This window comes from Vallitalea maricola (assembly GCF_036985595.1).
Taxonomy (GTDB): domain Bacteria; phylum Bacillota; class Clostridia; order Lachnospirales; family Vallitaleaceae; genus Vallitalea; species Vallitalea maricola.
Genome location: NZ_BTPU01000086.1, coordinates 1 through 47,530, shown reverse-complemented (window position 1 = coordinate 47,530; position 47,530 = coordinate 1). Strand labels below are relative to the sequence as shown.

The following is a 47,530-nucleotide window of genomic DNA, read 5'->3' as shown; positions in this document are numbered from 1 at the left end:
CAAAAGCTTTTACTACCTGTACTCCTGATATATTTTCTTGTACCATCTCTGACATATGAGCAAAAGCTTCCTGTTTATCTTTGAATCTAGCTCTTATTGCTCTTCCAAAAAAAATACCTCCAATAGCTATTAGGGGCAAAGGTATTATAGCTACCAATGTCAAGTTAAGACTTATCTTAGTAATCATCTGATAGATTACTAATACACATAATGTGATAGCATCCAAAGACATTAAGACACCTGGACCTACCATCATTCTGATTGCATTCAAATCATTGGTAGCATGTGCCATTAGATCTCCTGTCTTATGTTCATTGAAAAACCTAAGTGACAGTTTTTCCAAATGACCAAAGAAATCATTTCTAAGACCATATTCAATCTTTCTTGATGTTCCAAAAATGAAGTATCTCCATATAAATCTAAAACAAGCTATCAAAATACCTATCAATAATAGGGTAAGAACTTGGTTCAATAAATTACTAAACTCATAATTACCACTTTGTAATCCATCAGTTATATTCCCCGTTATTACAGGTATCTGTAATTGGAACAAATCAACTGTTAGTAAGGAAAGGAATCCTACTAAAAAATGGAATTTATATATTTTAAAATATTTTATTAATATCGATTGTGACTTATTTTTCTTACGATTAGGTTTCATGAAATAATTCACATCCTTATAATTATTTATATAACCCGTTTTATACTGAATGCGTATACATCTTCACCGGTAGAACTAGTATCAAATATATTGTACTTTGCTTTACTGGTGCAACTTACATCCAATATTATTGGTTTGTTATTATTTTCTTCTTGGTTTATAGAATATGAACTATGTACACGTGGATAGATATTGAGAAGTATGTCTTTGCAACTTTCAACTAATAATCCTTCTCCGTCACTATCTGTAAGTGCAGCCCATCTTACATCTGATTTATTGCCACTTTTTATAGAATTATTCAGATTATAGTAATACAAACCTACTTTAGTTCCACTATTAATATCAGGGTATGTATCATTTGGTCCTTTACCCAGCCATGAAAAATCATTATACTCAGCTGGTATCTCCAACATCATTCCTACTTTTATGGATTTATTGCTGGAACGGATTTTATTAATTATGTTTATTCTACCATCGGGTTCTATTATATATGTAGTCTTGATATTCCCTTTTATCTGTGGACATTTTCTTATGATGTCAATTTCATAGCTTCCTTCTGTAGTGCTAGTGACTTTTACATCTTTCACTTTTGACATCTCTAATCTGTTAGACCCATTGTCAATATATACTTTTACTGGTGATAGGACATATTCTTGTCTATCAAATTCTATTGAACGGATGTTACCTTTCAATTTATCCACAATTATTTCAAAATTATCACCAATCACTTCTACTTTCAATTTTCTATCTCTTAATCTAGCTTTTTTTGATGATTTTATTTTTCTTTTTTTAGGTGCTTTGTATGGTATTCTGTATTGTGCCCATGCCACATTATACCCTTTTTCTGCCCACCATGATTCTGTTTTTGTAGACATATTGATATTGATGTGGTACCAAGCATTTTCAAGAATATCTTTCATATTATAATCAATATGTATATCTTTTCTCTTATTGATAGGTATTTCTATATCTGTCAATTCACCACTTTTTATTACTATACCATCCTCTAGAATCTCCCATGTAAAATCGTAATCTTTAAGGGAAGATGAATCGCCACAATTTTTGATGCTAAAAATTCCTTTGATGATATCTTTTGGATATATATTTATCATTTCGTATTTCTTTTTTAGTTCAGATGCGTATGGCGTTAGATGTCTATCATTATAGACTATACCTTTTTGGGTTATTTCTTCTGTTTCTTCGTCACTAATCATTATATAATCACATAAGAATCTTCCTGCAATGGGATGTTCTTTAGATGCTTCATCCATTTTTCCATCTTCTTTTATGAAGTTATAAGTGAAACTTACTGGATTATAATTATTAAGTCCTGTTGCATTTCCCTCATAGTATATTGGTCTAGTGTTGTCTAATAACATTATTTTCTTGTATAGATTAATTGGTACATTGACTCTGCTGTCTATATTCCATACAATTACACATGAATAATTAATATATTTGTATATTATATTCTTGGTTTCTTCTTCATCAAATAAGATTTCTTCTTCGTGTTCTTGTTCAGTCATAGGTTTATTAATTACATATAATCCATATTTATTGCACATATCATAGAAAACTTCAGCATTGTTATAATCATATGTAATTACCGTATTGATGTTATTGCTCTTCATTATACTTATATCTTGAATATATTTTCTCTGCATAGCTTCTATATTATCTTGCTCATAATTTTTATAGACAACTCCATTTAGAGTTACTTGCCTACCATTTATATGAATCATATCATTATTTATCTCAATGAATCGAAAACCATGTTCGAATTTTTTCTGGCATAACTCTTCATCTTTTTCATTTTTTACAACTATTTTGAAGCTATAGCATTTTGGTAAATCAGCTGTCCATGTCCTGATACTATCTATCTCATTTTCTAACGTTACTTTGGATGTATTTTTTGCGGTTAAAACGCATCTTATGTCAGCAACCAAATTTTCCTTTTCATTATCAGTCATCCATAACTCAATTTTTACAGGTTGTATTGTTGAACCCATATATGTAATGAAAACATCTGTATACATATAAATTTGGTCGTATGTTTCATTTAATGCTTTGGAATTAACATAGTACCTATCTATTTTTATTGCTTTATCCAATTCGTTCATATTATTTTCACCCCTTTTATTACAGAAACATAGATATAACCCCTTATAATTTTTATTACATAATAAGAAAGCGACTATACATAGCCACTGTTACCTTAACTTAAATATAACGTCACTTTCCCTTATTATTTTTTATTTAATATTTTCTCATATTCATCAACTTTATCTGCCAAGAATTCAGCAAGTCCTACGAATTCACAGCCTAAGCAATATTTATCTCCGGATTTATTACTTCTTATTATTTTGAGTACACAGTAAAAGTATCTTTTTTCATCAAATTCTATTTTTGCATTAAAATAATAGTTGAGAGGTAATTCATCCCTACATAATATGCCAATACCGTTTTTAGAAATATCTATAACCTCAATGGTCTTATTATCAAGTTTTATTATGTCATTATTCTGTTTAAAAAGAGAATTAATTTCAAGTTCTAATTTTATGGGTAAACGCTTATATTTTCTTCTTTCTTCCATAATAGATCTCTCCTTGTTCACATATAATCGATAACTTAACTTATATATTTTTCAATTTCTAATTATACCATAAAATAACATTAAAATAAAACAGGATAATCATTATTTTTTTATATTTTATAAGATTTGATTGACAAACAATAGTAGATATATTAATATAAAAATTGTATGCAAATTAATAAGTGAAATTTATAATAAATAATATTTCTTATTAACGCTCGTTCTATTTTTTTTAAATTATAAGGGAGGAATTATCCGTATGAACGAAAATGTAAAATTATTAGATCATCCATTGCTTCAACATAAACTTACATTATTACGTGATAAGAACACTGGATCTAAAGATTTTAGAGAACTTGTCAAAGAAATTGCTATGTTAATGGGTTATGAAGTTACACGTAATTTACCTTTAAAGGAAACTACTATTGAAACACCTATTTGCAAAACTACTTCAAATGTAATAAGTGGTAAAACTCTTGCTATTGTTCCTATTCTTAGAGCTGGTCTTGGTATGGTAGATGGTATGTTAAGTTTATTACCTACTGCAAAAGTGGGACATATTGGTTTATATAGAAATGAAGAAACTCTTCAACCTGTGGAATACTATTGTAAACTTCCAAAAGATATTGAACAAAGAACAGTAATTATTACAGAGCCAATGCTTGCTACTGGTGGTTCAATCGTTGCTGCTGTAAGCCTATTAAAATCTTATGGTGTTAAAAATATTAAAATCATGTGTCTTGTAACTTCTAAACCTGGAATTGAAGAAGTAATTGCTCATCATCCAGATGTTCAAATTTTTACTACTGCAATTGATGAAAAATTAAATGATATTGGATATATTACTCCTGGTTTAGGTGACGCAGGCGATAGAATATTCGGTACTAAATAATAATCACTAGAGCTGACTTTTATAAGCAGCTCTTTTTTTGCCCTTTTAGTTATTAAATATTTATTAATTAATTATTAACTCTATGCTTAATAAAATATGCTCTCAATACTTAAATCAAATGCTTTTTGAGGAAATTACTGGTAATTAAAGTAAACTATTGCATTTTTTCTTGATTAAGGTTATAATAATCGTGTAATAATTAGTTAACATTTTTGTAACATCTATTTTTTTAGAATATTTTTCCTTAGTATTTACAAATAATAACATTAGCATTAGGAGGTTTAATTATGAAAAGGCGAGGTATCAAGCAAGTTACTCTAGGTATATTAGGAGGATTAGTTTTAACACTTAACGTTAACGCTGCTACCATAGGTGCTGTTAATGTAAAGAATCTTAACGTTAGAAGTGGCCCTAGTACCACCAGTTCTATAGTTGATCATGTTCATTTGGGTGATAAACTAGAAATCATTTCTACAAATGATAACTGGTTTAAAATTGATCTTGATTTGTTAAGCAATGCATATGTACATAGCAATTACGTTAACATTGAGAATTCCAGCAATTCAAAAGTTGTAACAACTAAAGCTGAACTTAGAAATTCACCAAATCTATTAGGTAATGTGTTAGCAACTATTGATAAAGGACAACTAGTCAGCATAGAATACCAAACTGGAGATTGGCTCTATGTTAGTACTATGAATGGTAAAGGATATATGCATATAAATAGTTTATCTGAAACTAAATCTTCAGATTCAAAATCCTTATCCACATCACAAGATACTACAGAAAAGGAATCAAAAAAAGTTGCTACTGTAAACACAAATATACTTAATGTTAGACAACAACCATCTATTACATCTAAAAAGATAGGTAAAGTCTATCGTTATAATACTTTTGAAGTATTAAGCGAATTAGAAGAATGGGTTTCTATTAAAATACCAAACGGGTCTACTGGTTATATATATAAAGATTATGTAGTTATTTCTGATGAGAAGACCATTACAGATTCTTCAAGCTTAAGACAACAAGTAGTTAGTTATGCAAAACAATTTTTAGGCAACCCTTATGTATGGGGTGGCAATAGTTTAACAAAAGGTGTGGATTGTTCTGGTTTCACACAACAAGTAATGAAAAAATTTGGTATAAGTATAAGTAGAACTTCCAGATCACAAATTAATAACGGGTATAGAGTGTCAAAAAATGATTTATTACCTGGCGACCTTGTATTCTTTGGATATAGAAATAAGATATCCCATGTAGCTTTATATATTGGTAATAACCAGATTATCCATGCAAACAACAGAAAAACTGGAATTATCATTAATAATTTAAGTGATTCAAGACTTTTACCTTATATAGGTGCCACTAGAGTTATTAAATAGCTTAAAGCCTTGCTTTTTCATAAAAAATATTCTTTATTATGTAAGTGGTAAAATTGTACATAATAGTGTTGGGGGACTGTTTATGCAGTCCTTTAATGCTGTTTTTTTATAGACAACGGTAGTAATAGTAAAACCATATACAGTGATATCACTCTCGTTACGTTTGTTGCTTTTAGTTGGTTTAGAGGTATGGCAACAAGCCGTAAAAGGTCGTTATATCACTGTATATGGTTTGTTTATGCGATTGGCACTCTTAATTGAGTAAAAGAGTTATTTAGTTGTAAAGTACTCATTCTAGTATGTTAAATAGATTTCATTTTAGAAATTTTCTAGGATGTATCTTTCGGCGGCGTAAACGGATGTGGCTCCGTCGGCTGCGGCTGTGATAATTTGTCTTAGGGTTTTTTGTCTTATATCTCCGGCGGCGTATACACCTTTTACACTTGTTTGGCAAGAGTCATCGGTTAATACATAGCCTTTTTCGTCACATTTTACTTTATTTTGGATAAGTTGTGAGTTAGGTTCTGTACCGATTCCAATAAATAGGCCATCAATGTCTAGGATGGATTCTTCTTTTGTTTTATTATTGATGATTGAAATTTTTTCTACTTGGTCTTTGCCAATTACTTCTTGTAGTTCTGTGTTCCATAGTATTTTTATTTTATCTTCGTCATGTTTTAGTAAACTGTCTTGTAATATTTTTACTGCTCTTAGTTCATCTCTTCTGTGTATGAGGTATACTTTTTTACACATTCTAGCTAGAAAGATTGCGTCTTCTACAGCTACATCACCACCGCCTACTACAGCAACTTCCATGTTTCTGAAGAAAGCACCATCGCAAGTAGCGCAATAGGATACACCTCTTCCGGTAAGTTCTTTTTCACCTTTTACACCTAGTTTTTTCCATCTAGCACCAGTAGCCATGATTATAGCTTTTGATTGGTATTCGTTGTCAGTTGTCTTGACTACTTTTACTGTCTGTTCTAGTAAAAGGTCCACTACCTCTTCTGATTTTATTTCTATGCCTAATTTTTCAGCGTGTTCTCTCATTTTAGTACTTAGCTCGAATCCTGTAATATCTGGAATTCCTGGATAGTTATCAACTTCATAGGTGTTGATTACTTGACCACCTGGAACATCTTTTTCTAGTACCATAGTTTTTAACATTGCTCTTTGAGCATAGATGGCTGCAGCCATACCTGCAGGACCAGATCCTATTATTATCAAATCATATATTTCTGTCATTAAAATCACTCCTTAAGTAAATAAACTTTTTCAAACAATAGCGTCGCTTTTTTCTAACATACATCTTATGGATGCTGAATAATTGATGAGACTTTGTAAGTCTCTATCATTTTGAACATATTCTGCCATCTTAGGATGTAATCTAAGTACATCTAGGATATCTTTTTCAGCATTATCGATTAGCTCTAATTTCATATAACAACAAGCTCGATTATAATATAGGAAGACTGAATCTTCATTATTATTAATTCCATCAGTGAATACTATGATTGCTTCCCTGTATTCTTCTTCATCTCTATGCAGAACACCCAGATTCAAGTAGGAGTATGGGTAGTTCTTATTATATTTTATAGCTTGTTCGTAATATTTTTTAGCCTGATTAATTTTGTTTTGCTTGGACATGAGTACACCCATATTGAATAATACCATGTAATGCCTGTTATCAATATCCAGAGCTTTTGTCATTAATGTTAGGGCTTTGTCAATTTCATCTCTCTGCTCATATATAGAACCTAAGTTAATACATGCCCAGAAATCATATGGATTAATTTCTAGTACATTATTGTAATTCTCAATTGCTTTTTCTATTTTACCTAAATAATCGTAAGCATAAGCAAGAAAAAAATAGGCTTTTGTATAATATGGATCACATTCTATAGCTTTCTTATAATATGGTATCGCTTCTTCAAAGTTATCTTTATGGTCATGGAGGATTGCAATACCATAGTATGCTCTTGCTTCTGAATCATCATTGGCTAGAACTTCCTTGTATACTCTTAGTGCATTATCATAGTCATCTAACTCATCATATATGATAGCAATATCTAATAATAACTCGGTATCATTATTTTTACCATAATCATAAGCTTTATTAAAATAATATAATGCTTTTAATAAATTATCTTCTTCATAATATTTTTTCCCTAAAATGATAAAATTGTCTATATGATATTTTTTCATAATTTCTCTCTTTCGTATCATGTTTATGTAAAGTATTTTAGGATATGGATAGCTTTACCTATACATTATGAATAAATTGCAACAAATTCTTCAAACGAGTCAAAATCCTTACCATAGTCATATTGTTTACAACTAATATTCTCACCAAGTATACTTATAATATCATTTACAGGTTCTTTATCAAAACTAATAACAAAAATATTCATGTTATCTACAGGATATACTTTTTCAAACTGTTTTCGTAATTTATCAGTGTTTATTCTCGTAAATGTAAAATTTACACCAACTTTTATATGTATAATCTTTAATTCTAAATAGAACTCTTCTGCTTCAATCACATCTTGTTTCAAATCATTTAAAAATACTACTTGATAGTCAGGTCTATACTGATCTATTATCTTACTAAGCGATATAAACTGATACATGATAGGTGCAATATGATTAGCAATAGATTCTAAAGTAATAATATTCTCTTCGTCTCCTAAAATCTTATCCTTAATAGCTAGTATACCAATAACACCCAAAAGTTTCAACTCATTCTCATCGACAAATATTGGCACGAATAAGGCTCCACTATATGTATTATTAAAACATTCAACTATTTTAGGATCAAAAGTATTTTCTACATCAGCTTCACTATTCAATATTATCTTTTCCCCTAATTTCAGAGGTAGCAGCTCGTCTTGTAAGGGTATATGTGTTAAATTACTATCTATATTTATTGATCTAGTTATATTAATTTCATCTTTATCATTATCATATAATCCTATGAAGCCGCTTGTGACTCCAAAAAAAACACTGAGAGTACTTAAAGTTAAATCAATAAGCTGCTCCATATTACTAGCGATATTAATATTTTTCATTAACTCATTCAATTTAACCAATCTAGCCAATTTATTGTTGATGATTTCCTTCTGCATATTGGTCTTCTGGAAATTCTTAGCGTTATTGATTGCTATATATGTAGATGAAGCCAAGCTTTCAATTAATTCAAATACACTGTGTTCATATTTGTTACCATTCACTTTTGGTCCTAACGTAACAAATCCAACTAATTTATTCTTTTTCAAGAGCGATACCACATAGCTGATTTTAACATCTTTCAATAACTCTCGTGAATTTTCAAACAAATCATAGAACTGTTTCTCCTGTGATTTATTACTCATATCCGTTAAAATCCTGATCTTAGTATCATTTATTGATTTAGTAGGATATAGATTGATGAACATAACTGAACTCGAGTTATATACATCTTTCAAGCTCATTAATTTGTAACTACTACTAATAGAATCATATAAGAAAAAAGTAGTGAAACTACTTTGGGTAAGTTCTGCAAAAGCACTTATGGATAATCTGTATAAAGCACCTAAATCCAAGCTACTTAATAAAGCCTTTGATGAATGATTAATGGCAAATAGGCTGAATAACTTTTCATTCAGCTGTTTACTGACATTCTCTAATTCTTTGAAATATTTATAATTAGACAATGATGTTGAAAACAGGTTCATTAGAGCATTAGCAATGATCTCATCATCCTCTGTAAATTCTTCATTATTTCTATTAACAAATATAAATCCATATAATTCACAATCCATAATTAGCGGCATAATAAAATTGCATTCAAAATCACTAAATATGTCTTTTGAAAAATATGTCTTCAGATTATTTTCTCTTAATAATCCGCTGTTATATTTAATTATTTCATCAAAAGATTCATTATATTCAATAGTATATTCATCATTATTATATCCATTAACCTGCATCAACTTGTATTCATGGTTTTTTCTGATAAATACAGCTATTTGATCAGGTAATAATAATTCATTAGTAAATTCAAAAATATATTTTTCTATGTGGTCTAAATTAAACTTCTGAGAAAAAAATTCAATAGCATGTATTAAACCGGTATATCTATATACCTTTTTACTTATATCTTCATTTTTCCTATGGTGCTCAAGTATATTATACAGCATTTGTTCGTAAGCCATATTTGGGTACCTTCTTCCTGATCAATATAAAGGCACGTCTAATTTATGCCTTGATAAGTTCTTTATTTAATACATAGAATGATGTTGGTGTATTCAAAAATTTGTTACAGTGAGTATTACATGATTTTATGCTTATTGATACATTAGGATATAGGCAATTAGTTACTTTTACTTCTCCTTCGCCTTTTGCATGCAAGTAAGAAACATATTTTTTCTGCTTGTTATATAATTTTTTTAGACTATCCCTATAATACTCAAATTCATCATTCAATTTATCAAAATCAGCTTTTTGAGAATCGCTGAGATTGGCTGCTGAATAGATTGACAGTTTTTGTTTCAATAGTGCAATCTTTTCTTTCACTTTTTTGATTGTCAAGATAATTGTGTCGTATTCTTCCTTTATCTTATTTCTCTCAAATCCTGTTACAGTTATTTTGGTATAAGATTCAGTTCGATTGCCTATTTCCCCAGCTTGAACTTTTACACTAGCCTCAATGTTTCCACCTATGATTCTGCTTTTATAGGATTCAAGTTTAACTTCTTTGGCTTTTATATTACAGTTAATTGCATAGGAACCAATATTAACAGTTCCATCACATATTATAGTACATTCTGATGCAAATTTGGTATACAAATCTCCATTACATATGATCTTAGCTTTATTCTTTCCTGCAATTCCACCTCTTATATAGATACTGCCATCTCTACTTTCTATAGTATCCACGCTACCTACACCCATATCTCCCATTACTTGGATGTCATGGTCTGCTTTAACGATAAAATTATCCTCTATGGAATTTTTAATATCAACAAATCCATCAAAATCAATATTACCTGTTTTGAATGAAACATTACCATCTATTTCTAAGCAATTACATACACCTATGATGTTATTTTGATATATGACCGCACCTGTCCTTTTCGCATATAGAATGGTTTTATCTTCTTTGGCATCGTATCTCTCTGTTACTGTTTTCTTATCATATTCTAGGTTAACTTGTCTGCCTGGTTGAGCAGGTATTATTTCGCCCCATACTGTTTTACCTGGTACCCCTTCTTTGGGTTCTATTCTTTCACCAAGCCAAGTACCTTTTTCTACCTTATTTATCAGGTTAAGTTCATAGTGATTAACATTCTCATTTTCAATCATTTGTGGTTTTACTTCTTCAATTTTATATAGTTTGATTTCTGCATCTTTTCCTCTAGTAGGAAGCACTCCCTCAGCTATCTGGATTTTCTTTAGGGGCTGAATAATATTAACTATATCATGTACATCAATACCATACACTATATTGGAATGCTGTATAGCTTGCATGACTATCTCAACTAATTCAGATTTATCCCTGCTATCAAATTCTTCACATGTCATATTAATTGTTACATAACCTTTTAATCTATCTTTACTTACTGATAGCTCTACTAATGGTTTCTTTATGCCGATTTTTATTATTTTACCAGATGCTAATGTAATTGCAGAAGTAAGAGCAGAAAAGCAGGTAAGATTAATACGAGGATATTGTAACATGATATTATTAAAATCATTTAAATTATATCCCTTTTCGAAAACTCTCACATAATATTGTTCCTCTTCTTCAATTAACTCCAAGTATTCGTTAGAATATATCACATTACTGAACAAATTAACCCACCCCATTATTTACTATTTTTAACCATATTATATAACTTTTTCTACATTAAAATCAATATTTGTACAAAATTAAATTAAAAAACTCCTTATGATATATCGGCAACTACTTATTAATACTTAACAGTAAATCTTTAATATTTTTTTAAGATTCTATTTTTTTTCAATTATTTGTATGGAATTTCTATAATATTTCGGTGATAATCCTTTATATTTTTTAAATATTTTAGAAAACATAAGAGGATCATTATATCCTACAGACCTAGATATTTGTGAAATAGTCAGCCTTGTTGATTCCATTAATTCACAAGCTTTATTTATTCTATACTCAATTAGGTATTGTTGTGGTGATATACGTAATTGTTGTTGAAATAGAATATATAAATAACTTCTGTTAAGAGAAAGATATTTTGCAATATCTATAATAGTTATATTTCTTGAATAATTAGCTTTTATATATATGATAGCTTCTTCCACATAGTTGTTTTTGATTTCCTTTTCATTATCTATGTTGAGACTTTCTTCTATCATCTTGCCTAGTAGCAAGTATAGATATCCTAATAGATTGAAATCCTTACATACACTTAGTTGGTTGCAGTTATTCAATTGCTTAAGTATCTCTTGAATGCTACCATTTGTAAAGTTAAATATTAGATTCTTATGGTCCAAGTTAGCTTTTTGCAGATACTCTTTTGCTTTCTGTCCGCTAAATCCAACCCACATATATGACCAAGGTTTTGCTTTATCCGCTTTGTAGTATGTTATAACATTTGGACATATTAGGAAAGCATTGCCCTTACCTAATTCATATATCTTGTCACCAACCTTATATATACCTTTACCATTAATTATAAAATGGATAAGATAATGATCTCTTATGGCTGGTCCATATGAGTGACTAGGTTTACACACCTCTGAGCCACTATGATAGAATATTAAATCTGTACTATATGCTTCATAATCATATTGCATAATCTTTTACCTCTTCTGAATTATTATGTTTAATCAACTATACAACATTTCACCATGTTATAAAAACATTATACCATAGAATATATTATTTAAACCAGCTATATTATTATTATAAATTATATAGGAGGTTTTAATATGCCAAAAATCACTTTTCTAGGTGCAGGAAGTACTGTATTCGCTAAAAATGTATTAGGAGATTGTATGCTGTCAGAGGCTTTGAGAGATTCCCATATAGCTCTATATGATATTGATGAAAAAAGATTAGCTGAATCAGAAACTATGTTAAAGACTTTAAATAAGAATATTAACGATAACAGAGCTGAAATCATAAGTTATAAAAATAGAAAAGAGGCTCTAAGAAATGCAAATTATGTAGTTAATGCTATACAGGTTGGAGGATACAAACCTTGTACAGTAACTGATTTCGAGATTCCCAAAAAATATGGTCTTCGTCAAACTATTGGAGATACCCTTGGTATAGGTGGTATATTCAGAGGACTTAGAACAATACCTGTGATGTTGGATTTTGCTGAGGACATGGCAGAAGTCTGCCCTAAAGCATGGCTTCTTAATTATACTAATCCTATGTCTATCCTGACATTAGCCATGTCAAAAGCGACAAGTATCAAAACAGTTGGATTATGCCACAGTGTTCAAGCCTGCGTCCCTCATTTATTAAAGGACCTTGGTATGGAAAAAGAGAATCTTCAATGGAAAATAGCAGGTATCAATCATATGGCATGGTTATTAGAAATTACTAGTAATGGTGTTGATCTTTATCCAGAAATCAAGAAAATAGCTGCTGCTCTTGAAACACCTCATGGTAATATGGTTCGTCTAGAAATCATGAAACAATTTGGATACTACGTAACAGAATCAAGTGAACATAATGCAGAATATATGCCTTACTTCATAAAAGACAAATATCCTCATTTTATAGAAAAATATAATATTCCTCTAGATGAATATCCAAGAAGATGTGTAGAGCAAATAGCCAACTGGGAAAAACAAAGAGATGAACTTACAAAAGACAATACTCTTAGTCATAAACGTTCTACTGAATACGGCTCATATATAATGGAAGCAATGGAAACCAATATCTCTTATACTATTGGTGGTAACGTCATGAATACTGGCCTAATTCCTAACCTGCCATCAGATTGTGTAGTTGAAGTACCTTGTCTTGTTAATAGCTCTGGAGTTATTCCATGTTATGTAGGAGAATTACCATTACAGCTTGCAGCTCTTAACAAAACCAATATCAACGTACATCAATTGACAGTTGAAGCAGCACTGACTAGAAAAAAAGAATACATCTATTACGCAGCTATGCTTGACCCACATACTTCTAGTGAATTATCTATTGATGATATCAAGAATATGTGTGATGATTTGATTGAAGCCCATGGAGATTGGCTCCCAGAATTTAAGTAGATTAACCAAATATATTTACCTAATACCTAAATATCTATCATTATTAACAATCCTACTAATATTATGTACAAATTATACAAAAAAACTTCCAAAGTTACATGATTTTACACATTGAAATTACATCAATACATATGATAATATTATTGATAATAACTTTATACTAACAACAAGTATCACTAATCACGTCTTGTTGGTCCAATAATGATAATTATAGAGTTAATATTTTTAAAAATATACTAAGCGAGGGATACATAATGAACTTTTTTAATATTGATGGACCGTTTCAAAGAATTGGAAGTCTAGTTTTTGATATTATGGTATTAGGTCTTTTATGGACATTTATTTCTTTACTAGGTTTCGGAGTAACTATAGGTGCTGTAACAACCGCTCTATACACCAGTGTATATTATAACCTAGTAAAAGATGAAGGATACGTATACAAGACATTTTTCAAAGCACTCAAAAACAAATTCCTTAAATCCACTCTAGTATGGTTAATACTAGTTGCATTATACACATTAATGTTTTTCAACATAACTTCTATTACCAAAGGTGTTCTTGACATACCTTGGTTATTGCCAGTTTATTTTAGCTTGACTATTGAATTATTATTTATAACTTTATATATATTCCCTCTTATGTCTACATCAAAATTGGGTATAAAGAAACTATTTAAATATTCTTTTATACTTGCTAATAAACACTTACCATCAACACTATTAGCTGTTATCATAACAGTAGCACTATTAGCTCTACTTTACATGATAAACAACGTACTACTAATAATCATCTTAGCACCTATTCAATGCTACCTATTATCAAGGTTGATAACAAAAAGAATATTAATACAATACGACACAACAGTATGGTAAAATTATAATGGATTATGCGAGAACCCAACCTCTCACATAATCCATTTTTAATTTCTACTCAATCTATACTAACTCAAGATCGCCACTACAATCAGTATACTCGTTGTCCAACTCTCTTACTTCTCTATTCTTTTATGCTGATCCAACATCTCCCTAATTTTCAACGATAACTCCTCAATATTAATCGGCTTGTTGATAAATCCAACTATCCTATCAGTTATCCCCTTATCCATCTTTTCAAAACCAAATCCTGATAAAAATCCAACTCTAACATCCTTATTAATACTATAAAATTCATTCACTAACTCTTTTCCACTAATATTAGGCATAACAACATCCAATAAAACCAGATTAATATCACTTACATGATTTTTATAATATCTAATAGCTTCAAAACCATCACCATAAGTAATTACCTCATAACCTAACATCTCAATCATTTCCTGTAATAAATCCCTGATTATCTCCTCATCATCAACAACCAAAATCTTTTCTACACCTTTTATCAATCTTTCCTCTTCATCTACAGATGTATATCCTTCCTCATTCAATATTGGTAATTTTATAGTGAAATCTGTCCCAACATTGATAACAGAATTAACGCTAATACATCCCCCATGATTTTTAATAACTCCAAAAGCCATAGCTAAACCCATTCCCGTTCCTTTACCAATATCTTTGGTAGTATAAAAAGGTTCAAACAAATGTTTCTTGACCTCTTCACTCATTCCTATTCCAGTATCAGAAACAATTGTAACTATTGCTGGTTTTTGTTCTTTAACATCAACCTTATCACAATCCCATTCTATGATATTGTAAGTTTTAAATATAAGCTGTCCACCATTAATTAATGCATCTCTAGCATTTATTCCAATATTGAGCAATGTATTTTGAATCTGACTTTCATCACCTAATATCATATGATTCTCAGCTTCTAGAGATGTCTCTATTCTTATCCTTTTGTCAATACTTCTTTCTAGTATTTCCACTACACTATTAATGATGCCATGTAAATCTATAGGTATTAATTTATAATCAGATTCTCTTGAGAATGTTAAAAGTCTATTAACTAATGAAGCGGAATTATTAGAACATTTTTCAATATAATCTATGTATTTCATGCACTCCTTTCTTTCAGCGTATTTAGTTTTGATAATAGATACAGCCCCACTAATAGCCATTAATTGATTATTGAAATCATGAGCGATTCCTCCAACCAATTGACCAATAGCTGATAATTTTTCCGTCTGTCTGACCATGTTCTCCAAATTCCTCTCATTAGTTACATCCCTAATGATTAGTATGATTTGATTATCACCGAATCTATGCATTATAACTTCTAATATTTTACCTAATCGTCTAGAATACTGTTCAATTCTACTTTGATTTTTTCTTTTCTTAAGCATATCATTTATTAATGCTATCCAATACTTTTCATGTGTAATGATTTCTTTGACTTTCTTACCTTCAATTTCTTCTAATCCTAATATTTCATTAAAAGAACTATTGGTTTCTATACATTTGTAATCACAAATATTATTATCATTTCCATATTGAATTTCCAGTCTGGCATACCCGTTTACCATTGTTTCGAATAATGACCGATATCTTTTTTCACTATTATATAATTCCAATTCAGATTGCTTACGTCTTTCTATGCATTGATTAATCCCTACCATCCTTAGAGGTAATCCATCTTCATCTCTTTCTACTACGGAACCTGTTCCCATGTACCACTTGTAATTACCAGCAGCATCTTTAATTCTCCATTCACAAATAAAAACTTGCTCTATATTTTCAAAATGCTTTCTCAATTCTTTATTAATAATTTCTAAATCCTCTTCTTTTATAAGATTAAAAAATATAGTTGCTCTTCCATTAAATTTTTCACCATCATATCCTAATGATATAGCAAACATGGGGGCTATATATAAATAATTGTTACTTATATCCCAATCCCATCCATATAAATTAGCACTACTGACTGCCATCTTCATCCTTTTTTCCAGCTTATGTGAGGAATATATTTGTTCTGATATATCTTCTATCTGAACAAAGTAACCATCTGGTTGTAATTTATCGATTCCTAGAATATTTATTTTAACTTCTAAGAATTTTTTCTGCCTGATATTATTGTTTATTGGATTATCTTTATTATCGTGATTAAGTTCAAATTCCACTCGAAAACTAACATCTTTACCACTCTTTAATTGTTCTAAACTACGATTAGCAATATTGAATCTATCAAATAGATTAGAACCTATAACAGTATCATAATTTTCTATCTCAAACATTTCAAGACATATGGGATTAATGATAATCAATTCAGCTTTTGCATTATAGAGTTCAAGTCCAACTGAAGAAGCATTAAATATATTTTTTATATTTTCGTTATCATATTTATAATCCATATTCATTTTATATATATAAGCAATTATAAATAACGCTTCAGAAAAAATGAAGAAGATACGGTTAATTACATATAACGTCATATCAAAATTATAAACCTTATATAATATAGGACATAGAAGATTGAATATCCCCCATAGAATCAAAAAGCTTCCAATCAGTAGATTATGATTTTTTTTAGATTTAAGTAGCAGAAATCCTATATATGATAATAGGATACCAATATATATATTCAAAATAATTGAATAATCTCTATTAATTAATTTAGTAACAATAATAGCCCCAATGACAGCAATAAATGCCCACAGCCATATTTTCCTGCCTTTAATAGTTATAAATACTTCTGTACTAAGTATAAGTAGAATATAACTAATATCAAGAAATAAGATACCTATCAAAGTTCGGTCTTGTATGGCTAACTCTTCGAATACAAAACCTAAAGCTAAAAATATGATAAAAACAATTATTCCTTTAATATAATAAATTAGATATTTATCTTTTCTTCCTATCTTTAAATATATACAAATAAAAATTAATAGCCATGCTAAGCTTGTAACAATACTATAAATATTCACCACTCTTATTACGTCCATTAGAAACACCTCAATCAATAAATTATAAATATCTATACCCTATAAACTTATTCACATTTTATTAGATTATTTTGTATACAGAATTTTATATTTAATTTTATCTTCTTTTTCTTTTCAAAATCTACTGTGACAGATTTTTTGTTAAGATTTGTAACTGTTCCTTTACCGAATTTTTTATGGTCTATAATACTTCCAACTTCAATTTTAGTAGAAAAATAATCGTAAATCTCATCCAAGAATCTTGACTGGACAGCTGGTTCGTCGTATCTGTTGTTAATGTAAGATATGTATAGATGTTCTTTGGCTCTTGTCATTCCTACATAGAACAATCTTCTCTCCTCTTCTATATCTTTATCTCTATTAGATTTTTCATGAGGTATCAGCCCTTCAACCGCACCAATAATCCAAACAATACCAAATTCCAATCCCTTGGAACTATGCATGGTTGTTAATGTGACAGAGTCATTATATATATTATTATTGCTTTCTTCCATTAACTTTCTATATTCTTCAATATGATTAAACCATTCATCAATTGTGTCAAAATTTTTGGTGCTTTCCCCAATTTCATTCAAGATTTCAGTTAATCCTTCAATCCCTATTTTTCTATAGGCAGCGTAGTTCTCCAAATAACCATCATAGCCTATTTCTTTCCTAATATATTTTATTATATCATAAGGTCGATTTTTTTTGATTACCTGTAATTGATATTGTAATTCATCCAGCCTGTTAGTCATCCACTCTTTTTCCTGAGAATGTTTATATAGTCCTTCCCACATGTTATCAGAATATTTTTTTGATATCTCAAGAACAGCTTTACTTATGTATCTTTTTGGTTTGTTGATTATTCTTATTAACGCTTCTTTGTCTTTTATGTTAAGTGCAAGTTTCATATATGAAATCATATCTTTTGCAACCCAATGATCATATATAATAGCTGATTTATCCCTTACTATGAATGGTATGTTCATATCAAGAAACATATCAATTACCGCTCTGGATTGAATATTGGTTCTATAGATAATTGCAATTTCAGATAATGGTATATCCTTTTGTCTACTTAGTTCCAATATACTATCAGCAACCGTTTTTGCTTCATCCCCTATGTCTTTTGTTTCTATAATACTAGGCTGGTTACCGTCTTTATTACTGGTTATCATATTTTTTATATATCTCTTTTGATTGTTCTTGATTACACTTCTACTTATTTTTACTATGTTTTTAGTAGACCTATAATTATTATTAAGGATTATTTTCTTTGTATCTTCATATTCTTCTGGAAAGTTTAGCAAAAACTCTGGTTTGGCTCCTCTAAAACTGTATATAGACTGGTCATCGTCTCCAACAATAAACAAATTATTATTTGGCTTAGCCAATAATTTTATTGTCTCGTATTGTACTCTATTTATGTCTTGGAATTCGTCAATAAGTATGTACCTAAATCTTGATTGCCATGAACTTAATATTTTACTATTTCTACTTAATAGGTTATAGCATTTGATTAACATATCATCAAAATCAATGGATCTCTTCTCTCTTTTATAAGCCTCATAGAGACTATATATCTTATAGAAATCTTCGTTAGAACAAGACACCGCATTATAATATTTAACATTGATCAGTTCATTTTTTATTAAAGATATTTCTGTAGTTACCTGATTGATGAACTCGTTTTCATCTTCATATTCAATTTTTAACTGTCTAACAATTTCTTTGAATACATCTAGTTTTTTATTTTCCATTATTATCTGACTTACATTCAAGTCGTAATAGCTTTTTAAAATACGAAAAAATACAGAATGAAATGTACCAAAAAGAACTTTTTTATTATTACTTTTATCAGATAAATTCTCAAATCTATTTTGCATAGTGATCGCAGCAGCTTTTGTAAATGTAATTACTAAAATATTGCTTGGATCTACTTTTAATTCTTCTATCAGATGAATTACTCTATGAGTTATAACCATAGTCTTTCCAGACCCAGGTCCAGCTAAAACCATCATAGGACCTTCATTATGAGTTACTGCCTGCTTTTGACTATTATTTAATTCGTACCCCATCAACATTCCTCCTTGGTATTACTAATTATACCATATATAGTAATTATATAAAGTTATGTGACAAAATTTTTGTTATAAAGATTTCATTAATCTTCAAACAATTATTAATCTATTTTCTTCATAAAAAGAAAACCCTAAATCCTTAGTAGGAAATGGGTTTAATTATTTCTCTTTTTATGTAAATACAATATCAATATCTTCAACAATTCCACCATCTATTAATCCATCAGCCACCATATTTCTTAAGATGGACATGCTTTTTTCATGTGTCAGACCTTTTCTATAAGGTCTTTCTTCCATCAAAGCTTGATATATATCAAGACACATAATAAGTCTAGAGTTAAAATCCAGTTTATCACCAGTGAAACCAAAGGGATATCCTGAACCATCTAATTTTTCATGATGATTGCATGCCCATTCTGTTATATCCTTAAATTCATCTATATTGGATAAACTTATTCTACTGTAATATGTATGCTGTTTTATTAAATACAACTCTGTTTCATCTAATTTGCCGTTCTTATCTATTATATCATTACTAATAGCTAACTTACCCAAATCATGTAAATTAGCAGCTATTTTTAATTTTAATATCTCTATGTTATCTTTTTTATAATATTTTCCCATGGTTTCAGTTTTTGCCGCTAATCCATGTGAATGTCTTAACGTAAACGCTGATTTGTTATCAATGATTAAGGAAAAAATCTTGGTTACCTGCTCTAACTCTTCCCATGACATAGTCATATTAATATTAGGTATGGTTCTAGATATTGCATTGAAAATAAAATCATCATATAGATCTAACCAAAAACTTGATTTATCACTGACTTTCAGGAAAGTATCAACTATTATAGGCGAAAACAGTTTACCAGATTGTTCTTTTACATACTTATTTATTTTACACACCTTAGGATAATCAGTATTACTAAGATTAAATACATTATCTAAACGATCTCCAAAAAATATTAATTGAGACATCAATGGTATTTCATCCTTTTCCTTTCCAAAAAAACCTTTTCCGTTGTATGTTTCATGATGATATTTGATTACATTAGTGACATCTGTCAAGAATGGATAGTCTGTAACGTTTTCTTCACCTATTATACAGTGTTCCTTTACATTTTCAAGTACAAGTTTTCTCTTGCTGATCTTAGTAGTAGCGACTTCTTTTAACATGTATTCAGCGACCCCATTGTCATGAAGTACACAGCAGGCAACTAAATCAAATCTTTCTTTTTCATTCATGTTAAGTTGTTTGCCGATAGTATTAGCTATATATGCTACCCTTTTTGAATGATTAGTAGTAACACCTAATATATCCATTTCTACAAAATCCAATGTATAAGATAATGATAGTAAGAGTTTATTTAAGTTAATTTCCATGATTAAAACCTCTCTTTTGCTATGTTAGTTATTGATTATAAGTCAAAATAAATATAAAGTTATCTTTTATAGTTTTGCCGCATTCATTAGCATAGGTACTACTTGTTTTTTTCTAGAGAACACATTAGGTAAGAATATACTGATGTCTTCCTTATCCATGTTAAAGGCATTTTCAGCTATCCACCTTTCTTTTCCTACAGCAAGGATTTCGGTACCTCCTACAACAATATCAGTAATCATTAATACTGCTAGGTCAATATTTTCCACGTCACATATTTTGTTCATCTCACCGGATATATCATTGAATATAGTATAAAACCCTGCAAAATCCCCAGTATTTATCTGTGATATCATAACTTTATATTTACCAAACATGAATTTCTTCATATCATTGTTAATAATATTTTCTGGAGTTTCTTCGCTTAATGAAGAACCTGCTGTTATCAATTTCATTCCATATTTATTAAGGTCCACCCCAGCTATTTTACTTAATTTTTCACCTATTCTTCTATCTTCTTTTGTACTTGTTGGAGATTTAAACAATAATGTATCAGATATTATTGCACTCAACATAATACCTGCCATTTCTTTTGTTATGGTGACATTGTTTTCTTCATACATCTTAGCAACTATAGTACATGTACATCCTAATGGCTCTATCCTAAAATACAGTGGCGCCATTGTTTGAACATTAGCTACTCTATGATGATCAATAACTTCAACAATTTCAGTTTCTTCAATACCTTCTATTGATTGATTCTTTTCATTATGGTCCATCAATATAGCTTTTTTCCTGTTAATATCTATTAAGTTACTTCTTGAAATCATACCTTTTATGAATCCAAATTCGTCAACAACCGGGAATCTCATATGTCTTGAGGTCAGCATATTGTTTTTGACATCATCTATTGTTTCATAAGTAACAAAATATTCTAGTGCTTCTTTTCTTACCATAGTCTTTATAGGTACGCTGTACCCAATTAATTTTACTATTTCATAGACACTGTATTTAGTAGTTAATATAACTCCTTCATACGAATCTCTACCATTAATTCTGTCATTTTCATTATAATTTCCTAATATCATACAGCATCCATTGGTTTCATATTTCTTAATAATGTCTGTTTTACGGTCAGCTATAACTATATCATCTTGTGTCAACTCTATGTCCCCAGTTAAATCAGAGGCTAAATAAACATTTCCCATAATATTATTGTGTTGATATTTTCCCATCAAAATCTCTGCTTTTAATTCTGTCATTATATTTTTAAAGGGAGTGTTTAAATCTTTTAGGACAGTTTTACTAGTCATCTCCAAGTACGGGGGAACTATGTCAGAGATAGACACTATGCCTATTAACCTTTCATTTTCATCTACTACAGGAATTGAACGTCCTATCTTACTTATGATTTTTTCTAAAGTTTGTTTAACAGTATCTGTTTCATGAGCAACTACAGTTTTTGGTAGATTAAGGTCTGATACTTGGGGGTTAAGACCTTTTAAGAGCATAGGTTGAGCTACATTAAAATAATTGAGAGCAAAAGCAGTTTCCTTATTGATTGCTCCTAATCTAGCAGCAATGTAGTTATCGTAACCTAATTGCTTTTTTAAATTTTCATATGCTATTGTTGAACATATGGAATCAGTATCTGGATTTTGATGACCAAATATATATATTTTGTTCATTTCATCACTTCTCTCTACTATATTTAAGCTATTTTTTGTCAGGTCAAAACATAAGCAGAAAAAGCTTTATAGGCTTATCGTTAGATTAATTCTACCAAAATAGTCCATCATGTGCAATTATAATAATTATTTATATACAATAATTTGTTATATAATAGAAATATAGCCCTATTAATGATTAAATTTATTGGAAAACTTGTATATATTTGTTATAATGTACTTAAGTTAATATTTTTGGGGGTGAGGTTGTGACAAGGTATACCGTAAAACAAATTAATACAGTAGATGCTGCTGAAGGAATGGTTTTAGCTGAGGACGTTATATATTCAAATGGGTTATTATTGTTTCCAAAAGATACTACACTTACAGATAGACATATTCTAAAGTTATCTCTATATGACATTAGCTATGTATATATAAAAGATTTTATCGAAGACCCAATCTATACAAAGTCCCCCATAAAACGGGAACTTACACCACAGCAGATTAGAACCAAACAGAATTTCATCAAATTCAGCAAAGATTATGAAATACAGGAAACCAAAGTTAGAGACAATCTTAATCAAATTAGCAATGGTAAGGGTGTTAAGATTACTGATTTATTTTCAATAAGTTCAAATCTAGTAAAAGATCTTGGAACTCAAAGCGATTTGTTCAGTCATCTATGCCATCTCAAAACTTCTGATGATTCTACATATACCCATTGTCTTAATGTATCTATGTTATGTAATATATTTGCACATTGGCTTCATTTTGACGATTCAGAGATAGAAGCTCTAACTGTAGCTGGACTTCTACATGATATAGGTAAAATGAAAATAGATCCTAAGATTCTTAATAAACCTGGCAAATTGACCGCAGAAGAATTTGAAATGATTAAACAGCATCCAAAGATAGGATACGATATGGTTAAAGATATAGACATGGATGAAGGTATCAAGCAAGCTATTTTACTTCATCACGAAAAAATGAATGGTTCAGGTTATCCCTTTGGCTTGGACTGGGACAAAATTCATCCTTATGCCAAGATTGTTTCCATAGTAGATATATATGATGCTATGACATCAGAACGTACTTATCATCAACGCTATTCTCCTTTTAAGGTTATTAGAATATTCGAAGAAGAATGTTACGGTATTCTGGATACTCATTACATGTATACTTTTTTAGAGCATATCGCTCATAATTATATTGGAAGTATTGCAAGGTTATCTACAGGTGAAGAATGTGAAATCAAATTTATCCACAAAAAATCACCTTCAAGACCAATAGTTCAGATTGATAATGTTTTATTGGATTTGGAACAAGAGAATAATATTTTCATTGAAGAAATACTGTAATAGTAATTATTTCATATTTATATTTACTTTGTTATTTGATTTATGAGATAGATTTTGCTTAGCTGACAAAATCTATCTCTTTCTGTTTTCCTATCATAAAATATTATGTTTCTACTCTTTTATGCCTGTATTGAAGAGGAGTTATTCCATATCTTTTCTTGAATAATGTTATATAATATGTTGAATTATCATATCCGCTCATTATAGCTATTTTGTGTACGGAAATGTTAGAATTTAATAGCAATTTCTTTGAATAATTGAGTTTACATTCATTAATATATTGTACAGGAGTTGTTTCTAGCTGTTCTTTGAAAAGCTTATATATGGACCTCTCACTTATAGATAATTCTTTACTCATTATTTTGACTGTAAAACAATTATTTAAGTTACTGTGTATGTAACTTAGTATAACCAATAAATCTTCATCAGTTACTTGTTCATCATTAGTATATAGACTGGAGTTGTTTTCATGATATAGTCTATAAAGTATTTCCATAAGTTTTGAAGAAAAGTAATAACTTGAATACTGCCTGTTAAGCAATGACTCTTTGTATATATCCTCAAATATTCTCCTATAATTTCCCTGATCTAATTTGTTATATGTTGTTTTTATATTATCTATAAAAGAATTATTAATATTTCTATCCATTGTGATGCCCTGTTGATTCATTTCACTATTGTAATCATTATTTTCTTTTTTTAATGTTTCCAGTGAAAAACATAGTAATATACTCTCGTAGGGCATGAAAGATTGATTATGTTGATTAGGCTTTCTAAAAACTATTGTATCCCCTACTATCTTATATTCCTTGTTATCCAGAATCATTTTACAATTACTATCATCTAAGAAATATACCAACTCATAGGATTTGGTTATCCTTTCTTCAAAAACATGATTTGGTTGAAATCTCCTTCTATGTTGAGTGTAGTTAGCAGATATTAGATAAGGTATGAAATCAAACAAGTCTTTCACCCCTTTGCATAATATTTAAGTTTTTATTCGCTTATGTTTATTGTTCATTTAAGTATATATGGATATTATATAAGGGTAATGTATAATTGTAAAGTTTTAGTCAGGAGGAATTATATGAAAAAACCTAATATTGTTTACATACTAGCTGATGATATGGGCTATGGTGATGTATCTTATCTTAATGAAAGAGCTGCTTTCAAAACACCTAATTTTGACAAGATGTGTGAAGAGGGAATTTATTTTACTGATGCCCATGCTGCTTCATCTGTATGCACACCCTCAAGATATAGTATTTTGACAGGTAGATATTGTTGGAGAAGTCCTTTAAAGGAAGGAGTGTTATTTGGTTATGACAAGCCCCTTCTTGAATCCAATCGCCCAACTGTAGCTTCTTATCTACAATCAAAAGGTTATAAAACAGCCTGTATCGGAAAATGGCATCTAGGATTGGAGTGGACCTATAAGGATTCTAAGGATAAAGAAAGTATTGATTATACAATGCCTTTAAAAGATACTCCTGTCAATCATGGTTTTGATTATTTTTATGGTATCGCAGGATCGTTAGATATGGCTCCTTATGTCTATGTTGAAAATATGAATGTTACAGCATTACCTGATAGGGAAGAAGGTTGTACAACTATACAAGAAACCTGTAAAATGAACCAAGCTTATAATAAGAAATTCTTTAGGAAAGGTCCTACTGGTGCTGATTTTGTGCATGAGGAAGTATTACCTAATTTTACTAATCGAGTTCTAGGTAAGCTTGAAGAATACAAAGATGAACCTTTCTTCATATATTTTCCCCTTAATGCACCTCATACCCCTATTCTACCTTCTAAAGAGTTTCAAGGGAAATCTGGTACCAATGAGTATGGTGATTTTGTTCTTATGTGTGATGATGTAGTTGGTAAGATTAATGCCAAGTTAAAGGAACTGGGTATAGATGATAATACAATTGTTATTTTTACTAGTGATAATGGTTGTTCACTCGCGGCAGATTATAAGGAGTTAGCCCAATATGGTCATAACCCAAGTTATATCTATCGTGGAACAAAAGCTGATATTTATGAAGGTGGTCATCGTATACCCCTTATAGTTAAATGGCCTGATACCATTCGTCCAAATATACAATGTAATGAACCTGTTTGCTTAATTGATTTTTTTGCTACTATTTCAGATATATTTGGTGATTCTTTAGATGATAATGTTGCAGAAGATAGTGTAAGCAATCTTCCTATATGGAAAGAACAAAATGATTTACCAGTTAGAGAAGCAATGGTTCATCATTCTATCAATGGTTCATTTTCTATTAGAAAAGGCAAATGGAAATTAGAGATGTGTCCTGACTCTGGTGGATGGAGTGACCCTAAACCAGGTACTACAGATGACAAATATCCTCCAATACAGCTATATAATCTTGAAGAAGATGTCAGGGAAAGATTCAACGTGTATGATGAACATGAGGATATAGTAAATGAGTTGAAGAATTTATTAATACAATATATAGAAGATGGAAGAAGTACTGAAGGCAAACTTCAGGAGAATGATGGAGAAGAACGCTGGAAACAGATTAAGTGGGTTGATTAACCCACTTTAAATAAAGCTACAATAACTGCAACTAACGCAAGAATATATTAAGATTTCTAGGTAGAGCAGCAAGATAATCAGACATGTTCAATACCTTTATTTTTCGTTTCATTTTTCTTGACAATTCTTCAATAGGTTTACCTTCAAGTAATAAACTAGTCTCTTCCTCAGTGAATTCTATAGGCTTGATTTTATTATCATCTATATATTTTTTGTTGACAGGGCATACATCCTGACATCTGGAACATCCATATATGCTATTATGTGAAGATTTGTCTACCCACTCTGGAAAATCCCATTTTGAATCAACTTCATTGTAATAGGTAAGACATCTTTCAGTTTTCATCAAGAATCTATCTTCGACAATTGCTCCAGTTGGACAATTATCCAAACAAGCTCTACAGCTTTTACAGACATCCATTTGAAACATTTCATGCCAAATATCATCTTCACAAGGAATATTAGAATAAAAAGGTACAAGATTAATGAAACTGCCTAAACCTTCCACATAACATAGATTATTTCTACCATATGTACCCAATCCACTTCTTACAGCTAATAGATTTCTAGGTAATCTTGGAGCATATTTTATTTGATAATCCATAGATTTTAGAAAGTCACTTAAATAATGTTGTATTCTTAATGGTGCGGTAGTCATATCCATATATGTGGAAGGAATCTTTAATGGTACTTTCTCACCTTGCCAATTGAAGTTAACTGTTACTGATGAGGGACTTGGTGATGCAACTATAATAATTGAACGAATGGTAAAATCAAGATTAGGTAAATTAATATCCTGAAAGCCTTTAACAATATTTTTTTGGAACTTGTCCAATAATCCACTGTCCATAGTATTTCTGGAATCTTGTTCAAGTCTCTTTAGATTTCTGGCAGGAAATATTTTTGCTCTGTCTCCATGTTTTTTCACTTCTTGTTCAATTAATTCAACCATCACCAATACCCCCGACTCTTATCCCTGATGGATCAAGTGTTAAAAATTATCTCTAACTCTATTGTTTAAGAATAAATTCTGGTGCACGTTCAGCACTTATACGAATGGTCTTTATATCATCAATAGAATTATACTTTATATATACAATCATATCTTTAGTATCATCATATCTTTCGCTGATGTTAACCCTACTATTTAAAATTTGTTGTATTTTACCTTTGTCTTTAATATATATATAATTATACTCCCCAGTACGATTAAATATATCTTCTTTATCTTCATATCTATATGAAGTTGTTATGGCCATTTCGCTAATATCTTCCGGTAAAATCACAATATCATCGTAATATCCTTTTTCTTTTAACCAAGATATTAATTTAGTATAATTACTTTTTAGTTGTACATCTAATGTAATATTATGTCCTTCTTTACTGTTTCCATAAAAATTTATTCTTGCTAGATTAATACTTTTTTTCATATCTTCATAGGATTCATCTATTATTTCTTGCTTAGCTATAGATATAAATTCTTTTAATTCTTGTGGATCTTTTATTATAATATTTTCCTTAAGACTGTCTGGATAAATATTGGCATTATATATATTTTCTTGATCATTTGTTAATAGTGCATAATGATTTTCCTTAAATTCTATTGATTCAAATAACGATTTATAATATTGATCATACTTTTCTATTCCATCAATTAAATATGTTCTTTTTATACTATTACCATCTTTTAACATATATGAAATATTTATCGCATTACCTTCTGTTGGTCGTTCTTTAATTATTTCAGTATGAAGCGCTATAATAGAGTTTATCATTTCTTCAGTATCATATTCAGAGTAATAAGAATTCCAAAAAAATCTATGACTATACTCACAATAAAATTCTATACTTTCAACATCTTTTGCTTTGGGAACTCTTTTTTCATAACCTAACAAATCTAACTTAAAACCCATTACTACAACTATGATAACTAAACTGTAGATAAGTAGTCCTTTATATTTCCTAAATACATTAATTTGTTTTTGTAGCAACATTTCAGATAGAAAATATCCTATTACAGCTCCGACCAAACCACCTGTTAGGAATCTAATTAATGATTCATCATTTCGGTACCAATAACAAAAAACAACACCTGCTCCAAGCATAAAACAAAAAGTCACACCATATTTGAATATTACTTTAAATATATTAAAACATATGATACTAGAAACATTCTCCAGGTTTCTTCTCTTATATAAATATAGAGCAAATGGGTAGAAAATTATAATATATATTATATAAGCAATAATGCTCATATTTACCCCAACACTAAAACTACTCATATTGTTGATTATCAATGGACACAAGTAATTAGCTTGTGAATAATAACTATCGGAAAATCCATAAACAACAATATTCAGGAAATATAAAACCATAATTATTAACCCTACAGGAAGCAATAAAAATATGTAAGAAAAAACTAAATGCCATATAGAACCGCCAACTATAACGCCTATGAATGAACTAATTATAAAAATAGCTGATGATAATACAGAAGTTTTTAAAAACCAACTGAGATAAAACATATTATTAGTGGGACATCCCACAATTGTATTTATTATTATCATCAATACTGTATTAAATAGTAATGGTACCAATAAGAGTATTAATCCTACTAGAATATGGCTATTAAATATTTGTACCCTAGTATATGGATAGCTATGTATTATAGTATATGAACGTACTACTTGTAAGTAACGAAATAAAAGTATAGCTACTAAAACTGGTAAAGTAAGAAGTACAATATTAATAAAAAAATTTTCAAAATCAAAAATTTTCATAATATAATTAGTATTATAATTGTCATTGGAATAGCTCAATAAAGTAGGTAATGGCATCATACAAAAGAAAAATATAGTATAAACAATTCCAAACCATCCATAGGCTCTCAAATCATTACATAACCATGTTTTACTATAGAATGATGTCTTTGATTTCATAACCCACACCTCCCATTTCATATATGAATATTTCTTCTAATGTAAGAGGTAGAATATCTAATATTGCTGGATTACATTGTTCTATTATACTGATAGTTTTTTCTCTGTTACCTTTTAATATATATAAGAAAATACTCCCTCTATTTTCTTTATGCAGTATTTTAGTACCATCTAATATGCTCTTATCAAATTCACCTTTAAACGCTAATTGTATTTTATACACATCGGATTTTAGATCATCCAATTCCCTTTCAATCAGCAATTTTCCTTGATGCATTATACCCACAGTATCACATATATCCTCTAATTCTCTTAGATTATGTGAAGATACCAAAACTGTCATTTGTCTTTCTGCTACATCTTGTACTACTAGATTCCATACTTTTTTCCTCATTACAGGATCTAATCCGTCTACAGGTTCATCAAGTATCATGACCTCCGGCATATATGATATACATAACCAGAAGGCAACTTGTTTTTTCATCCCTTTAGATAGTTTGTTTATTTTCTTGTTTTCATCTATCATAAAAACCTCTTTTAGTTTTTCATACCTTTCTTGATTCCATGTACTAAAAACTTCTCTATAGAATCCAGCCATTTTTTTGATAGTATACTGAGGGAAGAAATATAATTCGTCAGGTACATAAGCTATTTTTTCTTTTATCTCGTTATTTTCATAAACAACATTTTCATCTATCTTGATTTGTCCGTTATCTTGTTGATATACTCCAGTTAAGTGTTTTATAAGTGTTGTTTTACCAGCACCATTAGGTCCTACCAACCCATATATTGAACCTTTTTTTATATGCAGAGAAATATCATCTAATGCTTTGTTGCCTTCAAAATTTTTGCTTAAGTGTTCAACATTAATCATTCTATCCCTCCCTTATCTATGTTTTTTCTATAGACATCATCAATTATTTTTATTATAAATTTTTTTGATATACCCACATAATTGGCTTCTTTCACTAGTTCAGTTATTTTATTCAATAGTTCCACACTATTTTCCCCTCCTGATTTATCATCTACTGGCATGACAAAGTTACCCCTTCCTCTTGCTGAGTAAATATAACCTAAATTTTCTAATTCTTTATATGCTTTTTGAATTGTATTAGGATTAATTGTTAACTGGCTTGCAAGCTCCCTAACAGATGGAAGCTTTTCATCTGATTGTAATATTCCTGAGAATATTAATTCTTTTATATTGTTTACTAATTGTTCGTAGATTGGTTCTCTACTTCTTAAGTCAATGTGAATCAATAGCACACCTCCTTAGTGTATTAACTGTATTACATTATATAGTACAGTTAATACAGTGTCAAGATACTTCTTAGTATAAAAAAATTTTTTTGATAGATTCATATTCATAGATGCTTATTTTACAACAACAAGCTGTATTATCTTTATATATCAAATTATTCAAATATATTGTATATTCTAAATATACTATTGACATATAAAAATATTCGCTGTATTATTTAAATGTCCAAATTATACAACTATTTAAAACATATATAAATATCAATTAATTACAAGGATGAATACTATGAAAGATAAGATATACATAAAAAAATTATTACACAATCTTAAGCAATACAGATTTAATATAATACTAATAATTATTTGCTTATTAGCTTCAACACTACTAAATCTAGTGTTGCCTTTGTTTAATAAAAGAATGATTGATTATGGTTTCATGAAAAATGATCTGAAAGTGATTTTAACTTTTTGTAGTTTAATTCTATTATTCTCATTATTAATGTTTACTCTTGATTTTATAAGAGAAAGAATAAGGATTAATATATCAGCAAAAACAAAGTTCAAATTACATAAGGATGCTCTAGAACATTTATTAAAGATCAATGTTGATTATTTCAACAAGAAAAACTGTAATGAAATCTTTAATAATCTTAATACGGATATAAATAATATGCTACTTATAGTTAATTCAGCTACTTTTTTTATTATAAGTCAATTTTTTAGTGTTCTAGGTGGATTAATCGGACTTTTCATTATTAGTAAAGAACTTACACTTATGGTTATTATTTTTATACCTATAAAACTAATAATATTAAAATATCTATCTAACAAAAGATATAAGTTAACCAAAGATTATATTAACTACAATAGCAATTACTCTCATTGGTTTGATGATAATCTTCATGCTTTCAAAGAAATAAGGCTCTTTGGTTTACAGCCTTATAAACTTCATGAAGTTGAAGTAAAACAAAAAACTATCTTAGATACAGATGTAAAGATTAATCTTTTAGATATAATAAGGAATTTTTTTGATAAATCTATTGCTCAGCTGCTTATATTTTTAATATACATCATTGGAGCAATACTTATGTTAGATTTAAAGCTTTCATTTGGTAGTATCTTTGCTTTTATCAACTATAGTGTATATGTAATAGCACCTATTTCATCAATTTTGGGAATAGGCTACATCTTGTCGGGAATATTGCCTTCCACTAAAAGATATTATGCATTATTTGAAGAAAGAGCTGAATATGATATAGATAATACTTGTATTCAAAAAACTAATGCATGTAGAGAAATAAAGTTCAAGAACATATATTTTTCTTATGATAAAAAGCCAGTATTAACTAACATTAATTTTACTATTGGCAGGAAAGAAAAAGTTGCATTAGTTGGACTGAACGGTTCTGGGAAAACGACTATATTGAATTTACTGCAAAGATTCTATGAACCTGATAGTGGAGAAATATTATTGGATGAAATAAATATCAAATCATTGGATTTACATAAATACAGAGATTTGTTTTCAATGGTTTCCCAAGAAACATATCTTTTTGATACAACCATTGAAAAGAATATTAAATTATATAGTAAACCAGAAGCTCTACATTATAGACAAGTTGTTAAGGATAGTCAATTATCAGATAAGAGTATTAATCTCTGTGATGAATACTTTGTAGGGCGAAATGGTACTAAACTTTCAGGTGGTCAGAGACAAAAAATATCATTGGCAAGAGCATTAATTAGAAATAAACCTATTCTAATATTAGATGAAGCAACCTCACAAGTTGATAATTACTCTGAAGATCGTATCAATGCTCTTTTAAAGACTAGGTTAAAAGATAACATGGTGTTATTAGTAACTCATAGAACAGATATATTAAAAAATGTGGATAAAATCATTGTAATTGATGAGGGTAGGATATGTGCTATAGGCAACCATAATACTCTCAGGGAAACAAGCCATATCTACAATGAGGTTATATCTTCAAGGAGATATGGTTAAAAGAATTTTATGTTATTGTTTCATATTGCTAGTAATAATTAATCTACTTATTAAAAGGAGTTAATTATTTCTAATAAAGCTGTCTATTATTTGACAGAAATACATAATGAAAGGAGTACAGTTAAATGAAAAAACTTACTAAAAAAGCTAATGTAGCTATGGAAACTTTAGAAGCATATTGTTCTTGTAGTTGTCCTTGCTACTCCTGCTCATGTAATGGTAGCTCAACTAATGATAATTCATATGCAATGGATTATGCTACATATGCAGGAAACAGTATGGATTTCACAGCAATAAATATGGTCTAAAATAGCAAGCATGCAATTAACAGAGTGGTATTTTTATACCATTCTGTAATTGCATTATGAGGAGGTAAATTATGCCAGTATTTCACGTATTTAGTACAGTTACAGGTTTATATCTATTTGATGCAAATTCTAATACATTTCTTAAAATAGATAATAATATATATAAATCTTTAATTGAATATAAGAAATCACATTATGAATATATAGACAAAAATGTACAAAACCTGATCAATAAAGGATTCTTGAGTCATAAAAAAGATTTCAAGATGATTCATCCAATGGACGAAACTCTTGAAGATAACTTAAGTAGAAGACTTAATACAATAGCTTTGCAGGTAACTCAGAATTGTAATCTAAGATGTAAATATTGTGCCTACTCAGGCAGCTACCTAAACCGTGTACATACCAATAAAAGAATGAGTGAAAAAACTGCACTGAAAGCAATAGATTTTCTACTGGAAAATTCAGTAGACACTAATGCAATTAATATAGGTTTTTATGGTGGTGAACCTTTCCTAGAATTTGATTTGATAGAGAAATGTGTTGAGTATGCAAAAAAAGCAGCTTTCGGTAAAGAAATAAGATTCAATGTTACAACAAATGCCACTTTGCTTACAGATAAAGTCCTTAATTTTGTGAATGATAACAATTTCCATCTAACAATTAGCCTAGATGGTGATAAAGAAGCCCATGATAAAAATAGAATTTTTGCCATTAATAATAATGGTACTTTCAATACTATCATGAGAAGCATTGATAAAGTAAGTAAAAAATATCCTGATCTATCTCAAAGGATAAATTTCAATGCAGTAATTGACCCACAATCAGATTTTAGTTGTATTTCATCATTTTTTTCTAATTATGAAAATGTGAAAGATTACTTTGTAAGAGCAAGTATGATATCCAATAATTATAACCCTAACAATGTGGAATTAACAGAACAATATAACTCTGTATTCAACTATGAGACTTTCAAACTGCTTCTATATAAATTTGGCAGACTTAACGAAAAAGATATATCCAAATTAGTTTTAGCCAGCTTTGATAATGTTAAAAAAGATGTTCATGAAAGGTTAAAAGTATCCTTTAACAGTGCAAAAGTAGACCACCACTCAGGTCCATGTGTACCTGGAGCTCAGAGATTATTTGTTGATGTAGATGGTAATCTGTTTCCCTGTGAAAGAGTTAGTGAAACATCCATGATAATGAAAATAGGTGATATCTACTCTGGATTTGATTTTGATAAAGTTAGAGATGTACTGAATATCGGTAGATTAACTGAAAAGCAATGTAAAAGCTGCTGGGCTTTCAGATATTGTACAAGCTGTGCAATTGCAGCTGATAATGGTGATAGTTTTTCAGCAGAACATAAATTAGAAAATTGTAATAAAGTTAAAAATTCTATTGAAAAAATATTTAAAGATTATTGTGTTCTTCGTGAGTTAGGATATGATTTTGATGAAGAAGACATATATAAAAAAGGAGTCTTAGCATGAAAAAAAGAGCCGCTATATACCCTTATAACTCAGAATTTTCCTTTATTGTCAAACACCATGATTTATTAATAGACTATGATATTGTTTCTCTTGTTTCTCCAATAGGTTTTGGATTGAACAATAGAGATGCTTCTTATTGTTATTTGGGTGAAGATATTGGTATTAAAGTAACAACTTCATTATTTGAAAAAGATTTTGATGACCTAATTGTCTGCGAGTACCCTTGTGATTTCAAAGAAATGATATTACCTACAATAGAAACCGCATGTGAAAAAGGTAAAAACATCGTACTATTACATAGAATAAATATTGATCTCTTAGATGAAGTCAAAAAGCTCTGTAACAATAATAACGTAAACTTGAAACTTTATTGGGGAATGGATATAGATCAAAACAATATTACAATTAAGAATAGTACCATATATGAAATTAATGTACCCGTTATATTTGTATCAAGTGTCATTGAAGGTACCAACAAATTTGATGTCCAACTATGTCTGAGAGATCATTTCTTGAAGGAAGGTTATAAGGTTGCTCAGATTGGAACAAAACATTATTGTGAATTACTAGGATTTCACTCTTTCCCTAGATTCATGTTTAATGAAAAGATGAATGAAATTGATAAAATACTATTGTTCAATAGATTATGTAAACACATTGAACTAAGAGAAAATCCAGATCTAATAATAATCGGTATACCAGGCAGTACTATGGTATATAATAACATGTTTACTAATAAATTCGGAATGACTGCTTTTCAAGTAGCTAATGCAGTTCATCCTGATGTAGCTGTCATGAATATTACATACGATAATTTTAATAAAGAATTCTTAGAAAAAGTATTTATATCTACTAAATACAAGCTTGGTTTTGAGATTGATTGTTTTAACATGTCCAATAACAAATTTGATACTGCAAGGAGCAAACAAAACAGAAGACTCTGTTATGTTACAGTTAATTCTAATCTCGTTGATAAAAAAATATCTGAATTGAATAAGGAATTAAAAATACCTATATATAATTCATTAAACAAATCAAACTCTCATGAACTGGCAAAATGGGTAAATGACATACTTGCTATTGATTCAATGCAAATAATATGATTAAGAGGTGTTAACATTGGAAATGGATAGAACAGAAAAATTGAATATATTTAATGATATTTTTTTTAACGTTATGAAAGTTGATAAAAGCAAACTAAGTGATACATATATGGATGATGATTTTTTTGGACCAAAAATTAACTTTGCACCTAGAGATCTACTTTTTTTGTTTTTTGAAATTGAAAAAAGATTTAATATAATTATCCCAAAAGACGATATAATTAATGACAAATTCAACACAATAAATAATATTTTAAATATTATCTATACAACCAAGCAAATTAGTTAAGGAGGTATATAATTTATGCAAGGTGTTCAATTATTGTCAAATTATCTCACTAACCCAAACTTAGCTACTCAAAGAGCTACTGCTAATAAAATCGGATTTTCGGATAAACTGGCTGAGGTTAAATCAAATGATATACTGAATGAATTAGAAAACTATTATGGTGTTAAAATTGATGTCAAGTCAATAGGTAAAGATGACAAAAGTGTATCAAGTTATGCTACAAGCTTAGGAGCATCCCCTATTGCCATAGCGCCAAATATACTGGAGAAAATGAAAACTGATGAAGAACTTAAGGAAAGAATTACAGGTTGTATCAGTAGACATATTGAATCTATTCCTTCCGGCAGAAAATATCTTATGGCACATGGAAGGCAGCTTATTGCAACTGGAACTATAGTTCATGAAGATGGTACTGTAACTCATTGGACTGTATCAGATGAATCTCCTGAACAGAAAGAGAAAATAAGGAAACAAATGGAAACAGAAGAAGAAGAAAAGTTAGCAAGAAAAAAAGCAATTAACGAAGCCTCAGAGGATTATATGAATAAGATTCGTTCAAATAATTATTATACTTCTATTATTAAAGTAGATAATATTGTTGGACATAATAGTGATATGAATGAATATCTTCATGATTGTGTTATGGTTAGTAATTATAAGAACAGAGTATAATAGATTAGAAATGGTAGGAAAGGACTTTTTTATGAAAAAGCCTATTAGCATAGCAGTTATTGATGATGGAATCAACAGAAATATGATTGCTAATGATATACGCAGCAGCATTATGATAACTAATGATTTAGATATAGTTCCTTATCAAATTACTGATAAGGAAAAATTGACACATGGAACTATATGTGCAAGTATTATTGAATCGTATTTTCATAATGCTGTTTTTTCTAGTGTCAGAATACTATCTGACAGAATGAGAGGTTCCATCAATCAACTTGTTAAAAGTCTTGAATGGTGTATGTTAAATGACATTGATGTTGTTAACATTAGTTTAGGTTCCCATTATTCAAAGGATAAGGATATATTGAAAAAGGTAATTAATCAGGTAACCGAAAAAGGTTTGATTATTGTCTGTGCATCTGACAACAATGATTATTTAACGTTTCCAGCATCGTTTTCTAATGTTATAGGTGTGAAACGAGATTCTAGGAATATTTTATGGAATAATGAGTATTCAATTAATAAGAATATCATAGATGGTATAGAGTTTACAGCATATTCAAGACATAAATTAAGTATAAAAGGGAACTATATATGCAGTGACTCCAATAGCTTTGCAGCTCCCTTTATTACTGCTAAGGTATGTGAATTAATGAGTAAACATAGTTCATGGAATATAGATACTATAAAATATGAACTTATTAGAGGAGCCAATAATTATGAGAATTATAAAGGGTTTATCTATCCTAGACCTGATTGGATAGAAAAGGCTTTAATATGTTATGTAAATCATAAGATACATATTAGTTACGAATTTTTGGCTATTAATTTATATGATGAAATTGTTATTAGTAATGATATATTGGTTGAGGAGCTTAATACTGCTGTTTCTACGATTCTTTCTGATTGTGATAATAGTTTTGATAGTATTATTTTAATTAGTGATGATAGTATAGGCATTAAGGAAAAAGATGTTTGTTTTATGGCATCTAAGTATAATAAAAATGTAGTTTTTCTTTATGGTAATAGTTGTTTGGAGAATGGACCAATTGGAAAATATAATTTAAGTAATATAAAGATGTGGAACAACTATTTTAAACTTAACAGTTTGTTAGATATGGAAATTAGTAATCGTTACATTAATGAATCTGTAGTAACCATAATTTTACCAAAGGAACTTTGTTTGGAAGATTTGATACCTTTGTATAGTAAATTCATTGATGATGATTATAATCCTTATTTCTGTACTGATAATGTATTAGGTACACTTTATGATATTGAATATATACCACCTGATTTAGGTAATGATAAGATACTAAAGTATATGTCATATGTGCTAGATAAAAGTGGATATGATATTGCAATCATTGTTAATAGTATTGAATATTATATTGATGACAATATTTTAGAATCGGATATCAGAATCACTATCTTTCAGGAAGAAAAGAATTATATCGTAGATTACAATATTGATAATTCATCTCATATCAGAAAAGAGTATCCCTGTTGTGATTTTATTGATGATATGTATGATACTATAATCGATATTCTTGGATGAAGTTATTTATTTAAACTATAAGCTATTTCCTAGCCGCACCACAGAATTATTTTTATACGCAAAAAAATAATGAACCACCTATGATTTATAGAAAAATCTTTGGTAGTTCACTTGATTTTGTTCTTGATGTCTAATTTATGGCATACTACCCTTTGATAGAAAGCAATTTCTGCTTTAATTCATTTTCAATACGATTCAGTTCTATTTCTGCCTCTTTTCTCTTTTGACGACCTTCACTCTGAATATGCATTACCTCATCAAGGGTTGAAATCAAAGATTGATTGGTAGTGCGTAGAGTTTCAATATCTACAATTCCTCGTTCAGATTCCTTTGCGGTCTCTATGGTTGCCATCTTGAGTGTTTCGGCATTTTTCTTTAATAATTCATTAGTCATGTCAGTAACTTTCCTTTGAGCTTCTGCTGCCTGACCGGAATGTGCAACACCAAGAGCAAGTACCATCTGACTTTTCCAAAGTGGAATTGTATTCACTATAGTAGATTGGATTTTCTCAGCCATAAGAGTGTCATTACCTTGCACTAACCGAATCTGTGGAGCCATCTGAATAGAAATCATTCTGGTTAATTCTAGATCATGTATTTTCTTTTCAAAACGATTACACATTGACATCATATCATTTACCGCCTGTGCATCCTCTGGGAGTCCGCTTTTAGCTGATTTTTCAACCAAAGCTGAAAGCTCTTCTGACTGAACTTTAGCAAGTTTTTTCTTGCCAGCCAGTATATACATAGAGAGCTCTTTAAAATATGTTTTATTCATCTCGTACATTTTATCCAACATGGCTATATCTTTTAATAACTGAATCTGATGACTTTCCAATGTGCGACAAATTTTATTCACATTTACTTCTGCTTTATTATATTTTACTTTCATTGCATTTATTTTATTGGAAGACTTTTTAAAAATTCCAAATAGACCTTTTTGTTCTTCTGTATCAAAGCTTTTTAATTCCAAAACAACACCTGAAAGCATTTCTCCTACTTCTCCCAAATCCTTTGTTTTAACATTATTAAGCGCTGTTTCGGAGAAATCTGCAATCTTTTTCTGAGCTCCTGCACCATATTGGAGAATGAGATTAGTTTTGTCTAATTCAATCTTATCAGAGAACTCTTCAACCATTTTTCGTTCTTCATTAGTCAACATAGTTTCATCAAATGCAGGATTTTCTTTAATTACCTGCTCAGATTCCTGCAACATCATATCTTGCATATTATTTTCCTTCTCTACAGTCTCATCAAATAAAGCATCAAAAGTTAAAGTTGGTTCTTCATTACTCATTTTTCATCCTCCTAATTAATTAAAAATCTTTTTCAGTTAACCCTTCTTGTTTTAGCATAGTATTTAATACTGATATATCCGTTGCTACATCCATTGCTACATCTTGAAATAAACTATCTAATAAATTCTCAAAAGCTAAATTAATGGTATCCAGCGTATTTTCAATTTCCATTTTTGCCGAGGAAATATTTTCACCTTGTGACGACTGCATATCCAATTCCTTGTAAGCATTCAATAATTTTGCAGTAGTAGGAAGATAATAATCCATAAATTTTTGAATATCAGAAAGCTTTTCTGGATGGCTTTCAACATAATTAAAAATTTTGCTTGTTACATTTTCCAACTGATACAATTTTTTAGTGATTTCAATCCCTGAAATCACATCATTTGCTTCCCTAATCTGTCTAATATATAATTTACCTTCTTCTATTGACTTTATGAGTTCAGCATCTCTAATTTCGTCGCTATTTGTTTCTTTCGTTTTCTGTCTAGCCTGTTGTTCTTTCTCTAACTCTTCAGCTTTCATTTTTTCCTGAAGCTTAAGGTACTGATCATAACTTTCATTATTAAGCATAAAACAAGTTTTTTGGTCATCAAGATGCCCTTCTGGAAACATACCTAAAGAAATCATTCTACGCAAATCTTTTATAATAAACCTTTTCCCTAGTCCAGTATAATTAGATAATTCCTTAATCATACAATAATTTTTATTTTTTGTATACTTAATATACTTATTAAAACGCTTTAACCTCTTTCTTATTGATCCGCCTTTTCCTGTCAAAAATACACTAACAACAAATAACGGTGTTAATCCCTTTAAAATGGTATAAAAAAGACTATTATCCAAAACATATCCAAGTATACCCATTACAATGATAGCAATTCCAAACAATCCAAGTCCAATACTACCAAATACAGTAAATAATATTCCAGATATTCTTCCAACTGGTTTTACAAATTGCATATAATCAGGAACATTCTTATTATCATAAACTTGGTTTTCTTCATGGGGTGAATTATTTGTATGATGGTTATACCTATAATGCCTGTCCTTATATGGTTCATTATATATGTCCCTATCATCCCATTTTTTTCGATTCTTGCTATTATTATGATTGTATCCAATAGAACTTTTAATATCATCTAAAGTATTGTTTATGGTATTTCCAATATCTTTATTTAATTGATTAAAATCTCTAGTGTTGACTGCTTTTCGAACACTATCTTTGATTTCATTTCCGATGCTTGAGAAGTTCTTTTTATCCATTGTTTGCCTCCTCATTAGATACTTGCAAAATCTTCTTTTCTATTATATCGTATTACTATGTAATTTTCAAACTATCTATATTTAATATTGTATTTAAAAATCTGCTATAACCGAAAGGGATATTATAGGTTGTCCATAATTTACTATAAAACTATAAACAACCGCTCTTATTATATTTCTATTATCAAAACTTAGTTATTACTATTATATAATATTATTGTATCATAATTGTATGGCTAGCATAAGTTGAGTTGGGATAATAATATAGATTTCAAATCTATTTAATTATATTATTATACAATAAAAAATCACCAACCTAGTTCATAAGTTGATGTTTTTTTATTGTAAAACTATATTAAATTTTTCTAGACTAACCAAATATTTGATGTTTCTTAAATAATTCTTCCAGGTCTTCACTTTCTAATGTATCCATTACAGTAATGCTAACATCATCTTTTGATATTTGATTGTCTTCTAGATATTCGTCTAATAAGTTTCTTTCTTTATCGCTGTTGTACAGTGTACATATAATGTTACCGTCTTTATCGTTAACAAAAATATAATTCTCATTACTTAACACTTTTTCTAATCCTTCAGATATAGTATTAAATGATTCGATTAAATTATCTATTATATACAAATTAAATCACTCCTAGCTCTCATTTGGATACTTGTTTTTGTATCTGTTAGGATTAGGATGTGTAATTTTTGTTGTAATATTCTATATCAATTAATATGTAGTAATTTGATAATAGATAAGTTATCAATACCCATACATTATTTAACGTTAGATTTACTACTAATTACTTATTACTTCTTTAAAATCATTTAGAAATCTAAACATGAAATTATCTTTCCTCTTAAACTCATTATCTAATTGTTTTTCAGCCCAATCAGTAAAATCTATTTCCATGTCTGGATTCATTTGTATTGTATCTTCTGTGATTACTTTTAGATTAGCTGTACAGCTTTCCCCTTTTAAGTCATTAGCAGTAATTTTAATATCTGTTAATTCGTTTTGTGCTGTACGATAATAATAAGTATTATTATAAATATATCCTTTATTAATAGTATAATATAACTTATCATTTTCTTTATCATTAAAAACCTTTTTCAAATCTAATTTTAATGTTTTAAAAGGTTTTACTTTATAACAAGTATTAATATCTGTTCTAACAATAGGAGATTCATTTTGTTTATCTAAGTCAAATTTTCCATTTTTAATAGTTACTTTCATTTCATTAACTTTAATGTCATATAGATTTTTTAGTATATCGCTGTAAATCACCTTCAAAGTATAATTACCGTCAGGAATATTTGACCAATTATAAATCATTTCTTTATAACCATAATAGCTATCATTAAAAAAATCACAATCGGAATAATATATTACTCCCTTCTCATCTACTAATACAACATTATAAAAATGTTCTAGTCCCAAATTCATTGCACCATTATACAATATACTATTATACTCATCATTTACTATAGCAACTACTTGTGGTATATCATTATGATAGTTAATCAAAAATGAGTTTTCTAACTTTTTTCCTACATTTATATTATATTCTTGATTTGATTTCAATTTCTTTGTATTACGAAACCTTAAATATTTTGTGAAATCTTTTCCACCTATTATTCTTACAATACTAAACTCATATATACCTGGATTAACATAGTTAATACAATACAGATTACCATCAAAACTACACCCTGTATCTACTCCAGAACCTGATATTTTAGAATTAGTAACATAAGAACTCGAAAAACATATATAATCATCCAGGTTATTAATGTTATATGTTAATTTTACAGAATCTTCATGTAAGTCATCAATATAATTAAAACCATATCCTTTTAATCTATATAAGTATTCTTCAAAGAATCCCGAATGACCTCCATGTAGTTTTATAACATGACTACCACATTCAATATAAACTGGCTTCTCTGACTCTATTATTTTAACTATAGGATTATTAGGTTGTATAGTATAATTATTAACAAAAGGATTAATAGTGATTTCATGTATATTTCCCATTTTTTCATCTAAATATATAGTCTGTATATTATTAGGAATTAATAGTTTATGCCCAGATGATACTATAGTCTTTATATATATAAGTAGATCAAGATTTTCAGATATTTGTTTCCCTCCTGTAATAATAACAATTCGATCATATAGTCTGAATATATCTTCATCCAAATTTGTATAAGCTATACCATTTTCACTGCTATTAACCTTCTGCACTAATTTACTATTTTTATCTTTTATACCATAAATCTGTATTTCAAAATCATCAATTTTTGTATAATTGATATCATACATATGAAAACTTGTATTATATTGTAATAGCTCAACTTTTAATTTATTTTCATATATTACTTTGTTATCATGAACCAATTCTATTCTAAAATTATATGCTCTAAATTCTTTGTCCTTAAATTGTAATATGTAATTATTGTAGCCTTCTGAGTCAATTATTTTTTGGTCTATTAGTTTATCATCAAAATAAAAATTTATACTGTCTCCCATATGACCGTTTGAGAAATACTTGATATTTATTTTCCCATTGCTTTCAATGTCACTTGTAGGAGATATTATCTTGAAAGATTTATCTGCTGTAATATAATTAGTGAAATTAATTGAACCGTAACCGAAAACATCGTCATAACCTTCATTTCCTAAATCATCAGTATATAACTTTAATATTTTTTCTATTTCCTTTGGTGATCTATTTTTATCTTCTAACTTTATTAATGCTAACGCCGATGATATAAATGGTGATGCAAAAGAAGTACCCGACATATATCCATATTGATTATCTAGCGATGAACTATATATATCACTGCCAGGAGCACATATATCTATAGAATTCCCGTAATTAGAGAAAAGTGAGATATCGTTACGTTCATTAATAGAAGATACTACTATTATCTCTTCTTTTGAAGCAGGAAAGAACTTGGAAACATCTTCTGAATCATTTCCAGCACTAGCAACAACTAATACATTATTTTCAAGAGCATAATTAAGTGCTTCATCTAGATATTTTGAATATCCTATACCTCCAAAGGACAGATTTATCACGTCTGCTCCTTCCTTAACTGCATAATAAATTCCCAATGCCAGTACTGAATCATAACCATATCCATAATTATCCATTGCTCTTATTGGCATTATCTTAATATTTTCAGGAGTATTCGCTGCAACTATACCAGCTACATGAGTACCATGTCCATTTTTATCATTGGCTATATCATCATGATCAATAAAATCGTAACCACTGATTAGTCTATCTTTTAATAATTCATGAGTTATTTCCACACCAGTATCAACTACTGCAACGATAACTTCATCTTTATTATCTTTCAGGTAATTGGATAAAACATTTAATGCTGTTTTATTGGTGGACCACTCATTTTTTACCTTTGTAATATTATGTATTTTTCTTTTATAATCTGGTTGAAGATATTCATATTGATTATCGTTATTTATTTGTATACTTATGTTATTATCTTTAAAACTAATCTTATCTATGTCTTTTATATTGATGCTTTTATATTTGAACTCGTTATAATCATTATCAAAATACTTACAAATAACGGAATCTGTTTTACCATCATCTGTTATTATTTTTTGTAAGTTATCATCAGCATATATATTACTTTCAAAGAGATACAAAGCACATATCGTACATATAAATAATAATATTAGATTTATGTATTTGTTTTTTTTCATTTTTACCACCTCTATATTATTTCATTTTAAAATAACATATATTTTGATATATTTCAACAATCATTGTCATATTTATGCAATATATAATATACCTCCAACTATTTTCATGGTGTATCCCCTTTACTACATTTTTTTATTGTCATTATATTGTAGCCTTTATTTGACTTAAACTAAAAAAGAATAATCAACTTGATTTATAAGTCGATTATTCACTAAAAATTATATCACTTGTCTCTTGCACTCGTTCTTAATAGCTACATTTATCCATAAAAATAAGCTGTTTGATATATTAATAAAACATCATCTCAAAAATTTCGCTTTTAAGCCTCGTATCCCATCCATCATATTCCTGAATATAGGTGATGAAAACATGTAGTCTTTCTTCAGTAGAGTATTCACTATTTGAATTTAATTCTTTTATCTTATTTTGTAAGTCATTAAGATTTAACAATAATTGCTCCTTTTTTTCTGGACTATAGTGTACAATTCTATCAATATCTTGAAAATAATTTGATAAACCTGTTGATAATCTCCCGAGTATAGTGGAGTCACTATCATATTTTTCAACACCAGAACGTACAAAGCTTCTGGATAATACTTCAATCTGTTTTATCTCCCCTTGTATAACTAGTAAAGCTCTGTTAACATCGTTCTCAGATGCATTATCTTTGAAAATATTTCTCTCAAGATTTCCATGAATATTACGTATACTCATTCCTACAGCAGTCAATGTATTACTATTAGCTACCTCAGAAAATATAAATATTTTATTTGCTCTTGAATATTGATTATAATAACCGAATATGAGCACCAAAGTTATACATATATTTATAAATAAGAATACATTTTTAACTCTAACATTATTCATTATATTTAAAATATCCTTTCTTAATATAATGTGTTAAAGAAGTAAATCCTATAATATATCTACTATAAGAGCTACTTCTATTTTTAAAGTTCAAACCTTTTATTTCTCAATAATTGTTTTTGTTGTGGTTTTATTTACGACATAGTTATCTCCTGGATCAAAACTAACATTTACCATATATTCATATTCAGCTTCAATCGTTATCTCTCCACCTGTATATGCCGTTCTAAGAAGATCCCATTTACTAATATAGCAGTGGCTAGTATCTAATAGGTGTTCAGTAATCCTACTTTGAGCTTCTTTTACATAACCAGAACCCAATTGGTCGAAAATGTCATAAGTGGTCTCTTTTTCCACTGTTGTATTATTTGAGTAGCTATTAAGGATTTTAGCAATATCATTTACATAAGGTACATAACTCCACAAAATACTACAATCGAATTGGGCTGCTTGATGTACCTTACCATTTGACCAATGCGCTGAAATATAAGCACCACCACCATTAATAGCAACCTTAAATGAAGGAGTAAATATTGACAGACACGAATCTGTTGGATTGTTATAACTTGGTAAATCAGTACTTATTGTTTTCTTCTCAGCAATTTTAATCTCTGTGTAAAATTCTGTTCCAATTGAATCTTCGCTTATATATGCTGGGTAATGCAATGCCCTATAAACTTTCATATAGTGATTGATTTTATTACCCATCACATAATATGAATAAATATGTAAATAAGAACCATAATCAATAATCATTCCATTAGACATTAAAGAATACGTGCTACGCTCATCATCTTCAAGTTCTGATACAATAGGTGTAACGATTTTTGTATACCAATATTGTAAATCATTATTTTCTTCTTTAACTTCAAACTTGTTGATTTTCAAATTTTTTATATCATTAATTTCTGTTATTAGAAGCTTATCTGCTGTCCTGTCTTTTAGTATCACTTTTATAAATGCATCTGTATTCAATGATGTATTATTCTTTGAAACTGTAAAAGTATCTTGTAGATTTTCTTCAATAGAGACACAAAGTACATCAAACTTATCAGAGATAATTTTTGACTCAAAATACAGAATATCACCTCTGTAGTTAATACATTTAGGTAGGGCAGAAATAATTATATCATCATCTTCAATTGAAAAAGAAATTTCAAGTGAATCTTCTTGTGCTTTTATTGATTTCACATTCACATCTTTGCTCTCAAACTTATCTAAGTCACCTTTCTGAAATGATTCAATATCCATACTATAGGACTCAGAACTATTAATATCTGAGCTTGCATTAACATTCATTGTCCCTAATAATGTCAGTGTCGATACTAATAATAAAACAATTTTTCTCATCTTTTATTCTCCTCATTAATTAATTTGTATGCACACAATGAAATCATTATAACACTAATATATTCCGAAAATTGTCGTAATTTTAGAGAAAAAAATTCTTGTAAAAAATACACATATAATAGTAGTATATTTTAAACAAATTCATACAAAAACAGAGAAATATTTCAAGGATATGTGGATTTTTGTAAACTTTTTTCTCGATAAGTTCGAAATTCCTAACTGATTTTTGGCTTAAATAATGAGAAATATGTTTTGTTGTTTAAATGTTTAATTTATATCTAGTATTTTATTAAACTGTCCCAATTGTACAGTTAATCATTAATTTTTCAAGATTAGTCATCCCCTCTTTAATAACTTTTTCAACTGCTTCTTCAGAGGTTTCCTCTACCATCTCTTCCATTGTTTCTTTAGATACTTCTTCTATTATTTCTTCAGCAGCACCTTTTTTAGCAATGCGTTCTATAACTTCTCCGCCAATTTTTTTGGCTACATTAGCCGACCCAGGAATTAATGCTAAAGCAGTTATAAGTCCCTTTTCATCATCGGTTATCCATCTATTTTCCTCAAAGTCATACCCTAATTTTTTCCCTTTTTCACTACAATGTCCAGTCGGGTCGATTAAGTTTACTGGGTTGTTCTGTACGTATGTGTAAAGATTTAAACCATCGCCTCTGTAACTATCCATATTCTTTACTATGCATATCCAT

The 47,530-nt window shown here is 29.1% G+C and carries 36 protein-coding genes and 1 pseudogene; 13 read left to right on the top strand and 24 right to left on the bottom strand.

The window, feature by feature from the left end; all coding sequences use genetic code 11:
- The 3 genes from AACQ14_RS21010 to AACQ14_RS21000 all read right to left on the bottom strand — a co-directional run.
- On the bottom strand, nt 1-661 hold a 661-nt coding region (locus AACQ14_RS21010; protein WP_339365538.1), incomplete at its 3' end, for an ABC transporter transmembrane domain-containing protein.
- A 26-nt stretch (nt 662-687) separates the two neighbouring features.
- The gene (locus AACQ14_RS21005) at nt 688-2,781 is read right to left on the bottom strand and encodes a beta-galactosidase small subunit-related protein (RefSeq protein ID WP_339365537.1); all 2,094 of its coding nucleotides are present in this window, start codon (nt 2,779-2,781) and stop codon (nt 688-690) included.
- A gap of 125 nt (nt 2,782-2,906) precedes the next feature.
- Nucleotides 2,907-3,254 (bottom strand): PilZ domain-containing protein, encoded by a 348-nt coding sequence (locus AACQ14_RS21000; RefSeq protein WP_339365536.1) that lies wholly within the window; start codon nt 3,252-3,254, stop codon nt 2,907-2,909.
- A gap of 259 nt (nt 3,255-3,513) precedes the next feature.
- Between AACQ14_RS21000 and upp the strand changes: the two genes are divergently transcribed.
- Nucleotides 3,514-4,146, top strand: a complete 633-nt coding sequence (upp, locus tag AACQ14_RS20995) for a uracil phosphoribosyltransferase (protein WP_339365535.1) — start codon at nt 3,514-3,516, stop codon at nt 4,144-4,146.
- Between the two features lie 287 nt (nt 4,147-4,433).
- Nucleotides 4,434-5,528 carry a C40 family peptidase gene (locus AACQ14_RS20990; protein WP_339365534.1) on the top strand — a complete coding sequence of 365 codons (1,095 nt, stop codon included), beginning with the start codon at nt 4,434-4,436 and terminating at the stop codon, nt 5,526-5,528.
- Nucleotides 5,529-5,846: 318 nt separating this feature from the next.
- On the opposite strand, the gene trxB is transcribed toward AACQ14_RS20990, so the two are convergent.
- The 5 genes from trxB to AACQ14_RS20965 form a co-directional block, all read right to left on the bottom strand.
- The gene (trxB, locus tag AACQ14_RS20985; RefSeq protein ID WP_339365533.1) at nt 5,847-6,773 is read right to left on the bottom strand and encodes a thioredoxin-disulfide reductase; all 927 of its coding nucleotides are present in this window, start codon (nt 6,771-6,773) and stop codon (nt 5,847-5,849) included.
- A gap of 30 nt (nt 6,774-6,803) precedes the next feature.
- Nucleotides 6,804-7,733: a tetratricopeptide repeat protein gene (locus tag AACQ14_RS20980; RefSeq protein WP_339365532.1), complete on the bottom strand. Its 930-nt coding sequence runs from the start codon at nt 7,731-7,733 to the stop codon at nt 6,804-6,806.
- A 65-nt stretch (nt 7,734-7,798) separates the two neighbouring features.
- The gene (locus tag AACQ14_RS20975; protein ID WP_339365531.1) at nt 7,799-9,721 is read right to left on the bottom strand and encodes a hypothetical protein; all 1,923 of its coding nucleotides are present in this window, start codon (nt 9,719-9,721) and stop codon (nt 7,799-7,801) included.
- A 43-nt stretch (nt 9,722-9,764) separates the two neighbouring features.
- Nucleotides 9,765-11,375 (bottom strand): DUF342 domain-containing protein, encoded by a 1,611-nt coding sequence (locus AACQ14_RS20970; protein ID WP_339365530.1) that lies wholly within the window; start codon nt 11,373-11,375, stop codon nt 9,765-9,767.
- 144 nt (nt 11,376-11,519) lie between these two features.
- Nucleotides 11,520-12,338 carry an AraC family transcriptional regulator gene (locus AACQ14_RS20965; RefSeq protein ID WP_339365529.1) on the bottom strand — a complete coding sequence of 273 codons (819 nt, stop codon included), beginning with the start codon at nt 12,336-12,338 and terminating at the stop codon, nt 11,520-11,522.
- A 135-nt stretch (nt 12,339-12,473) separates the two neighbouring features.
- Here AACQ14_RS20965 and melA point away from each other — a divergent pair, with 135 nt between their 5' ends.
- Together melA and AACQ14_RS20955 are read left to right on the top strand one after the other, a co-directional pair.
- Nucleotides 12,474-13,772, top strand: coding sequence for an alpha-glucosidase/alpha-galactosidase (gene melA, locus AACQ14_RS20960; protein WP_339365528.1), 1,299 nt, complete (start codon nt 12,474-12,476; stop codon nt 13,770-13,772).
- A gap of 254 nt (nt 13,773-14,026) precedes the next feature.
- Nucleotides 14,027-14,644 carry a DUF624 domain-containing protein gene (locus AACQ14_RS20955; RefSeq protein ID WP_339365527.1) on the top strand — a complete coding sequence of 206 codons (618 nt, stop codon included), beginning with the start codon at nt 14,027-14,029 and terminating at the stop codon, nt 14,642-14,644.
- A gap of 116 nt (nt 14,645-14,760) precedes the next feature.
- Here the strand turns inward: AACQ14_RS20955 and AACQ14_RS20950 are convergent, their stop codons facing one another.
- The 4 genes from AACQ14_RS20950 to AACQ14_RS20935 all read right to left on the bottom strand — a co-directional run bounded on the left by AACQ14_RS20950 (nt 14,761) and on the right by AACQ14_RS20935 (nt 22,775).
- The gene (locus AACQ14_RS20950; protein ID WP_339365526.1) at nt 14,761-17,646 is read right to left on the bottom strand and encodes a response regulator; all 2,886 of its coding nucleotides are present in this window, start codon (nt 17,644-17,646) and stop codon (nt 14,761-14,763) included.
- Nucleotides 17,647-17,693: 47 nt separating this feature from the next.
- Entirely contained in the window at nt 17,694-19,706 is a 2,013-nt protein-coding gene (locus tag AACQ14_RS20945; RefSeq protein WP_339365525.1) for an ATP-dependent helicase, read from the bottom strand.
- Nucleotides 19,707-19,880: 174 nt separating this feature from the next.
- A complete protein-coding gene (locus AACQ14_RS20940; protein WP_339365524.1) occupies nt 19,881-21,089 on the bottom strand; it encodes an HD-GYP domain-containing protein in 1,209 nt (402 codons plus the stop codon).
- Nucleotides 21,090-21,155: 66 nt separating this feature from the next.
- Complete coding sequence (locus tag AACQ14_RS20935; protein WP_339365523.1) at nt 21,156-22,775, bottom strand: putative manganese-dependent inorganic diphosphatase; 1,620 nt, start codon at nt 22,773-22,775, stop codon at nt 21,156-21,158.
- A gap of 248 nt (nt 22,776-23,023) precedes the next feature.
- On the opposite strand from AACQ14_RS20935, the gene AACQ14_RS20930 reads away from it, so the two are divergent.
- Nucleotides 23,024-24,115: an HD-GYP domain-containing protein gene (locus tag AACQ14_RS20930; protein WP_339365522.1), complete on the top strand. Its 1,092-nt coding sequence runs from the start codon at nt 23,024-23,026 to the stop codon at nt 24,113-24,115.
- Nucleotides 24,116-24,218: 103 nt separating this feature from the next.
- Here the strand turns inward: AACQ14_RS20930 and AACQ14_RS20925 are convergent, their stop codons facing one another.
- Nucleotides 24,219-25,079 carry an AraC family transcriptional regulator gene (locus AACQ14_RS20925; protein ID WP_339365521.1) on the bottom strand — a complete coding sequence of 287 codons (861 nt, stop codon included), beginning with the start codon at nt 25,077-25,079 and terminating at the stop codon, nt 24,219-24,221.
- Nucleotides 25,080-25,202: 123 nt separating this feature from the next.
- On the opposite strand from AACQ14_RS20925, the gene AACQ14_RS20920 reads away from it, so the two are divergent.
- On the top strand, nt 25,203-26,675 hold the full coding sequence (locus tag AACQ14_RS20920; RefSeq protein ID WP_339365520.1) for a sulfatase family protein: 1,473 nt from the start codon (nt 25,203-25,205) through the stop codon (nt 26,673-26,675).
- Between the two features lie 31 nt (nt 26,676-26,706).
- On the opposite strand, the gene AACQ14_RS20915 is transcribed toward AACQ14_RS20920, so the two are convergent.
- The 4 genes from AACQ14_RS20915 to AACQ14_RS20900 are packed head-to-tail and all read right to left on the bottom strand — an operon-like array spanning nt 26,707 to nt 30,880.
- Nucleotides 26,707-27,627, bottom strand: coding sequence for a 4Fe-4S double cluster binding domain-containing protein (locus AACQ14_RS20915; RefSeq protein ID WP_339365519.1), 921 nt, complete (start codon nt 27,625-27,627; stop codon nt 26,707-26,709).
- Nucleotides 27,628-27,685: 58 nt separating this feature from the next.
- On the bottom strand, nt 27,686-29,614 hold the full coding sequence (locus tag AACQ14_RS20910) for a DUF6449 domain-containing protein (RefSeq protein WP_339365518.1): 1,929 nt from the start codon (nt 29,612-29,614) through the stop codon (nt 27,686-27,688).
- Nucleotides 29,589-30,488, bottom strand: a complete 900-nt coding sequence (locus tag AACQ14_RS20905) for an ABC transporter ATP-binding protein (RefSeq protein ID WP_339365516.1) — start codon at nt 30,486-30,488, stop codon at nt 29,589-29,591. The genes AACQ14_RS20910 and AACQ14_RS20905 overlap by 26 nt, the downstream gene beginning before the upstream one ends.
- Nucleotides 30,485-30,880 (bottom strand): GntR family transcriptional regulator, encoded by a 396-nt coding sequence (locus AACQ14_RS20900; protein ID WP_339365515.1) that lies wholly within the window; start codon nt 30,878-30,880, stop codon nt 30,485-30,487. Before AACQ14_RS20900 ends, AACQ14_RS20905 begins: the two co-directional genes overlap by 4 nt.
- A 280-nt stretch (nt 30,881-31,160) precedes the next feature.
- Here AACQ14_RS20900 and AACQ14_RS20895 point away from each other — a divergent pair, with 280 nt between their 5' ends.
- The 7 genes from AACQ14_RS20895 to AACQ14_RS20865 all read left to right on the top strand — a co-directional run bounded on the left by AACQ14_RS20895 (nt 31,161) and on the right by AACQ14_RS20865 (nt 38,305).
- On the top strand, nt 31,161-32,879 hold the full coding sequence (locus tag AACQ14_RS20895; RefSeq protein ID WP_339365514.1) for an ABC transporter ATP-binding protein: 1,719 nt from the start codon (nt 31,161-31,163) through the stop codon (nt 32,877-32,879).
- 125 nt (nt 32,880-33,004) lie between these two features.
- On the top strand, nt 33,005-33,187 hold the full coding sequence (locus AACQ14_RS20890; RefSeq protein ID WP_339365513.1) for a CLI_3235 family bacteriocin precursor: 183 nt from the start codon (nt 33,005-33,007) through the stop codon (nt 33,185-33,187).
- Between the two features lie 71 nt (nt 33,188-33,258).
- Nucleotides 33,259-34,683, top strand: coding sequence for a Cys-rich peptide radical SAM maturase CcpM (ccpM, locus tag AACQ14_RS20885; RefSeq protein ID WP_339365512.1), 1,425 nt, complete (start codon nt 33,259-33,261; stop codon nt 34,681-34,683).
- Nucleotides 34,680-35,786, top strand: coding sequence for a TIGR04066 family peptide maturation system protein (locus tag AACQ14_RS20880; protein WP_339365511.1), 1,107 nt, complete (start codon nt 34,680-34,682; stop codon nt 35,784-35,786). Before ccpM ends, AACQ14_RS20880 begins: the two co-directional genes overlap by 4 nt.
- Nucleotides 35,787-35,808: 22 nt before the next feature.
- Complete coding sequence (locus tag AACQ14_RS20875; RefSeq protein WP_339365540.1) at nt 35,809-36,075, top strand: peptide maturation system acyl carrier-related protein; 267 nt, start codon at nt 35,809-35,811, stop codon at nt 36,073-36,075.
- A gap of 15 nt (nt 36,076-36,090) precedes the next feature.
- A complete protein-coding gene (locus tag AACQ14_RS20870) occupies nt 36,091-36,747 on the top strand; it encodes a DUF6033 family protein (protein WP_339365510.1) in 657 nt (218 codons plus the stop codon).
- Nucleotides 36,713-38,305: a S8 family serine peptidase gene (locus AACQ14_RS20865; protein ID WP_339365509.1), complete on the top strand. Its 1,593-nt coding sequence runs from the start codon at nt 36,713-36,715 to the stop codon at nt 38,303-38,305. The genes AACQ14_RS20870 and AACQ14_RS20865 overlap by 35 nt, the downstream gene beginning before the upstream one ends.
- Nucleotides 38,306-38,450: 145 nt before the next feature.
- Here the strand turns inward: AACQ14_RS20865 and AACQ14_RS20860 are convergent, their stop codons facing one another.
- The 7 genes and pseudogenes from AACQ14_RS20860 to AACQ14_RS20830 all read right to left on the bottom strand — a co-directional run.
- Nucleotides 38,451-39,533: a toxic anion resistance protein gene (locus tag AACQ14_RS20860; RefSeq protein ID WP_339365539.1), complete on the bottom strand. Its 1,083-nt coding sequence runs from the start codon at nt 39,531-39,533 to the stop codon at nt 38,451-38,453.
- Between the two features lie 88 nt (nt 39,534-39,621).
- Nucleotides 39,622-40,869 (bottom strand): 5-bromo-4-chloroindolyl phosphate hydrolysis family protein, encoded by a 1,248-nt coding sequence (locus tag AACQ14_RS20855; protein WP_339365508.1) that lies wholly within the window; start codon nt 40,867-40,869, stop codon nt 39,622-39,624.
- A 370-nt stretch (nt 40,870-41,239) separates the two neighbouring features.
- The gene (locus AACQ14_RS20850) at nt 41,240-41,509 is read right to left on the bottom strand and encodes a hypothetical protein (RefSeq protein WP_339365507.1); all 270 of its coding nucleotides are present in this window, start codon (nt 41,507-41,509) and stop codon (nt 41,240-41,242) included.
- 159 nt (nt 41,510-41,668) lie between these two features.
- Nucleotides 41,669-44,605 carry a S8 family peptidase gene (locus tag AACQ14_RS20845; protein ID WP_339365506.1) on the bottom strand — a complete coding sequence of 979 codons (2,937 nt, stop codon included), beginning with the start codon at nt 44,603-44,605 and terminating at the stop codon, nt 41,669-41,671.
- Between the two features lie 289 nt (nt 44,606-44,894).
- The gene (locus AACQ14_RS20840) at nt 44,895-45,473 is read right to left on the bottom strand and encodes a hypothetical protein (RefSeq protein ID WP_339365505.1); all 579 of its coding nucleotides are present in this window, start codon (nt 45,471-45,473) and stop codon (nt 44,895-44,897) included.
- A gap of 99 nt (nt 45,474-45,572) precedes the next feature.
- Nucleotides 45,573-46,823 (bottom strand): hypothetical protein, encoded by a 1,251-nt coding sequence (locus AACQ14_RS20835; RefSeq protein WP_339365504.1) that lies wholly within the window; start codon nt 46,821-46,823, stop codon nt 45,573-45,575.
- A gap of 289 nt (nt 46,824-47,112) precedes the next feature.
- A pseudogene (locus tag AACQ14_RS20830) lies at nt 47,113-47,530 on the bottom strand (hypothetical protein); the annotation flags it as partial.

Coding starts and splice junctions, on each gene's coding strand:
- trxB (WP_339365533.1), bottom strand. CDS start 6,773: ATGACAGAAATATATGATTTGATAATAATAGGATCTGGTCCTGCAGGT.
- AACQ14_RS20980 (WP_339365532.1), bottom strand. CDS start 7,733: ATGAAAAAATATCATATAGACAATTTTATCATTTTAGGGAAAAAATAT.
- AACQ14_RS20890 (WP_339365513.1), top strand. CDS start 33,005: ATGAAAAAACTTACTAAAAAAGCTAATGTAGCTATGGAAACTTTAGAA.
- AACQ14_RS21000 (WP_339365536.1), bottom strand. CDS start 3,254: ATGGAAGAAAGAAGAAAATATAAGCGTTTACCCATAAAATTAGAACTT.
- AACQ14_RS20920 (WP_339365520.1), top strand. CDS start 25,203: ATGAAAAAACCTAATATTGTTTACATACTAGCTGATGATATGGGCTAT.
- AACQ14_RS20910 (WP_339365518.1), bottom strand. CDS start 29,614: ATGAAATCAAAGACATCATTCTATAGTAAAACATGGTTATGTAATGAT.
- AACQ14_RS20855 (WP_339365508.1), bottom strand. CDS start 40,869: ATGGATAAAAAGAACTTCTCAAGCATCGGAAATGAAATCAAAGATAGT.
- AACQ14_RS21005 (WP_339365537.1), bottom strand. CDS start 2,781: ATGAACGAATTGGATAAAGCAATAAAAATAGATAGGTACTATGTTAAT.
- melA (WP_339365528.1), top strand. CDS start 12,474: ATGCCAAAAATCACTTTTCTAGGTGCAGGAAGTACTGTATTCGCTAAA.
- AACQ14_RS20975 (WP_339365531.1), bottom strand. CDS start 9,721: ATGGCTTACGAACAAATGCTGTATAATATACTTGAGCACCATAGGAAA.
- AACQ14_RS20935 (WP_339365523.1), bottom strand. CDS start 22,775: ATGAACAAAATATATATATTTGGTCATCAAAATCCAGATACTGATTCC.
- AACQ14_RS20990 (WP_339365534.1), top strand. CDS start 4,434: ATGAAAAGGCGAGGTATCAAGCAAGTTACTCTAGGTATATTAGGAGGA.
- AACQ14_RS20950 (WP_339365526.1), bottom strand. CDS start 17,646: ATGGACGTAATAAGAGTGGTGAATATTTATAGTATTGTTACAAGCTTA.
- AACQ14_RS20970 (WP_339365530.1), bottom strand. CDS start 11,375: ATGGGGTGGGTTAATTTGTTCAGTAATGTGATATATTCTAACGAATAC.
- AACQ14_RS20955 (WP_339365527.1), top strand. CDS start 14,027: ATGAACTTTTTTAATATTGATGGACCGTTTCAAAGAATTGGAAGTCTA.
- AACQ14_RS20940 (WP_339365524.1), bottom strand. CDS start 21,089: ATGGAAATTAACTTAAATAAACTCTTACTATCATTATCTTATACATTG.
- AACQ14_RS20915 (WP_339365519.1), bottom strand. CDS start 27,627: ATGGTTGAATTAATTGAACAAGAAGTGAAAAAACATGGAGACAGAGCA.
- ccpM (WP_339365512.1), top strand. CDS start 33,259: ATGCCAGTATTTCACGTATTTAGTACAGTTACAGGTTTATATCTATTT.
- AACQ14_RS20845 (WP_339365506.1), bottom strand. CDS start 44,605: ATGAAAAAAAACAAATACATAAATCTAATATTATTATTTATATGTACG.
- AACQ14_RS20840 (WP_339365505.1), bottom strand. CDS start 45,473: ATGAATAATGTTAGAGTTAAAAATGTATTCTTATTTATAAATATATGT.
- AACQ14_RS20870 (WP_339365510.1), top strand. CDS start 36,091: ATGCAAGGTGTTCAATTATTGTCAAATTATCTCACTAACCCAAACTTA.
- AACQ14_RS20880 (WP_339365511.1), top strand. CDS start 34,680: ATGAAAAAAAGAGCCGCTATATACCCTTATAACTCAGAATTTTCCTTT.
- AACQ14_RS20965 (WP_339365529.1), bottom strand. CDS start 12,338: ATGCAATATGATTATGAAGCATATAGTACAGATTTAATATTCTATCAT.
- upp (WP_339365535.1), top strand. CDS start 3,514: ATGAACGAAAATGTAAAATTATTAGATCATCCATTGCTTCAACATAAA.
- AACQ14_RS20905 (WP_339365516.1), bottom strand. CDS start 30,488: ATGATTAATGTTGAACACTTAAGCAAAAATTTTGAAGGCAACAAAGCA.
- AACQ14_RS20875 (WP_339365540.1), top strand. CDS start 35,809: ATGGATAGAACAGAAAAATTGAATATATTTAATGATATTTTTTTTAAC.
- AACQ14_RS20835 (WP_339365504.1), bottom strand. CDS start 46,823: ATGAGAAAAATTGTTTTATTATTAGTATCGACACTGACATTATTAGGG.
- AACQ14_RS20945 (WP_339365525.1), bottom strand. CDS start 19,706: ATGGGGTACGAATTAAATAATAGTCAAAAGCAGGCAGTAACTCATAAT.
- AACQ14_RS20895 (WP_339365514.1), top strand. CDS start 31,161: ATGAAAGATAAGATATACATAAAAAAATTATTACACAATCTTAAGCAA.
- AACQ14_RS20860 (WP_339365539.1), bottom strand. CDS start 39,533: ATGCAAGATATGATGTTGCAGGAATCTGAGCAGGTAATTAAAGAAAAT.